General features: G+C 67.1%; 44 protein-coding genes and 1 tRNA gene (1 of these 45 running past the window's edge). 20 read left to right on the forward strand and 25 right to left on the reverse strand.

Translation table 11 applies throughout. The features are described 5' to 3' along the window. Window positions 1-3,630 (reverse strand): hypothetical protein (locus tag IHV25_RS08765; protein WP_192534753.1); only part of this gene is annotated, 3,630 nt, incomplete at its 3' end. Between the two features lie 445 nt (window positions 3,631-4,075). Then, window positions 4,076-4,160: transfer RNA gene (locus IHV25_RS08770), tRNA-Leu, on the reverse strand. Between the two features lie 628 nt (window positions 4,161-4,788). On the opposite strand from IHV25_RS08770, the gene IHV25_RS08775 reads away from it, so the two are divergent. Continuing rightward, entirely contained in the window at window positions 4,789-9,063 is a 4,275-nt protein-coding gene (locus IHV25_RS08775) for an autotransporter outer membrane beta-barrel domain-containing protein (RefSeq protein ID WP_192534754.1), read from the forward strand. A 478-nt stretch (window positions 9,064-9,541) separates the two neighbouring features. Here the strand turns inward: IHV25_RS08775 and IHV25_RS08780 are convergent, their stop codons facing one another. From IHV25_RS08780 to IHV25_RS08790, 3 genes are read right to left on the reverse strand one after another with little or no spacing between them, the layout of a single operon-like run. Further along, complete coding sequence (locus IHV25_RS08780; protein ID WP_192534755.1) at window positions 9,542-11,695, reverse strand: MacB family efflux pump subunit; 2,154 nt, start codon at window positions 11,693-11,695, stop codon at window positions 9,542-9,544. 9 nt (window positions 11,696-11,704) lie between these two features. Then, the gene (locus IHV25_RS08785; protein ID WP_192534756.1) at window positions 11,705-12,919 is read right to left on the reverse strand and encodes an efflux RND transporter periplasmic adaptor subunit; all 1,215 of its coding nucleotides are present in this window, start codon (window positions 12,917-12,919) and stop codon (window positions 11,705-11,707) included. Continuing rightward, entirely contained in the window at window positions 12,916-14,715 is a 1,800-nt protein-coding gene (locus tag IHV25_RS08790) for an efflux transporter outer membrane subunit (protein WP_192534757.1), read from the reverse strand. Before IHV25_RS08790 ends, IHV25_RS08785 begins: the two co-directional genes overlap by 4 nt. 718 nt (window positions 14,716-15,433) lie before the next feature. On the opposite strand from IHV25_RS08790, the gene IHV25_RS08795 reads away from it, so the two are divergent. The 7 genes from IHV25_RS08795 to IHV25_RS10670 all read left to right on the forward strand — a co-directional run bounded on the left by IHV25_RS08795 (window position 15,434) and on the right by IHV25_RS10670 (window position 21,398). After that, window positions 15,434-15,655 carry a hypothetical protein gene (locus IHV25_RS08795; protein WP_192534758.1) on the forward strand — a complete coding sequence of 74 codons (222 nt, stop codon included), beginning with the start codon at window positions 15,434-15,436 and terminating at the stop codon, window positions 15,653-15,655. 128 nt (window positions 15,656-15,783) lie between these two features. After that, the gene (locus IHV25_RS08800; protein ID WP_192534759.1) at window positions 15,784-17,157 is read left to right on the forward strand and encodes a ribulose-bisphosphate carboxylase; all 1,374 of its coding nucleotides are present in this window, start codon (window positions 15,784-15,786) and stop codon (window positions 17,155-17,157) included. 618 nt (window positions 17,158-17,775) lie between these two features. Then, window positions 17,776-18,009, forward strand: coding sequence for a hypothetical protein (locus IHV25_RS08805; RefSeq protein WP_192534760.1), 234 nt, complete (start codon window positions 17,776-17,778; stop codon window positions 18,007-18,009). 86 nt (window positions 18,010-18,095) lie between these two features. Then, window positions 18,096-18,593, forward strand: coding sequence for a hypothetical protein (locus IHV25_RS08810; RefSeq protein WP_192534761.1), 498 nt, complete (start codon window positions 18,096-18,098; stop codon window positions 18,591-18,593). 165 nt (window positions 18,594-18,758) lie between these two features. Next, window positions 18,759-19,247, forward strand: coding sequence for a cytochrome C (locus IHV25_RS08815; RefSeq protein WP_192534762.1), 489 nt, complete (start codon window positions 18,759-18,761; stop codon window positions 19,245-19,247). Window positions 19,248-19,278: 31 nt separating this feature from the next. After that, window positions 19,279-19,941 (forward strand): response regulator, encoded by a 663-nt coding sequence (locus tag IHV25_RS08820; protein WP_192534763.1) that lies wholly within the window; start codon window positions 19,279-19,281, stop codon window positions 19,939-19,941. Further along, a complete protein-coding gene (locus IHV25_RS10670; protein WP_192534764.1) occupies window positions 19,938-21,398 on the forward strand; it encodes an ATP-binding protein in 1,461 nt (486 codons plus the stop codon). The genes IHV25_RS08820 and IHV25_RS10670 overlap by 4 nt, the downstream gene beginning before the upstream one ends. 265 nt (window positions 21,399-21,663) lie before the next feature. Here the strand turns inward: IHV25_RS10670 and IHV25_RS08830 are convergent, their stop codons facing one another. Both IHV25_RS08830 and IHV25_RS08835 read right to left on the reverse strand, forming a co-directional pair. Beyond that, complete coding sequence (locus IHV25_RS08830; protein WP_192534765.1) at window positions 21,664-22,185, reverse strand: NirD/YgiW/YdeI family stress tolerance protein; 522 nt, start codon at window positions 22,183-22,185, stop codon at window positions 21,664-21,666. Between the two features lie 405 nt (window positions 22,186-22,590). Next, window positions 22,591-23,910 carry a zinc ABC transporter substrate-binding protein gene (locus IHV25_RS08835; RefSeq protein WP_192534766.1) on the reverse strand — a complete coding sequence of 440 codons (1,320 nt, stop codon included), beginning with the start codon at window positions 23,908-23,910 and terminating at the stop codon, window positions 22,591-22,593. A 189-nt stretch (window positions 23,911-24,099) separates the two neighbouring features. Here IHV25_RS08835 and IHV25_RS08840 point away from each other — a divergent pair, with 189 nt between their 5' ends. The 8 genes from IHV25_RS08840 to sucD all read left to right on the forward strand — a co-directional run bounded on the left by IHV25_RS08840 (window position 24,100) and on the right by sucD (window position 34,105). Continuing rightward, window positions 24,100-24,894 carry an ATP-binding cassette domain-containing protein gene (locus IHV25_RS08840; RefSeq protein WP_192534767.1) on the forward strand — a complete coding sequence of 265 codons (795 nt, stop codon included), beginning with the start codon at window positions 24,100-24,102 and terminating at the stop codon, window positions 24,892-24,894. Further along, entirely contained in the window at window positions 24,891-25,709 is an 819-nt protein-coding gene (locus tag IHV25_RS08845) for an iron chelate uptake ABC transporter family permease subunit (protein ID WP_338048618.1), read from the forward strand. The genes IHV25_RS08840 and IHV25_RS08845 overlap by 4 nt, the downstream gene beginning before the upstream one ends. A 143-nt stretch (window positions 25,710-25,852) precedes the next feature. Beyond that, window positions 25,853-26,692 carry an enoyl-ACP reductase FabI gene (locus tag IHV25_RS08850; RefSeq protein ID WP_192534768.1) on the forward strand — a complete coding sequence of 280 codons (840 nt, stop codon included), beginning with the start codon at window positions 25,853-25,855 and terminating at the stop codon, window positions 26,690-26,692. Window positions 26,693-26,708: 16 nt separating this feature from the next. Beyond that, window positions 26,709-27,803 carry a chorismate synthase gene (gene aroC, locus IHV25_RS08855; RefSeq protein ID WP_192534769.1) on the forward strand — a complete coding sequence of 365 codons (1,095 nt, stop codon included), beginning with the start codon at window positions 26,709-26,711 and terminating at the stop codon, window positions 27,801-27,803. Between the two features lie 533 nt (window positions 27,804-28,336). Beyond that, window positions 28,337-30,124, forward strand: coding sequence for a signal peptide peptidase SppA (gene sppA / locus IHV25_RS08860; RefSeq protein WP_192534770.1), 1,788 nt, complete (start codon window positions 28,337-28,339; stop codon window positions 30,122-30,124). A gap of 910 nt (window positions 30,125-31,034) precedes the next feature. After that, window positions 31,035-31,988 carry a malate dehydrogenase gene (mdh, locus tag IHV25_RS08865; RefSeq protein ID WP_192534771.1) on the forward strand — a complete coding sequence of 318 codons (954 nt, stop codon included), beginning with the start codon at window positions 31,035-31,037 and terminating at the stop codon, window positions 31,986-31,988. Window positions 31,989-32,027: 39 nt separating this feature from the next. Further along, window positions 32,028-33,227, forward strand: coding sequence for an ADP-forming succinate--CoA ligase subunit beta (gene sucC / locus IHV25_RS08870; RefSeq protein WP_192534772.1), 1,200 nt, complete (start codon window positions 32,028-32,030; stop codon window positions 33,225-33,227). After that, complete coding sequence (gene sucD / locus IHV25_RS08875; RefSeq protein ID WP_192534773.1) at window positions 33,227-34,105, forward strand: succinate--CoA ligase subunit alpha; 879 nt, start codon at window positions 33,227-33,229, stop codon at window positions 34,103-34,105. Before sucC ends, sucD begins: the two co-directional genes overlap by 1 nt. A gap of 275 nt (window positions 34,106-34,380) precedes the next feature. Here the strand turns inward: sucD and IHV25_RS08880 are convergent, their stop codons facing one another. The 9 genes from IHV25_RS08880 to fliF form a co-directional block, all read right to left on the reverse strand. Continuing rightward, on the reverse strand, window positions 34,381-35,010 hold the full coding sequence (locus IHV25_RS08880) for an aminotransferase class IV (RefSeq protein WP_192534774.1): 630 nt from the start codon (window positions 35,008-35,010) through the stop codon (window positions 34,381-34,383). Further along, entirely contained in the window at window positions 35,007-36,014 is a 1,008-nt protein-coding gene (locus IHV25_RS08885; RefSeq protein ID WP_192534775.1) for an aminodeoxychorismate synthase component I, read from the reverse strand. Before IHV25_RS08885 ends, IHV25_RS08880 begins: the two co-directional genes overlap by 4 nt. Before the next feature lie 306 nt (window positions 36,015-36,320). Further along, window positions 36,321-38,477 carry a flagellar biosynthesis protein FlhA gene (gene flhA, locus IHV25_RS08890; protein WP_192534776.1) on the reverse strand — a complete coding sequence of 719 codons (2,157 nt, stop codon included), beginning with the start codon at window positions 38,475-38,477 and terminating at the stop codon, window positions 36,321-36,323. Between the two features lie 255 nt (window positions 38,478-38,732). Further along, entirely contained in the window at window positions 38,733-40,088 is a 1,356-nt protein-coding gene (locus IHV25_RS08895; protein WP_192534777.1) for a sigma-54-dependent transcriptional regulator, read from the reverse strand. Window positions 40,089-40,139: 51 nt separating this feature from the next. Continuing rightward, window positions 40,140-40,958 (reverse strand): motility protein A, encoded by an 819-nt coding sequence (locus IHV25_RS08900; protein WP_192534778.1) that lies wholly within the window; start codon window positions 40,956-40,958, stop codon window positions 40,140-40,142. 49 nt (window positions 40,959-41,007) lie between these two features. Next, window positions 41,008-41,355 carry a flagellar motor switch protein FliN gene (gene fliN, locus IHV25_RS08905; protein ID WP_192534779.1) on the reverse strand — a complete coding sequence of 116 codons (348 nt, stop codon included), beginning with the start codon at window positions 41,353-41,355 and terminating at the stop codon, window positions 41,008-41,010. Window positions 41,356-41,716: 361 nt separating this feature from the next. Continuing rightward, window positions 41,717-42,622 carry a FliH/SctL family protein gene (locus IHV25_RS08910; protein ID WP_192534780.1) on the reverse strand — a complete coding sequence of 302 codons (906 nt, stop codon included), beginning with the start codon at window positions 42,620-42,622 and terminating at the stop codon, window positions 41,717-41,719. 15 nt (window positions 42,623-42,637) lie between these two features. Further along, window positions 42,638-43,657, reverse strand: a complete 1,020-nt coding sequence (gene fliG, locus IHV25_RS08915) for a flagellar motor switch protein FliG (protein WP_192534781.1) — start codon at window positions 43,655-43,657, stop codon at window positions 42,638-42,640. A gap of 228 nt (window positions 43,658-43,885) precedes the next feature. After that, window positions 43,886-45,532 (reverse strand): flagellar basal-body MS-ring/collar protein FliF, encoded by a 1,647-nt coding sequence (gene fliF, locus IHV25_RS08920; RefSeq protein ID WP_192534782.1) that lies wholly within the window; start codon window positions 45,530-45,532, stop codon window positions 43,886-43,888. Window positions 45,533-46,264: 732 nt separating this feature from the next. Between fliF and ndk the strand changes: the two genes are divergently transcribed. The 3 genes from ndk (at window position 46,265) to IHV25_RS10675 (ending at window position 49,706) form a co-directional block, all read left to right on the forward strand. Continuing rightward, window positions 46,265-46,687 carry a nucleoside-diphosphate kinase gene (gene ndk / locus IHV25_RS08925; RefSeq protein ID WP_192534783.1) on the forward strand — a complete coding sequence of 141 codons (423 nt, stop codon included), beginning with the start codon at window positions 46,265-46,267 and terminating at the stop codon, window positions 46,685-46,687. 755 nt (window positions 46,688-47,442) lie between these two features. Continuing rightward, window positions 47,443-48,567 carry a YjgN family protein gene (locus tag IHV25_RS08930; RefSeq protein ID WP_338048619.1) on the forward strand — a complete coding sequence of 375 codons (1,125 nt, stop codon included), beginning with the start codon at window positions 47,443-47,445 and terminating at the stop codon, window positions 48,565-48,567. Further along, on the forward strand, window positions 48,564-49,706 hold the full coding sequence (locus tag IHV25_RS10675) for a M48 family metalloprotease (protein ID WP_192534785.1): 1,143 nt from the start codon (window positions 48,564-48,566) through the stop codon (window positions 49,704-49,706). Before IHV25_RS08930 ends, IHV25_RS10675 begins: the two co-directional genes overlap by 4 nt. A 346-nt stretch (window positions 49,707-50,052) precedes the next feature. On the opposite strand, the gene IHV25_RS08940 is transcribed toward IHV25_RS10675, so the two are convergent. The 9 genes from IHV25_RS08940 to IHV25_RS08980 all read right to left on the reverse strand — a co-directional run bounded on the left by IHV25_RS08940 (window position 50,053) and on the right by IHV25_RS08980 (window position 56,423). Continuing rightward, the gene (locus tag IHV25_RS08940; RefSeq protein ID WP_192534786.1) at window positions 50,053-50,655 is read right to left on the reverse strand and encodes an NUDIX hydrolase; all 603 of its coding nucleotides are present in this window, start codon (window positions 50,653-50,655) and stop codon (window positions 50,053-50,055) included. 143 nt (window positions 50,656-50,798) lie between these two features. Next, entirely contained in the window at window positions 50,799-51,272 is a 474-nt protein-coding gene (locus IHV25_RS10580) for a hypothetical protein (RefSeq protein WP_274605264.1), read from the reverse strand. 19 nt (window positions 51,273-51,291) lie between these two features. Further along, window positions 51,292-51,474, reverse strand: coding sequence for a hypothetical protein (locus tag IHV25_RS08950; RefSeq protein WP_192534787.1), 183 nt, complete (start codon window positions 51,472-51,474; stop codon window positions 51,292-51,294). A gap of 148 nt (window positions 51,475-51,622) precedes the next feature. Further along, window positions 51,623-52,501 (reverse strand): aldolase/citrate lyase family protein, encoded by an 879-nt coding sequence (locus IHV25_RS08955; RefSeq protein ID WP_192534788.1) that lies wholly within the window; start codon window positions 52,499-52,501, stop codon window positions 51,623-51,625. Between the two features lie 78 nt (window positions 52,502-52,579). Continuing rightward, window positions 52,580-52,969 carry a response regulator gene (locus IHV25_RS08960; protein ID WP_192534789.1) on the reverse strand — a complete coding sequence of 130 codons (390 nt, stop codon included), beginning with the start codon at window positions 52,967-52,969 and terminating at the stop codon, window positions 52,580-52,582. A 202-nt stretch (window positions 52,970-53,171) separates the two neighbouring features. Further along, a complete protein-coding gene (locus tag IHV25_RS08965; protein WP_192534790.1) occupies window positions 53,172-53,963 on the reverse strand; it encodes a MotE family protein in 792 nt (263 codons plus the stop codon). 92 nt (window positions 53,964-54,055) lie between these two features. Beyond that, a complete protein-coding gene (locus IHV25_RS10495; RefSeq protein ID WP_242018895.1) occupies window positions 54,056-54,793 on the reverse strand; it encodes a DUF6468 domain-containing protein in 738 nt (245 codons plus the stop codon). A 3-nt stretch (window positions 54,794-54,796) separates the two neighbouring features. Next, complete coding sequence (gene fliM, locus IHV25_RS08975; protein ID WP_192534791.1) at window positions 54,797-55,849, reverse strand: flagellar motor switch protein FliM; 1,053 nt, start codon at window positions 55,847-55,849, stop codon at window positions 54,797-54,799. A 40-nt stretch (window positions 55,850-55,889) separates the two neighbouring features. Then, window positions 55,890-56,423: a flagellar basal body-associated FliL family protein gene (locus tag IHV25_RS08980; RefSeq protein ID WP_192534792.1), complete on the reverse strand. Its 534-nt coding sequence runs from the start codon at window positions 56,421-56,423 to the stop codon at window positions 55,890-55,892. 765 nt (window positions 56,424-57,188) lie between these two features. Here IHV25_RS08980 and flgF point away from each other — a divergent pair. Next, window positions 57,189-57,671 carry the 5' portion of a flagellar basal-body rod protein FlgF gene (gene flgF / locus IHV25_RS08985; RefSeq protein ID WP_192534793.1) on the forward strand. The gene runs 261 nt beyond the window's last position, so the window shows 483 of its 744 coding nt (coding positions 1-483); it begins with the start codon at window positions 57,189-57,191; its stop codon lies off the right edge, out of view.

The following is a 57,671-nucleotide window of genomic DNA, read 5'->3' on the forward strand; positions in this document are numbered from 1 at the left end:
GGCCGGGGACAGGGTGACCGGGTCAGCCGCGGCCACCTGGATGCGGGCCTCGTTCAGCACGCCGTCCGAGTCCGGGGTGAGCTGGGACAGGGTGCTCAGGAGCGTGCGCGACAGGCGGGGCGCGCCCTGGCGCAGGACACCGGCCACGTTGGCGTGGGCGTCGCCCGAGAGCTCGTCCAGAAGGCCGAAGGCGCGGTCCCGCGGTGCGTTGATGAGGGCGTCCTGAACAGCGCCGGGGCCCATGCTGGCGATGGCGCGCCCGGTCGAGATCTGGTTGCGCGTGGCGCCGTCCCAGGGCGAGGGCGGGGTGGGTTTGGGATCCGGCTTGGGATCGGGTTTGGGATCCGGATCCGGATCCGGATTCGGGTCGGGGCTGGGATCCTTGAACGGGGTGTACATGCGTGCGATCAGGCCAATTCCCCTGGCGTCTTCGGTGTCCGCGATCCGTTTGTCGTTTGCGTCCAGGCGGACCTGCTCAAGCCAGAGAAAGGGGAGGTCGGCTCCGTACGACTCCCACTCGAAGGGCGTCCTCGTGTTGGTTGCGGTGATCGTGGCTCCGTCTTCCCTGACCTTCAGGACGACGTAAGTCGTTTCGCTGGACCAGCCTGTTCCTCCTCCGTTTCGGACCTGCAGGTTCGATCCATCGGGAAGCACGACGCTGCCGTGTTCCACGACAAGCGTGTCACTGCGATCGGGCATCACCCGCACTGACAGGGTGAACCCTTGTCCGGTCGCGATTTCGAGCCTGCCGACGGTCATGTCGCCCACGGCAGTGCGGTCACCGGGCTCCAGTGTGACGCTCGTGCTGTCCAGAACCAGTGTCCCGGCGTACCGAAATGCCCCCGCAAGGGTGCCATTGCTGAGATGAAATTTGCCGGTCGCTGTGTGGTCTCCGGCAAGGTAAAGCGTTCCCTGTCCGGTTTTGGTGAACGTGCCGCTTCCGGACAGGCGGTCTGTCCCGCCGCCATACGCGCTCTCGCCCGGATACGTGTGCGCTTGATAGCGCTCGATATCAAAGATGAAGGATCCCTCGTTTCTGACCTCCCCTTTAAGGAAGTCCCCGCTGAAGGTCATGGAGGCGTTCTGGGCCACGTCATAGCCGTTTCGGAATTCCAGATCGGTATTGAATACGGCGTGTGTTCCCGCGCCGGTGACAGCAATTTTTTCCGTGTAGCCCTGAGAGGCCTCAAGGGTGGTTTCCGTTGCCCGGGCCGAGAGGATCCTGGACGTCAATCCGCCACCGCTGTTGAAGACGAGCTTTCCACCGCCCTTGACCTCCATGCCCGCAACGACCACACCGCCCTGATTGACCCGGAGTGTCCCCCGGGTCTCAAACACCACAGCATCGCCCGGCAGGAATGTCTCAGGCGCGGTGCCGCCTGCTGTCCATTTCGCGCCCACTGTGCCCCATCTGTCACCATCCGCGCCGTTCCAGGTTGCGACCGTGTTGGCCTGCTCCCGGATGATCACCTTTGCGCCGTCCGTGGGATCGGCGACCACAACCTTGCCCAGACGGCTGTCCGGGTCGATTGTTTCCCCCCGGTACTGGAGACTGATCTGTGATCTCGGCACGTTAACGGTGCCGTTCCGGTCGTTCACCCTCACAAGGGTCCAGTGCGTTTCTGCGGACTGTTTGTCAAAACGCAGCAGGTTTGTTTTTGTGGTGCCGTTGAAACGGACCTCTCCCGCTGTGAGGGTCAACAGGGTGTCGGACGGGTCTGTGCCTGCAAGATCGAAGGACAGGGTTGCGTTGTTCCAAAACGAGATCTCGCCGCCCTGCGTTCCGCCTTTGTTGCCGACCGTGACCTTTTGTCCGGCAGCGCTGACCCTGAACTCGGCATTCTCCCCGACCACAAAGGCAGAGGCGTTTCCGTTCAGGACGATTGAGGCGCCCGTTCCTTTCAGGTCCAGGACACCCCGGTCAAGTTTGAAGTCAGTGCCGCTGTCGTTGTCATCGTCGGCGGTGAAAAGGCTGTCCCCGCCCAGGGTCCAGACGCCGTCGTCGGACTTGATCACGGTGACTTCTGTCCCTTTTTCCGCATGTCCGGCCAGGGGATTGGCGCTCATGTCCACGGTCCCCGTTCCGCTGACATGGAGGCTGGAATTAAGGTCGCCGGACCCGGTGTTGGTGCTGCACAGATAGATGGAATTGGACCGCCCGCCGGCCATGTTTCCGGAAAACGTGATTTGTTTTCCGCGCTCCGGTCGCAGGTTGATGGACCCCCCTTTTGAGTACAGGGCTCCGCCATTTTCGGATGCAGTGTTGTCGGTAAAGCGGGTGTTGCCGGAGAACCAGATTTGGCCGCCGTTCTCCATGGCAATGGCGCCGCCGTGACCGTTTGTCGCTGTGTTGCTGAGGAAGAGGGTGTCGAGGGCGTAGCCGAGCCGCACGCTGTCCTTGTCGGGTTCTCCGTCGATGTGGATGGCCCCGCCTGAGCCCGCTGTGTTTTCCGTGAAGAGAAGCAGCGGTTTTCCGGGGGTGTCTCTGTCCTGGTAGTCGAGGTAGCTTGAGCCTTTGATAAAGAGAGCTCCGCCGGCGTGACTTGCGGTGTTGCCCTTGAATACGGTGGTTCCATCGATTCCAAGGTTACCGCGGTCCAAGAGGGCCACCGCGCCCCCCGATCCCTCAGTACTTCCGTTGGCCCCCTCGGCGACAGCGCTGTTGCCGACAAAGGTCGCTCCTCCTGACAGGTGCACATGGGCATCTCTCGCGGTTCCAGAAGCGAAAAGGGCTCCGCCATAGGCGGTTGCTCCCCCGCCCGACGTGTTTTTCGCCTTCGCCATGTTATCGGAAAAGAGAGCGTGCCGCCTGAAGTGAACTGACCAGAAACCGGACTTCGCCTCGTTCGCATACACAGCGCCGCCACGGGCGGTTCCGGAGCCGTCCACAAGGGCTCTGTTGGTGTCAAAGGCGACAGGCCCGCCAGTGCTTATGGCGCCTCTGTCGTTGTACAGGGCACCTCCCAGGGCATCCCCGGTCCCCGAGGCCGTTGCGCTGTTGTCGCGGAAATAGGCAGCATCATTAATCTTCAGGGAGTTTTGATTTGCCAGGGCGCCACCTCGCGCGGCGCTTTCGCTCTCGGCCCGGGTGGTGTTCGCGACGAACTCAAGGCGCCCGCGATCAGAGAAGGTCATCAGGTATCCCCTTTCCTCGCCGAAAATCAGGACACCCTGATTGAGGGGTCGGTCCCTGGTTTCGTTCCCGGTGATCTTGAGGGTTTTCCCGGGGTCGATCACCAGGGTTCCCGCCTGCGGCCAGGTTAGGGCCTGGTCGGCGGTCCCCGGTGTGGCGGTCAGGACCGTGTCTTCTGTGACGTGCAGTCTGGCGTGATCCGGGTCGGCATCGCCGGTGTAGGTGAATTTTACGTCCGAGAGCTTGCCGCTGAAGTTCCTGTCGTTGGCGAGAGTTCCCCAGGTCACGGTTTTTTTCGCAGCAATTTCGCACACGCCGCTCGTGCAGCTGTAGTCCTCGGCGGCGAGGGCCGTTCCGGCGCCGCTGCCTCCCGGGGCAAGGGCAGCCCAGATGCTGCACAGGATGGCGACGCGTCGGGCGCTGCGGACACGTGAGGCTCGCGGTTCCGTCATGCCCCGGAGTGCACGGTGTTCTGTCTGCGGAAGGGGAGGGGGCATGATGCGAGTTTCCATCCTCTGGGATTTCAGGCGGCGAGCCCCGGGCTGACGGTCCGTTCGCACCTCCCGGGGGCGCTGTCGTGCCGGAATACAGGCGCCTGCCCGGGGTGTGTCGAATGACGTCCTGGCTTTGCGGGTTTTGTTCGTAATTTGTGTAAAGTAGTGACAACCTCATGTTTCATCAACAATATTAATATACCACAGACGCGCAATGTATAATAAAGGCGCGCAAAAAAGGCCGCATGCCTAATAGTCACATGGTGCGTCTGTTGCGCGTGGGGCTTTTTGCGAGTCTTTTGTGGGGCTGGGCGTGCGCTCGGGTCCGGGGTGCGCGGTTTCGTCTGTGTTCCGGACCTTTGTTCCAGCCCTGGTGCTCCGCAGGGTTTTCTGGCGGAGTGGCCGGGGCGTCAGGCGGTGGTCCGGGCCGGGGCCGGGAAGGGGGGCGTGGTGCGGGAGGGGGGACTTGAACCCCCACGGCGTGAGCCACAGGAACCTAAATCCTGCATGTCTACCAATTTCATCACTCCCGCGCCGGAGGGGGACGGCTGTCCCCGGAGGCGATGTCCCGCGCCACCCGTCTGGCGGTGAGCGTGGCGGAGCCGGGTGCCGGTGCCCGGGTCTGGTGTCCGCAGGCAAAGGGCGGTGCGCGCGCCGGGACCGGAGGGTGCCGGGCGGAGGGGCCGGCGGAAGGGCCGTGCCGGTCACCGGGGCTCGGGGGGTGGTTTCCCCCTGCCGGGCCGGAACGGGCGGACCGTATCAGCGCCGCCCGGAGCCGTCAACAACGGCCCCGAACCGGACGCGAGAAAAAAACCAAAGCGCGAGTCCCTGGTGCCGTTGCGTGCCCGCGGGCGGGATGCGCGGTGCGCGGGTGGCGGGGCGGTTTATGCAGGGCCCGGAGGTCGCCGGAGGCGCTTCGGAAAAAGGATTGTTTTTCAATCAATTCTCCTTGGTGGTGTGCCCGTCAAGACAAAATCCGGACCTCTTCTGGTCTCTCCCTTGTGGCAAAAGGGTCACGGCGGTCCGGATTCTCGAGATGCGAGAAAAACCATGCTTTACGGAACCGATTACATTTAGTAGTTCAGTAAGTCCTGCGGATTGTGTTTGGATTCTGCCCGCGCCCGGCTCCCCGGCTTTTTTTGATACAGAAAGGACGATCCCATGTCTCTTGCCGCTCCTGGAAAGACCGCTGTCCTCGCCTCGGCCCTTGCGCTGGCTCTGGCGGCCTCCCCGCTGCCCGGCTCCGGCACGGCGCATGCGGTGGACAATCTTTATATCCTGGGCGGCGGCGGTGGCGGCGGCGCTGAGGCCGGCAAGGCGAGCGGCGGCGGCGGCGGCGGAACGGTTTACCAGGGGCCTGATAAGACGAAGGGTGGCGCGGGTGCCGATGGCGACGGCGGGGGTGCCGGCGGTGTGGGTGTCGACCCCACCACCGGCGGGACGCCTAAAGGTACGGATGCCAATGGTACGACCGGGGGGCCAGGTTCAAAGGGGACAGTCACGGGCGCCGATGTGACGGCGACTGGCGGCGATGTCGGAAAAACCAACGCGAGTGCAGCAAGCCCTGGCGGCAAGGGTGGTGATGCCTCTGTCGTCTGGACCGGAAACCAGAGCATTGGCACGCTTTACCTTATGGGGGGTAACGCCGGCGGGAAGTCCACGGATGCTTCCGGGGGCAAAGGAGGTGATGCATCCCTTAAACTCTCGGGCGGAACACTGACCGTCAGCGGCGGTAGCGTCGAGAGCGGTAAAAAGGCTGATGAGGCGTCAGGCGGGGCAGTGAACCTGTCCCTGTCCGGACTGGCGTTTGACAATACTGGAGGCACGCTCACGTTTAAAAAGAACGATGCTGCTTTGAACGTCACAATCGACACTGTCTATGCGACCCAGAACAGTGCTTCCCTCGCTTTCGTAGACACCGTCGCCAGCGACGTGACGATTGGTAAGTTCGTTATTGGTGGCGAAAAAACCTTGAAGGTGACGGGCGCGCAGGGAACGAACTACACCCTGAAGGAAGACGGCGGCGTCACCGTGACCGGCAAGGGCGGCACCCACAATTTCGACGGCGGTCTCACGCTGGGGGCCAAGAACACCCTTGCCTTCGAGAAGGTGGACGTTGGGGCCGTTGATGGCACCGCAGCCAAAGCCCTGTTGAAAAAGTCTACCGATGCTGCTCCCACGAGCACTCTCAAGCTTGCTGACACCAAGCTGAGCTACGATGCGGACTCCCAGGCCGCGATCGACACAAAGCTCACGGATCTTGGGGCCGGTCTGGTTCTGGCCGACGCGCTTGACAAGGACTCGAAACTGGCAGCGGACACGGGAGCCTTCGCCCGCGACACCGACAAGCGGAAGTTCGTGACCGTTCTCAGCGGTGCCGCTGACGCTGCCAAGGATCTCGTGGTCTACAAAGCCTCGGAAACCCGGGACACGCTGCCTGTCGCTTCGGGCGTCCAGACCTACACCGCCCGGTACGGCGATATCTCGCACACCATCTCCGGCGACGTGACGCTGTCCGGCGACCTGAAATATGACGGTGCCAACAAGGCCACTGTGACGGGCAAGTCCCTGACCTTCGCGGGCGCGGACAAGACCTTCACTCTGGGCGCCAAGTCCGGCTCCTCCGCCACCTTCGGCACGGTCAACGTCAACGAGAACGGCAAAATCAGCCTGGGAGCCGGAAACACGGTCAACGCAGACGCCATCGTGTTTGCAAAAGGAAAGACGCTGACTGTGAGCGACGCCGACGCAGGCGCGATCACGGTCAAGGGGCTGACGGTCAAGGGCGAGGGCGCCACCTACTCCGGGAACGTGGCCCTTGCGCTCAAGGATGCGACCCTGACCATCGATCTGAGCGCCAAGATTGATGACGTCTCGAAGGCCCTGCTGAACGCGACCAGCGATGGTCTCTCGGGAAACATCGCGAATATCACCTTGCTGAACAGCGCCAGGACCTATCTGCTGGAGGCGGCTGACAAAGCGGCAGGCAACACCTACACCCTGGTCAGTGGTCTCGCATCAGGGACCACCGCACCCACCCAAATGTTCGCTGTCGGCCAAAAGCTCTACGATATCAAGAAGGACGCCGCCGACACGTCCCTGGTGGTCGCGAAGGATACGGCCTCGGAAGGGAAGCGGGACGTCTATGCCAGCAGGGCATCGGTCTCCAGCAGCACGGTCTGGGAAGCTGGAACGACCGGGAAAAATACCTCCTCCGGCGGTGGCGACTACACGGACCTCCAAAGGGTGGTCTTCACGGAAGGCCTGAAGACCACAGGTGACGCAACCGCGACCTTCCGGTCCACTGCCTCCAAAACCCTTCTTGTCCAGACTTCGGACACCGCGAGCGTCAGCGGCAATATTGTTCTGGATAGAGGCGAAGATAACAATGCTGTTCTCACCGTCCGGTTTGGCGTTCTGGACGCCACCAAGCAGAACACGACCCTGACCTTGAAGGGCACCAGGGCCCCAGAAACCACGATCCTGAGGCTGGCGGTTGGGGGCGGCAACACCCTGACCATCAATGGCGAGAAGGGCAAGAGCGACTTCCAGAACCCGATGCCCATCTCCATCGGAAGCGGCGGCGGAACCCTGAACATCTTCCGGGATACGGAGGCCAAGGAAGTCTCCTTCGATCTTGCGGAAACGGATGTGGCGGGCGTTACCAAATCCACCAACAAGATCAAGACCGTTGATCAGACCAAGGTCAAGTTCTCTGCGGGTGCGCCGGTCGCCATTGCCGCTGGGATCAACAAGGTCGGCAACAGCCTGACCCTGCTGGAAAACGTGAGCGGTAACGATTACACCGCGGCTCTCGGGGACAAGACGTCTGCGGTCGTGGGCGACGGAAAGGACATGGGCGTGTGGACGATTTCCCACACGCTGCAAGGGTCCGACGCGGCCGGTAAGGGGGTGCTTGCCGCTTATGCCACCTCCGTGTCCTCCGACAGCGTGACCTACGACAAATCCCGGACCTTCACGCCGACCTACGGCTCGTTCACCCAGACCGTGGGCTCCGAGAGCAAGCCCGGCAGGTTCACCATCGCCGGAGGGGCCCAGCTCGTGTACGAGGAGAACGACAAGGGCAAGGCCACCCTCGACCTGACCCGCGTCTCGGACCTGGTCGTTCGCGGCTTCGGCAACGTCCTCAAGGTGGGCGCCTCCTCGAAGGTGGACCTGAAGGGCAAGACCCTCTCGTTCATCGCCGACAGCCCGGTGGACGTGAGCAAGCCCATGCTCACCCTCTCGACCCCCACCGATGTCAGCATCGATGACACCCGTATCGAGATGAGCTCCGCAACCAAGGAGTACTACGGCGGGCGGGTCAACCTCCTGCGGGTCACCGACGGCGGCAAGCTGATTGGCAAGCCCAAGGACGGAAAAATCCGGATCGGAGAGGGCATTATCGACCGCACCGATGTGCCTGCCGAAATTCTCAACGATCACGATCTTTATGCCAACATCTCGGGTGGCAACGTGGACACCCGGGGCGGTCACGGCTATGTGCTGCAGGCCTTCGCAACCCAGACCGTCCTGAACCAGGGCGGCGACGCGGTGGCGGATATCTCCGGCTCCATCGTCCCGCTGCCGGGCACCGAGGTCTGGTGGAACGGCGAGTACGAGGCGGTCGGTTTCGCGACCGTCGGGGGCTACTGGAACGAGCAGTCGCCCGCGTCGACGGTGAAAACCCGCGGCTTCTCGTTCGCGGGCGGCCCGGGCGTGCGCATCAACCATGACGCCGGTCCCCTGAACATCGTCGCCTTCTTTGAAAGCGGCTGGGGGGACTACGATACGGAGCACTCCTTCTGGGGTGGCCGTGGAACCGGCGAGGGCAAGGCCGTCTATGCGGGCGGTGGTGTTCTTCTGCGCCAGGATTTCCTGATGGGGCTCTACCTGGAGGGCTCGCTGCGGGGAGGCTGGGCGTCGAACGACTTCCGCAACCGGAATGTCTCCGGCGGCGCCGACCTCAAGACCGATGCCGGGTACTTCGGCGGACACCTGGGCGCGGGCTACGAGTTCCCCGTGTTCGACGACCAGGGCTCCATCGACATCTACGGAAAGTTCCTCTGGACCTACGTCGGCGAGACGGACGGGCGGGTCAACGACTTCCAGAAGGTCGATATCGACTCCTCCACGTCGCTGCGCACCCGGCTGGGTGTCCGCTACGCCCACGAGCTGGACTACAACTTCCGTGGATACGTCGGGGTGGCCTGGGAACAGGAGTTCGACGGCGAGGTCGCGGGCCATGTCCGCAATGTCAACGGAACCGTTGCCGAGCGTCTGCCCTCGGCGGACGTGCGTGGCGCCACCGGTGTGCTCGAGGCCGGTCTGAACTACTACACCGACAGCGGTGTGACCCTGAACGGCAAGATTTTCGGCTCCGCTGGCGAGCGGGACTCGTTCGGAGGCAAGATTTCCGCCTCGTTCGCGTTCTAGGCGGGCAGGGTTTGCGGTCCCCGGCCGGTTTCCGGCCCGGGGGTCTGACCAGGATAAGACGGCGCAGGCGTCGGGCGGACAGTCCCGGCGGTTGCGCCGTTTTTTTGTGCGGGGGGAACAGGGAGGGACCGGCGGGCGGGGCGCGTGTGGCAGGGTCCGGGACCAGGCGGGCGGGGGCCGCGAGGCGAGGGTTTGGGACCAGCCAGGCGGTGCGCGGGTGTGGCGCTCGCGGCACAGGGACGGGGAAAGGCTGACGGGGCGGGTGCCGGCTGCGGGCCGGGTGGGCGGTGTGCCGCGAGGCCGGGTGTCGGCGCTGTTCGCTATGGGCGAACGGGGCGACAGGCCACCCGGGCGCGTCCTGGTCTCATGGCTCGGAGAACGGCCATGTTCCCCCGGGCGGTTCGTGGTGGCGTATGCCGCGCCGCACGTGGTGCCCCAGGGAACCGGCCCCCGGGGCTGCTGTAATCCCGGGACCGGTCTAGTCCCGGGACAGGGCCACCACCGGATCCAGGCGCGAGGCGCCCCGTGCGGGCAGATAGCCGAAAATGATGCCGATCAGGCTGGAGCAGGCAAACGCCACAATGATCGAGGTTCCCGAGTACACCAGGGGGAACGGGGCTCCCATCCGGTTGAAGGCCACCCCCAGGGCCAGGGCCAGGGTCGTGCCCAGAAAGCCGCCCACCACACAGACCAGCACGGCCTCGATCAGGAACTGCTGGAGGATGTCGCTGCGGCGCGCCCCCACGGCCATGCGCACACCGATTTCCGAGGTGCGCTCCGAGACGGTCACCAGCATGATGTTCATGACCCCGATGCCCCCCACCACCAGCGAGATCATGGCGATGGAGGCCACCAGAACCGTCATGGTCCGGGCCGTGGACATGATGGTCTTGCGGATGTCGTCCGTGTTGAGGATGAAGAAATCCTCGGCGCTGTGGCGGCTGATCAGCAGGGATTTGACCGTGTCCTCGGCGTATTCCATGGGGGTGGCGTCGTCCACACGCACCAGAATGGAGGTCAGGGTGGGGGAGCCGGTCAGCCGCGACTGGGCAGCCGTGTAGGGCATCCAGACCGGCAGGGACGAGCCCGCCCCGAAGCCGCCCTGGCGGGTCTCCGCCACGCCCACAATGCGCATGGGGACGGTGCCGATGATCAGCACCTTGCCCACCGGGTCTCCGTCGAAGCCGAAGGTTTTCACTCCGGTCTCGTCGATGACGATCTCGGGCGAGCGCTCCCGCACCGCGTCCGGGCCGAAGAGCGTGCCCTTGAGCAGCTTGATCCCCTTGGCATCGAAGTACCGGTGCCCCACGCCATGGATCTGGAGGATGGCCTCGGTGGAGCTGTAGCGCCCGGGCTTCGAGGTCGTCACCGTGGGGGTGACGGCGGCCACCCAGGGCTGGCGGGCCAGCTGGGTCGCGTCGTCCACCACAAGGGTCGTGATGCGCCCCGAGCGGGCGTCGCCGAAGTTGCGCCCCGGATAGATCTCCAGGGTGTTGGTGCCCAGCCGGGAGATGCTCTCCAGCACCGATTGCTGGGAGCCCTGGCCCAGGGCCACCACGCACACCACCGAGGCAATGCCGATGATGATGCCCAGCATGGTCAGCAAGGTGCGCAGCTTGTGGGCCACCATGGAGAGGGTCGCCATCCGGAAGGCCTCCCGGAAGCGGTCCACCATCGGGATCAGGCGGCGCAGAAGCCGCAGGCGCCCGGTCCCGTGGGCCCGAGGGTCGCTGTGCCCGCCGGGGTCACCGTCCCCGCCGGGCGCGCTGTTCGGTTCGCCCGGCGCAGGGGCGTCGCCCGTCCGGGTCGGGGCATAGAGCGGGTTTATCCGGTCCGAGATGATCTCGCCGTCCGAGATTTCGATCAGGCGCTCGGCCCGGTTGGCCACGCTCATGTCATGGGTCACAAGGATGACGGTCTTGCCGCTGGCGTGAAGCTCCTCGAGGATGCCCAGAACGTCCTCGCCGCTGCGGCTGTCGAGGGCGCCGGTGGGCTCGTCCGCCAGGATCACCTCGGCGCCGTTCATCAGGGCGCGGGCAATGGACACCCGCTGCTGCTGCCCGCCCGAGAGCTGGCCGGGCCTGTGGTGCAGCCGGTCCCCCATGCCCAGACGCTCCAGAAGCGCGGTGGAGCGGGCCCGGCGCCGGGCGTGCGGCTGCCCGGCATAGATCGCGGGGATCTCCACGTTGCCGCGGGCGTCCAGCTCTCCCAGAAGGTGGTAGCGCTGGAAGACAAAGCCGAAGTGCTCGCGCCGCAGGGCGGCCAGCTCGTCCGCCTCCAGCCGGGAGGTCTCGCGCCCGTCCACCCGGTAGCTGCCGCCGGTGGGCCGGTCGAGGCAGCCCAGGATGTTCATGAGGGTGGACTTGCCCGAGCCCGAGGCCCCGACAATGGCCACCATCTCGCCCTTGCGGATGGTGAGGCTCACCTCGCGCAGCACACGCACCACGGACTCACCCGAGGGGTAGTCCCGGGTGACATCGCGCAGCTCGATCAGGGGCGCTTCGGGGGCGGAGCCGTGCGGGTCGGAACCGTGCGGTGCGGGGCCCGGTGGAACGGGGGCGCGGGCGCCTTCGTATGGCGCGGGGCCGGGTGAGACGGGGCGGGACGCAACGGGGCGGGGCGGAGCGGTCATGGCCTGTCCCTACATCCGCATTCTCATGCCGCTGCCCGGAGGGCCTGCGGGCGGAGGGCCGCTCTTTCCGGGAAGCATGCCGGTGATGACCGTCTCCCCCTCGGACAGGCCATCCAGGATCTCGGCGTCGACCTTGTTGTTGAGGCCGACCCGCACGAAACGCTCCTCCACATTGCCCTTCGCGTCCAGGACCCGGACCGGGCATCGCCCCTCGGCGTTCGGGGCCCCCAGGGCCGAGGACGGGACAATCAGCACGTTGTCCTTCTGCCCCAGGACCAGGCGGACCTCGGCGGTCATGTAGGTGCGCAGGCGGCCGTCCGGGTTGGGGACCGTGAACACGCCGTTGTAGTAGACGGCCTCGGTGGTGCTGGAGGTGGACAGGGTCGAGGAACTGATGGCGCTGTCGTTCTTGATGGACTCGGGGGCGGGCTCGATGAAGTCCAGCGTGCCCTCCCAGCGCTTGCTGGTGTTGCCCAGGATGGTGAAGTAGAGCGGCTGCCCCGGGCTCAGGTGGACCACATCCACCTCGGAGATCTCGACCCGGATCAGCATGTGGTCCAACTGCCCCAGGACAATGATGGTGGGCGCGGACTGGACCGCGTTCACCGTCTGGCCCTCCTGGGTCACGATTGAGAGCACCGTGCCGTCAATGGGCGCGGTGATGCGGGTGTAGCCCAGGTTCACCCGGGCCGTCTCCACGCTGACCTCGGCCTCGGCGATCTGGGCATCCAGGGCGGCGATCTGGGCGTTGCGGGTTTTCAGGTCGGCCTCGGCGGTGTCGTAGTCCGCTTTCGAGACCGCCCGCATCTCAAGGGAGCGCTTCTGGCGCTCGAAGGTCTGGCGGGCCAGCAGAAGCTGGGCCTCGCGCTCCACCTTCTGGGCACGGATGTTGGCCAGGGTGGCCTCGGCGGTCTTGAGGGCGTTTTCCTGGGGGATGGAGTCGATCTCCGCCACCAGGTCTCCGGCCCGGACCGTGTCCCCCACCTGAACCCGGAGTTTGGTCACCCGGCCGGACACCTGGGCGCCCACGGCCACCAGGCGCGCGGGCTTGAGGGTTCCGGTCGCGAGGATCGTGTCCTCGATGGACCCCCGGTGCACGGTCTGGGTCAGATAGAGGGGGCCGTCGTCCGACAGCCACTCCCGGGCCACAAACCAGACAAGCGCAAGAAGGACGCCCCCGCCCAGAAGCAGAACCGGCAGTCGTTTTTTCAGGGCCGGGGTCATGGTGTGCTCTCCTGTACGGGCGGGACGGGTGTGCGGGTGTCCGGTTGCGCTGCGGGGGCCTCGGCTGCCCCGGGGGGGACGGGCGAGGCCGGGGCTTCGGGGAGCCGGGGGGAGACGGGCGAGGCCGGGGGCTGTGGTGTGGCGCCTGCCGGCTGTTGGGCCGCGCCTGCCGGCTGTGGGGCGGCGGTTGCCGGTCGCTCCGGTGCCGGGGAGCCGGACAGGTCCCCCGCCGGACCCGCGGACGGGGTCGGCACCCGGGACGGGGCCTCGCCGTCCCAGCCCCCGCCCAGGGCCTTGTTGAGGGCGATGTAGTCCCGGGTGATTTTCATGCGGCTCTGGAGCACCATGTCCTGCGAGGAAAAGGCCGAGCGCTCCGCATCCAGAAGGTCAAGGAAGCTCGCGTTCCCGTTCCGGAACAGGCTTTCGGACAGGATCAGGGCCTGCTCCCAGGACCGGGCCGAGCGGTCCAGCCGCTCGAAGCGCTCCCGCTCCCGGGCGAGGGAGACAATGGCGTTCTCCACCTCCTCGAGGGCCGAGAGAACGCCCGCACGCCAGGACAGGAAGGCCTGGTCGCGGCGGGCCTCCTCCATCTCGACGGCGGCGGACAGCTTGCCGGCGTTGAAGATCGGAACCGAGACCGAGGGACCGAAGGCCCAGCTGATGGTCGAGGCGCGCCCCAGGTCCCCCAGGGAGGTGGCCGTTGTGGCGATGTTTCCCACCAGGGACACGGACGGGTACAGGGCCGCCTCCGCCTGGCCCACTTTGGCGGTGGACTGGGCGTAGCGGTAGCCCAGCGCCTGAACGTCCGGGCGCTGCTCCAGGACCACGGCGGGAATGGCCGTGGGAATCGGAAACACGGGGGAGGGCACCGGCGCCGGGGTCTGGAACCGCCGGGCAAGGGTTGCGGGCTCCTTCCCGGTCAGGACGGCCAGCCGGTTCAGGGAGAGGGTCAGGGCCGCCTCCAGATCGCGCACCGCGGCCTCGGTGGTGGCCGCCTGGGCGTCGGCGCGGGCCGTGTCCAGGTCCGAGGACAGGCCGAAGACCGCGTTGGCCCGGATCAGCTCGGCCGTGCGCCGCTGGGAGTCGGCCGTGCGGCGGGCCAGGTCCAGACGGGCCTGGGTGCCCCGCACATCCACATAGACGTCGGACACATCCCCGATCAGGGTCAGCAGGGTAGAGCGAAGGTCGGCGGAGGCCGCGTCCAGACCCCGGGCTGCAGCCTCCAGAGCCCGGCGCTTGCCGCCAAACAGGTCCAGCTCCCAGCTGGCGTCGAAGCCGGCCCGGAACTGGGTGGACACAGGGCCGCTTCCGGTGCCGACGGGGTTGGTGCTCCGGGCCCGGGTGGCGGAGGCCGAGCCCGTGACGTCGGGCCACAGGGCGCCTCCGGCCTGCCGGTATCCGGCCCTGGCCTCGCGGATCCGGGCCTCGGCCGTGGCCACGTCCAGGTTCCCCGCGACGGCCTCGTCGATCAGGCTGTCAAGCTCCGGGTCGTTGAGCCGCCGCCACCAGCCCGAAAGCTGAAGCCGGTCCGCAACGGTGGTTCCGGGCTCGCTGCTCCAGGACGGGGGCAGGCCGTGGGCCGGGTTCTCCACCGGGTCGGGGCCGACCATGCACCCCGCAAGGCCAAGAGCCAGGCCCAGGGCGGCGGCCGGGGCAAAAGGGGTCCGCCGGACCCGGGGGACAGCGGATCCCCGGGGGGCGCAGGGAACCGTCCACGGGGCGCGGGGGGGATCGGCGATGGGTCCGCCCGGATGGGCTTGAGGGCAGGGCTCTGTGTTCACAAGGGTCTTCACCACGATCCGGCGTGTCCTCGTCTGGGCGGGCCCGGGCGGTCGTCTGCGCCCGGACAGGGGAGGGGCCCGTCGGGCTCCGGCCGCGTGCGGGCCGGAGCATGGGACGGAAGGAAGACTATAACTCTGCCAGACCTTTGAAACAGTAAATTTCCCGCAACCCTTGTGGGGGACACGCGCCCGTGGGACGCGTAATTTTTTCAGTCGGCCGGCCCGGGACGCGGGGCGGGGCTCCGGTGTGGCGGCGCGGCCCCCCGGTATCCCCGGGCGCTGCGGCTGCGCGGCCCCCCGGTATCCCCGCGCGCTCCGGTGCCCCGGGGTTCGGGAATGCTTTCCCCGCCGGACCCTCGGGCCCGGGGCAGGGCAGGCGGATCCCCGATCGTGCGGCGGCGCACGGTCGGCGGGAGAGCGCTCCCCCGTTTCGGCTTCTGCCCGCAGGAGACGCCTGTGGCGTGCTCACGGTGCGCCCACGGTGCGACGGGTATGCCCGGGGGCGAAAACCAAGCGAGGGCGGGGCCTTGCGGAGGCCCGGGGGGCATACCACATAGACACGGCAGGCTGTGTGCTCTTCGGATCCCCGAAAGACCGGGTGCATGGGGCTCATTCTCCCGGGAGCATACGGAAAAAGGATTGGCTTTTTTGGACCCGGACCGTATCCTGCATGAAAATCCCTTATCGTGGTGTGCCAGAGCAGGCAAGGCCACGCTTTTCATGGAGGTTCTCCATGCCCGGATCCCACTGCCCCCCCGAGACTTCCGGGGTCGCCGGCGTTCCGGCCCTGACCGGCCCGCGAGCCGACACGCTCCGGCTGGGGGCTCCCCGGTTTCCCCGCCCCATTCCCATGCCGGATTCCACGCCCTCGCGTGATCCCATTCCCATGCGTGATGTTTATGGGGTGACGACCACCATTCCCCTGCCGGATCACAGCGCGTCCCGCTTTCGCTGAGATGCCTGCCCGTCAGTTGGGTTCCCGCCGGGGGCTCCCCGGCAGCCGGAGCGTTTCCGGTCTCTCCGGGACGCAGGGATGTGCCCTGTGCTCCTTCTTGTTTTGAACACCATTTTCGGAGACAGAAGATGGATCAGACCGCCCGTTACGTTAATCTTGATTTGCGCGAGGATGACCTTATTGCGGGCGGGCAGCACGTCCTGTGCGCCTATATCCTGAAACCGAAAGCCGGGCGCGGGTTCCTCGAGACCTGCGCGCACTTCGCGGCGGAAAGCTCCACCGGAACCAACGTCGAGGTCTCGACCACCGACGATTTCACCCGCCGGGTTGACGCCCTTGTCTACCACGCGGACGAGAGCACCGGCCTCGTGAAGATCGCGTTCCCGGTCCACCTGTTCGACCGCAATATTGTGGACGGGAAGGCCATGCTGGTCTCGTTCCTGACCCTGACGGTGGGCAACAACCAGGGCATGGGCGATGTGGAGTACGCAAAGCTCCACGACTTCTACCTGCCGAAGGTCTACATGGACCTGTTTGACGGGCCGCGCTGCAACATCTCCAACCTCTGGAAGGTGCTGGGGCGCCCCGAGAAAAACGGCGGCCTGATTGTCGGCACCATCATCAAGCCCAAGCTGGGCCTGCGCCCCGAGCCCTTCGCCCAGGCGTGCGAGGACTTCTGGATGGGCGGCGACTTCATCAAGAACGACGAGCCCCAGGGCAACCAGCCCTTCGCCCCCTTCCGCGAGACCATCAAGCTGGTGGCCCAGGCCATGGACCGGGTCCAGCAGAAGACCGGTCAGGCCAAGCTGTTCAGCGCGAACATCACCGCCGACGATCCCTTCGAGATCATTGCCCGCGGCGAGTACGTGCTGAACACGTTCGGCGTGAACGGAAAGCACGTGGCTCTGCTCGTGGACGGTTTTGTGGGCGGGCCCACAGCCGTGTCCACTGTCCGCCGGCGCTTCCCCTACACGTTCCTGCACTACCACCGGGCCGGACACGGCATGGTGACCTCGGGGCAGTCGAAGCGGGGCTACACGTCCTTCTGCCTGTCGAAAATGGCCCGCCTCCAGGGCGCCTCGGGCATCCATACCGGCACCATGGGCTACGGCAAGATGGAGGGCGAGGCCGCAGACCGGATCATCGCCGACATGCTGGAGCACGATCACTCCCAGGGCCCCTACTTCTACCAGAGCTGGGGCGGAATGCGCTCGTGCACGCCCATCGTCAGCGGCGGAATGAACGCGCTTCGGATGCCCGGCTTCTTCGACAACCTGGGCCACGCGAACGTGATCCAGACCGCCGGTGGCGGAGCCTTCGGACACGTGGACGGCGCCGCGGCCGGAGCCCTGTCGCTCCGCCAGGCCTGGGAGGCCTGGGAGGCCAAGGTGCCTCTGGTGGAATACGCCCAGTCCCACAAGGAGCTGGCGCGGGCGTTTGTGTCCTTCCAGGAGGACGCGGACCGGCTCTTCCCGGGCTGGCGCGACACCCTCAAGGTCTGAGGTGAGGCGGGAGCGCCCCCGCACAGGGGCGCTCCACCCGCACACGGCCCGAGGCCGGGCTGGCCCAAAAATCCGGGGCCGGACCGGGCCCAAAAAAAGGGCAGAGGTCCGGCCGCCGGTCGCGTGGTGACTGGGCGGTGGCTTGGCGTGCTGGCTCCGGGGTGTTTGTCCCGGGCGCCATTCATTGCCCTCTGAAAGAAAACGCAGGACAGCGGGGGCTGCCCTGCGTTTTTTTGTGCCTGCGTTTTCGTGGCGGCCTTCCGCTGTGCCCTTGTCGTGGCTGCGCCTCTGTTGCGGCCCGGTCCTGGCGGCCCTTCCGCTTTACCCTGGTCGTGGCTACGCGTCTGTTGGGCCCCCGGTTGGGGTGCCTGTGCTCGCGGGCTCGTGCCGGAAGCCCCTCTGGTGCGGCCCGTTTCGGCTGGGGCTTTGTTGCCGCCTTGTGTTTGGCTCCGGCCGTGTTGGACCACCGCCCCAACACCCCCCGGGACTTTTTTTCAAAAAAACATTCGGCCGGGCTGTTCCTAAGGATGGGCTAATCCAGGAATGGTTATCTGTGTCCACATCCGGACGGCGGGGGCTCCTGCCTTTCCCGGCCTCACTGATAACAACGGACACATCATGATTTTCAAACTGATCCAGCACGGCGTCATCGCCATCGTTCTTGTCGGGGTGTGCGCCTTCGCCTGGGCCTCGGTGGCCCCGACCCCGGTCTTCGGAGGCGGCACGTCCGCCCGGTACGAGGTCTCCCGGCATGACCGGGGCGACCGGCACGACACCAGGCACGATTACAAGCACGACACCAGGTATGGCCGCGATCAGGGCGGGTGGGTTCCGGCGCACGCCCAGCGCTAGGCCCGACGGGTTCCGGTCTTTCCAGACCGGGACCGGGCACCTCTCCCTCCCCCTGATATTGAGTTGACTGAAAGGATACCCTGACCATGACGGAAAAAGTAACGGCCTCCCGGCCCTCCCCGGTTATGCTGTGGCGCGCCTGGCACGCGGCCATCATCGGCAGCGGTGTTGTTGCCTACCTGACGGCGGACAGCGACACCTACGCGATGCACCAGTTTTCCGGCTACCTCTTCGCCGTTCTCGTGCTTCTGCGGGTGTTTGCGGGCTTCACCACCTTCGGCCAGTCGGGCCCGTTTGCCTTCCGCATTCCCGGGGCCCCCGGCTCGAGCCGCCCGCAGGCGTCCGGTCAGCCCATGACCCGGGCCAGCCTGTTCCGGATGATCCGGCCCTGGATGTTCCTTGCCCTGGTGGTGTTCGGCGTGGCGGTCGGGCTGACGGGTGTTGGCGCGGACTGGGCGGGCAAGCCGATGAAGCACCTGCACGAGGCCATTGCCGAGGCGTCCCCGGCGGTTGTCGCGGCCCATGTTGTGGTGGTCCTTGCCCTGCTGGGTACGTTCTCCGGCTTTGCCAAACGCCAGGACTGATGTGTGCCGCTTGACCGGGTGCCGACCGTCCTGCCGGTCGGTCTCCGGCCCGGTCTCCCGGCCTGCCGCCATCCCGACATCCCGGCCCCCCACATCCCGGCCCCCCACATCCCGGCCATTGTCCCCCTGGCCGCTGGTCCCCACCTCACGTTCCGGTGCATGGTTATGAGCTACGTACGGGTTCTCCGCCTTCTTCTCCCCGCAGCCCTGCTGCTCCTGCTTTTGCCGGTGGCTTCGGCCCATGCGGATGACGACCGGGTTCCTCCGGTCCGGGACCGGGCAACCCGGGCCGCGTGTGGCAGCTGCCACATGGCGTTTCAGCCGGGTTTCCTTCCGGCCCGGTCGTGGGAGGCCATCATGGCCTCGCTGGACAACCACTTCGGTGCCCGGGTTGCCCTGCCCGAGGGCGAGCGCGAGGCCGTCACCCGCTACCTTGTGCAAAATGCCGGAGACCGGATCTCCGGTGAGCTGGCCTCGGCGTTCATGGCCCGGGTTCACCCCAGGGGCACTCCCCGGCGCCTGACGGAAAACCCCGAGTTCATCCACGAGCACCGAAAGACAAGCTGGTACGAAGTCGGCAATTCGGCTATCGGAAGCATAGTCAACTGCCGGGCCTGCCATCGGAAAGCCGAAAAGGGGCGTTACGATGACTGAGCCAGGAGCCTTGCCGGCAAAGGGGAATCGTATGCGTCTGCTTCTTGTGGAGGACGACCGTCTGATCGGTCACGGAATTGAGAAGACTCTCGCCCGCTACGGGTTTTCCGTGGACTGGTTCGACACGGGCACCGAGGGCGAGGAGGCCGCCCTCGCAACCGACTATGATGTGGTGATCCTGGACCTGGGCCTGCCGGGGGTGGACGGCCTGTCCATCCTGAAAACCTGGCGCAGCCGGGGCATCCAGGTGCCCGTTCTGGTTCTGACCGCCCGCAGCGAGCTTCACCAGAAGGTCGAGGGCCTCGATCACGGGGCCGACGACTATCTGGCCAAGCCCTTTGCGCTGGAGGAACTGCTGGCCCGGCTGAGGGCCCTCGTGCGCCGCTCCCACGGTGTGGCCGCGCCCACGCTGGTCCATGGCCGCCTGTCGTTTGACCCGGCCGCGCGGCAGGTCCGGCTGGGGGACGAGCCCCTCATCCTCAGCCCCCGGGAGATGGCCCTGGTGGAGCACTTCCTTCTCAACCCGAAGGTGGTCATTTCCCGGGCCTCCATCGAGGAGAAACTCTATCCCTGGGGCGAGGAGGTCAGCTCCAACGCGGTCGAGTTTCACATCCACAACATTCGCAAGAAACTGGGGGCCGGGTTCATCCGCACCGTCCGGGGCCTGGGGTACTCCCTGGGAGACCCGCCGTGAGCGCGTGGCGCCGGCTGCTGCCCGCCAGCCTGAAGGTCCGCCTTGTGGTGGCCTTCGTGCTGTGTCTTGTGGTGGCCTGGAGCGGTGCGGCCGGCCTGGTGTGGCGGGCCTCCAGCGCCTACATCGACGAGTTTTTTGATGTCCAGCAGCTTCACATGGCGGAGCGGCTGGCCCTGATCGATTTCGGATCCCTGCCCGAGCACGTCCCCGACACCCGCTCCCTGTTTGACACCCTGAACGAGGGCTCCGGGGTGAGCGCCGGGGGGGCGGGCAGCGATACGCTCCACTTCGCCCTGTTCGACACCCGGGGGCATATCCTCCTGACCGATGCCCTGGGGGAGGAGTCCTTTCACTACCGGCCCGGCGTGCGCGGCTTCGAGAACACCCGTATCCGCGGGGCCGGGGGCATCTGGCGGATCGTGTGGCTGTCGTCCGCCGACGGCCATTTCGTGGTGGCCGTGGGCCAGGACCTGGCCTACCGGCAGAGCATCGCGCTTCGTCTTCTCACCATCCAGCTGGGGCCGTGGCTTGCGGTCCTGCCCGTTTTGCTGATCACGCTGCTGTGGGTTCTGGCCCGCGGGTTCCGCCCGTTCGGCCGGCTCCAGCGGGAGCTGGACGCGCGCCGTCCCCAGGACACGGCCCCGCTTCGGACCGCCGCCGGACTTCCCTCCGAGATCGCGCCCCTGGCCCACGCCCTGAACGGCCTGTTTCGCCGCATGGCCGCCATGATCGCCCGGGAGCGCGCCTTTATCGACGGGGCGGCCCATGAGCTGCGCACGCCTCTGGCCGGGCTGCGGATCCAGACCGAGCTGGCCGCCCTGTCCGAGGGCGACCCGGACACCCAGCGCGAGGCCCTGGGCAACGTGCTTTCGGGGATCGATCACGTGACGGATCTTGCCGAACAGCTGATCGAGTTTTCCCGCCTGGATGCGCTTCGGGACACGGGGGCGAGCCTGCCCCTGAGCCCGGTTCCCTGGGCGGACGAGGTGGCGCGCGCGCTGGAGGCCCAGGAGGCCCGCATTCGGGGACGACACCTCGAGGTGCAGGTCAGCACCGATCCCCACAGCCGGCTTCCCGAGGGGCACCCCCTTCTGGTTGCCCTTCTGGTGCGCAATCTGGTGACCAACGCGGCGCTCTACACCCCCGAGGGGGGCACGATCCGCATCCGGCTGGACAGCGGGGGCCTGGAGGTGGCCAACACGGCCCGCCCGCTGCCCCGCGAGGACGCGGCCCGTCTGGGCGAGAGCTTTTTCCGGCCGCCCGGGCAGGCCCAGCAGGGAAGCGGGCTCGGGCTCTCCATTGTCCGGCGTGTCGCCGAGCTTCACGGCATGGAGTGCCGGATCATTGCGCCGGACGGAGCGTCCGCGCCGGCGGAGTTCCGGGTGTGTCTGGTGTTTCCGGCCGGTGCGGCCGGGAGCGCCCCAAACGCCGGTGCGGCAGACCGGGCCGGGCCTTAGGGGCCAGGGCCCACGTCGCGCCTCCGGCTGATCGGGCCGGGACGTAGGGGCCAGGGCCCAGGCCGCGCCGCCGCCGGTGTGGCCAGTCAGGCCGGGTTCCAGGGGGAATAACAAAAGCCGGCTTCTGTCACTCGCCCGGTGGGGCAGGGCAGAAGACCGGCTTTTTTCGGGGCCCGTTCAGGGGCCATCCCGGTGCTCCGGCATCGGGCGGGCTCCGGGGCGGGGACAGCCCCCGCTCCCGGGTCACCCGTTCCAGCCGTCAGACCTAGTTCTGGGGCTGGGCCGTGGGCTGGGCTGCAGGCTGGGCCGCCGTGGGCTGGGCCGTGGGAGCGCCCTGCGGGGCCGACAGCAGGATGATGCGCTTCACCTCGATTTCCTTGAAGCGGGAGTGCTTGCGCTCCACCTTGCCCTGGATTTCCACCATGTCCGTCGGCGCAACCTGCAGGCCGTTCCAGGCGTGGCGGTCGACCTCGATGTTGGTGGTCCCGCTGTCGTCCTGGAAGAGGTAGTCCTTGCCACCCAGGGGCTTCACAATGCGGCCCTGAAGGGACACCCAGGTGTCATCGGCCATGGTCTTGGCCTGCTCCACGGTCACGACGGCGGGAGCCGGTGCGGTGTAGCCATTTCCGTAGCCGTTGCCATAGCCCTGCTGGGCGTGGGCCTGGCTGGCACCGGCAAGGGTGCAGGCGGCCAGGAAAGCGGCGGCCAGCGTCTTGACGCCGGTGCGGCTGCGCGACGTGGTCTGGCGGGTCGTGGCGGAAACGACGGAGGGAACGAGTGTGGTCATGGAAAAGCTCCTTGGTGACTGGGTTGTCCCGACGGGTCAGCCCGTCGGCGTGAGAACAATAAAGCCATGTGAACCTTAGGGCTTCCTTATCGAAGCACTTCATGTCGATTTTTTGGAAAAATGTGTTGGGTGCCCGAGAGATACCCCGACGTACCGTGGGGGCGGGTTCCGGGGGCGCAAGCGCCAGGGGGCAGCACGGGGCCGCAGGGGGCGCGCGGTTCACCGCCGGGGTGCGACAGTTCCTGTCGGATGTGGGAGGGGCGCCGGGCCCGCCCCGGGGTCCGCCACGGATCCATCACGTGGCCAGCACGGGGCCGCAGCGGGGGCGCCGCTTATCGTCGGAGCGGGAGCCCGGGCGGGACGGGAGGGCCCCGCCCGGACTGTCAGTCGGTGTGTTGTGGTCCCTCAGCGGGCCGGGGCTGCTGCGCCGTCTTCCGCGTCCGGTGTTCCCGTTGCTCCGGGCTGGGCAGGGGCCTCGGCAGGCCGGGAGGCGTCAGAAGGCTCCGTCGTGTGCTGCGGGTCCGTCGCGTGGGCCGGTTCCGTCCCGTGGGCCGGTTCCATCATGTGCTGCGGCGCGGTCATGTGATGGGACGGCTCGGCGCTGTCCGCTGCGCCCGAGGCCGACGCAGGCAGATGGCAGGCCGAATACGTGTGGGCGATTCGCTCCAGGGTCTCGAAGTAGAGGTCCGGTCCCGGCGTGATCCCGTAGCCCAGCGGATCCACGGTCAGGGCTTTTGCGGGGGTGCCGGCAATCAGCCTGTCCACCACATCGCGGGAGAACTGGGGCTCGGCAAACAGGCACGGGATATGGTGGCGGGTCAGAAGATCCCGCACGGCAACGGTCCGCGCCGCGCTCAGCGGCGTTTCCGGGTGGAAGGTCAGGAAGCCGGCCGGCTGGGCGCCGTAGCGCTTGTCGAAGTACTGGAAGCCGTCATGAAACGAGACGTAGCTGATGGCTCCGGGGCCGCCCATCTCCTCGCGGATCTTTGCGTCCAGGACGTCCAGGCGCATCAGCGTGGTGCGGGCGTTTTCCGCGTAGAGATCCGCGTTGCCCGGATCGATGTCCGCAAGGTGCCGGGCGACGGCCTGAACGACAACCGCGGCGTTTTTCGGGTCGAGCCAGAGGTGGGCGTCAAGCTCGCCCTCGTGGTGGTGGTGCCCGTGGTCATCGTCCCCGTCGTGGGCTGCGGCGGGCTCGGCGTGGGGGCCCTCCGCCTCGTGACCGTCATGGTCGTCGTGGTCCGCGTGGTCGTCATCGTGGGCCCCGCTGTCCTCCAGCGCCGCGTCGCTGCGCACGGGATACAGGGTCATCCCCTCCAGGTCCTTGATTTCCATGACCCGTTCCGGATGTTTCTCCTGGATACCGGACAGGGAGCGGGCAAAGGCGGTCTCCAGCTCCGGACCGACCCAGACCACCAGGTCCGCGCGGTCGATGGTCAGGGCGTCCGAGGGCTTCAGCGCGTATCCGTGGGGCGAGCGCCCCGCGTCCATGATCAGGTCCGGCGTTCCGGCACCGCTCATCACCGCGCTGACCAGGGAGTGCAGCGGCGCGATGGAGACGGCGACTCGCGGGGCCTCTCTCTCCAGGATGGGGAGCTCGGCCACCGGCGAGGGGCGGGAGATCCGATAGAGAAGACTGGTGGCCCCGGCTCCGGTCATGGCCAGAAGCACTCCGGCAATGACAAGCTTGCGCAGGACAGGTTTTTCAGGGGATTGTTTCGACATGAGGCGTCCGTTCAGTCCGAAGATGTGGGAGGGGCGGGGCCGGGAGCGGTTCCGCGGGGCCGGGATTTCAGGACGCTCCGGCAGGACGTCCGGGGCCCGGTGCGGAACCGGAATGGTAATCGCAGTCGCAGACGTGTGGCACGGGTCGGGCAGGGTCCGGTGACCGGGACAGGCAGGAGAACGCAAAGCATGACCACAGCCGGAACCGGGGAGGACAGGGCCCCCCTGGCCGCTTTTGAGAGTGTCGGTGTCCGGGCGGGGCGGCGGTGGCTTCTGCACGACATCACCTTTGGCCTGTACCCGGGGGAAATCGTCACCCTCGTTGGTCCCAATGGTGCTGGAAAAACAACCCTTGTCAAGGCATTGCTTGGAATAATTCCCATTACCACTGGCCGGATCCTGCGCCCGGACCCGTCTCGGGTCGGCTACGTTCCCCAGAGGCTTTTTCTCGATCCGGTGATGCCCCTGAGTGTGCGGCGCCTGGTCAGCCCGGCGTGTCGCACTCCGGCCCCGGTGATCGAGGCGGCCCTCCGGGAAACCGGGGTCGAGATGCGAATCGATGACCCGGTCAGCAATCTCTCCGGCGGCGAGTTCCAGAGGGTTCTTCTGGCCCGGGCCCTGTTGCGCAATCCCTCCCTTCTGGTTCTGGACGAGCCGGCCCAGGGGGTGGACTACCGCGGCGAGATGGCCCTTTACCAGCTTTTGTCCCGCCTGCGCACCGAGAGGGGACTGTCCATCCTGATGGTGTCCCATGACCTTCACGTGGTGATGGCCTCGACGGACCGGGTCATCTGCCTGAACGGCCATATCTGCTGTTCGGGGGAGCCCAGGGTGGTGTCCGTCTCGCCCGAGTTCCGCGACCTGTTTGGCAGCCGCGCCGACCAGCTGGCCTTGTACGCCCACCATCACGACCACTGCCACCGCTCGGATTCCGCCACAGAGCCCCTGTGCCCCACCTGCACCCCGGAGGACAAAACACCATGATGCCGGATGATCTTGTCCTGCGCGCCCTGATTGCCGGGGCCGGCGTCGCGCTGGTCAGTGGGCCCCTGGGGTGTTTCGTGGTCTGGCGGCGCATGGCCTATTTCGGGGACGCCATGGCCCACGGAGCCCTGCTGGGAGTGGCGCTGGGGGTGGCCTCGGGGGCCGGTCCGTTTGTCGGGGCCGTGGTCTTCGCGCTGTGTGCCAGTGCTCTGCTGGCCCGCCTGGCGGCCCGTCGCTCCCTGGGGATTGACGCCTGGCTCGGGGTGCTGGCCCACGGATCCCTGGCCCTGGGCCTGGTGGCCGTGTCCCTGATGGCCACCCGGGTGGATCTCATGTCCCTGCTTCTGGGGGATGTGCTGGCGGTCTCGTGGACCGATGTGCTGGTCATCCTCGGCTTTTCCCTGTGCACTCTGGGGCTTCTGGCCCTCTTCTGGCGGCCCTTGCTGAACGCCACCATCGAGCCCGACCTGGCGAGGGCCGAGGGAACCAATGTGGCCGCGGTGGACCTGTTCCTGATGATGGCGATTGCCCTGACCATTGCCATTGCCATGAAGATCGTGGGTGTTCTTCTGGTCACAGCGCTTCTTGTCGTGCCGGCGGCCGCCGCCCGCTTCTGGAGCCGCTCCCCCGAGACCATGGCCCTGTTCTCCGCACTTGTGGGAATCGCCAGTGTTTTCGGGGGCCTGGAGGCCTCCCTTTTCCTTGACAGCCCGGCGGGCCCGTCCATTGTGGCGGTTGCGGTCCTGGTGTTTTTTGTGGGGCTGGCCCTGCGCCCGGTTTTCCGGGACCAACCCCGGGAGGAGACACGATCCTGAGGTTTGCTCTGGTGCGGTGCACAAAAAGCGGTGGCACCCGGCCGGAGGGTCAAGTACGATGCGCGCCAATGGGGGCGCACGAGCGGTCTGCGCCCGGTTTTGCACCGGCAAAACGAAGCCACTTTAAAAATTGAGGAGTGAAAATGCCCATGTCCGGAGGGTTGCTGCAAGGCAAGAAAGGCCTCGTTCTCGGGGTCGCGAACGACAAGTCCATCGCCTGGGGCATTGCCCGGGCCGCCCACGAGCACGGGGCACAGATTGCATTCACCTACCAGTCCGACGCGCTTTTGAAGCGGGTCCAGCCCCTGATCGACACCCTGGGGGGCGACAATCCCGTGTTCCCCTGCGACGTGTCGGATGATGCGAGCCTGGACGCCCTGTTCGCGTCGCTGAAGGACAGCTTCGGCACGCTGGACTTTGTGGTCCACGGCATTGCGTTCTCGGACAAGGATGAGCTGAAGGGCAAGTACCTCCAGACCACCCGGGAGAACTTCCGCACGACCATGGACATTTCCGTGTACTCGTTCGTGGACATCGCCCGGCGCAGCGCGGAAATCATGAACGACGGCGGCTCCATGCTCACCCTGTCCTACCTCGGGGCCGAGCGGGTTGTCCCCCACTACAACGTGATGGGCGTGGCGAAGGCGGCTCTGGAGGCCAGCACCCGCTATCTGGCGGCGGACCTGGGCGAGCGGGGCATCCGCGTCAACGCCATTTCCGCCGGACCGATCCGCACCCTTGCGGCCATGGGCATCGGTGACTTCCGCAACATCCTGAAGTGGAACGAGGCCAACGCGCCGCTGCGCCGCAACGTCACCACCGAGGAGGTGGGCGGTTCGGGCCTGTACCTTCTGTCCGACCTGGCGCGGGGCGTCACCGGCGAGGTCCACTACGTGGACAGCGGCTACCACCTGGTCGGCATGCTGGAGCCCGCCTCCCTGGACGAGAATATCGCCATCCTCACGGCGATGAAGAAAGACTGAGGCAAGGGGCGGGGACATGGCCGGGGACACCTTCGGGACACTCTTTCGCTTTTCCACCTTTGGCGAAAGCCACGGGCCCGCGATCGGCTGCGTGGTGGAGGGAACGCCCCCGGGCGTCCCCCTCACGGTCGAGCAGATCCAGCACGATCTGGACCGCAGGAAGCCCGGCCAGTCCCGCTACACGACCCAGCGGCGGGAGGCCGACGAGGTGGAGATCCTCTCGGGTGTGTTCGAGGGGCGCACCACCGGCACCCCCATCGGGCTGCTGATCCGCAACACGGACCAGCGCTCCCAGGACTACGGCTCCATCGCCGACCGGTTCCGGCCCGGCCACGCGGACTATACCTACCACGTGAAATACGGCCTGCGGGATCCGCGGGGCGGCGGGCGCTCCAGTGCCCGGGAAACCGCCATGCGTGTGGCCGCCGGGGCCGTGGCGCGGGCGGCGCTCCGCCACCTTGTGGGCGAGGCGCTGACCGTGCGGGCCGCTCTGGTCGAGATGGGCGGCATCGCCATCAACCCCGGGAACTGGTCCTGGGACGAGACCGGGCGCAATCCGTTCTTTGCGCCGGATCCGGAGGTGGTTCCCCTGTGGGAGGCCTGCCTTGACCAGACCCGCAAGGCGGGCTCCAGCGTGGGGGCCGTCGTGGCGGTCGAGGCCACCGGGGTTCCGGCGGGTCTCGGGGAACCGGTGTATGACCGGCTGGATGCGGACCTTGCCAAGGCGCTGATGAGCATCAATGCCGTCAAGGGCGTGGAGATCGGGGACGGTTTTGCCGCCGCCCGGCTCAGGGGCGAGGACAACGCGGACGAGATGCTCCCCGGCGGGGACGGCGCGCCCGTCTTCCTGTCCAATCACGCGGGCGGCATTCTGGGGGGCATTTCCACGGGGCAGGCCATCACGGCCCGTTTTGCGGTGAAGCCCACCAGCTCTATCCTGATTGCCCGGCGCAGCATCGACCGGGACGGCCAGCCGGTGGAGGTCCAGACCCGGGGACGTCACGACCCGTGCGTGGGCATTCGGGCGATTCCGGTGGCCGAGGCCATGGTGGCCGTCACGCTGCTTGACCACCTGCTGCGGTTCCGGGGGCAGTGCGGCGCCTCGTTCTGAGGCTCCGTGCGGCCAGCCGGCGCGTGGGCGCACCGTGCGCGAGGATCCGTGGCGGGCCCGCCCTGCGGTGTTCTACAGGGCCGACCCGGATTGCAGTGATTGCCCTTGGGTGCCGTTTTCCCTAAACTTTCGCTTGTGTCGGTCGACAGCCTCCCCGGCCCGGCGGGTCCGGCCCGCTGCGGGCGGCTCCCGCTTCGCGTGGTGGGCTCCGGCTTCGCGCGGGCGGGTTCCGGTCCGGCACAGGGGGGCCCGGCTGTTGGGGCCACAGTGAGTGTCTGTGACGCCTGCGGCTGCGGGCGTGTCGTTTTCCGGTATTTTATTGGGCCCCCTGGTTCCGGGGCCGGCACGCCCGGCTCCCTGAGCCGACTGCCTCCGCCCCGTGCCGGGTGAGCGTCTGTGTGTTTGCGCCCTGTGTGGGGCGGCTGTGTGTGTGCGCCCCGCGCGGGGCGACGTTGTGTGTGTCCTTACCCCCGTTTTTCCCCACCGGGTGGCGTCGTGCCCCGGCAGACCGAGACCGTGAAAGGCCTTGTTTCATGCGGATCCTTGGATATTTCCTTCTTTCCGTTTTCGCCCTCATGGGCTTTCTGTTTTGCCTGCTTCTGGGCCTGGGAGGGTACGCCCTGTCCCAGTTCCAGGAGGATCCGCTTCCCGAAACCATGGTCCTGAGCCTGGAGATCGGGGACAGCCTCCCGGAGGATCCGGCCTCCGGATTTCTGGACCAGATGAGCGATCTTCTCGCCGGCGAGGAGCCCCGTGCCCGTCTGGTGGACGTGGTGGCGGCCATTGACCGGGCGGCCGAGGATCCGGCGGTCCGGGGCCTGTTCCTGCACGTGCGCTCCGGCACGCTGGGGATGGCACAGGCCCAGGAGCTGCGCGCGGCGGTTCTGCGCTTCCGTCAGAAATCCGACAAGGAGACCGTGGCCTTTGCCGAGAGCTTCGGCGAGGGGGCGGACGGCACCATTCCCTATTACGTGGCCACGGCGGCGAAGGACATCTGGCTCCAGCCCTCGGGCCTTGTGGGGACCACCGGGTTTGCGGTCCGCCAGCCCTACCTGCGCGGCCTTCTGGATGAGTGGGGGGTCGAGCCCGAGTTCCAGGCCCGCAAGCAGTACAAGACGGCCATGGCGTTCCTGTCCGACTATCAGCAGTCGCCTGCGGAGCGGGAGGCTCTCCAGGGCCTGGTGGACGGCTGGCTGTCCCAGGTGGTGGCGGGGATTGTGTCCGCCCGCGGACTGCCCGAGCAGGAGGTGCGCACCCTGATCGATGCCTCGCCCCTTCTGGCGCCGGTGGCGAACGAGGGGAAGCTGATCGACTACATCGGCTACCGTGACCAGATCGTCAGCGCCATGGGCCTGTCCTTCCGCGCGGGGGACAACCTGAGCTCCCGGATGATCCCTCTGGCCCGCTATGTCCGGGCCCACGCCGCGACCCCGGCGGATGCCAGGGCCCGCAAGATCGCCTACATCTGTGCCACCGGCACCATCGTGGTCGGAGACGGCCGGGGCGTGTCCGGCTCCCGGATGGTGGACGCCCGCGCCCTTGCCTCCACCATCGAGAGGGCGGCCGCGGACTCCGAGGTGGTGGCGATCGTTCTTCGAATCGACAGCCCGGGGGGCTCGTACGTCGGCTCGGACGTGGTCTGGCGCGCCATCGAGAAGGTCCGCGAGGCGGGAATGCCCGTGATCGCGTCCCTGGGCGATGTGGCGGCGTCGGGGGGCTACTTCATGGCCATGGGCACCAGCCACATCGTGGCCCAGCCCGGCACCCTCACCGGGTCCATCGGTGTGGTCTCCGGGAAGGTCAACATCCAGGCCCTGAGCACCCGCAACCGGGTGGCCTGGGACGGGGTCCAGGCGGGCCGGAACGCGGCCATGTATGCGCTCTCCCAGCCGTTTGACGAGGCCGCCCGCGCCCACCTCTCGGCGACGCTGGATGCGATCTATGCCGACTTCACCGGCAAGGTGGCCCGGGGGCGCTCCCTCAGCCTTGAGCGGGTCGAGGAGGCGGCGCAGGGCCGGGTCTGGCTGGGCGAGCAGGCCCTGAAGCTGGGGCTGGTTGATGAGCTGGGCGGACTTCCCGAGGCCATCCGTGCCGCCCGCCGGGAGGCCGGACTGGACGAGAGCACCCCGTATACGCTGGTTCCCTTCGGCAGCAGTCCGTCGCCTTTTGGCCTGTTCGCCAAAAACCTTGACCGGGTCGAGACGATCCTGAACCTCGGGGTGACCCTGAGCCCCGGGCTGCGGGCCGCCGAGCCCTGGCTTCGCACGCTGGACGGGGAGGGTGCGGTCCTGATGCTCGAGCCCCTGTCCGTGAACCGCTAGGCGACGGCACGAACCGAAACGGTCCAGACCGGGCCGGGCCCGTCCCGAACCGGGGCGGGCAGAGCGAGCTGGATCCCGGTCCGGCGGAGCCCGTGTCATGCCCGAGCGGGCCGGCTTGTGTGGTTCAGCAGCGCGCGTGTCAGGGCCGTGCGGGGCAGGACAGAGCAGAGCCTGACAACGCGACATGTCCCCGAGGGGCCCGGCGGGCGCTCCCCGGGGATAGTCTCTCCGGCGGAGCACCCCTTCGGGATGTGTGCCCATCCGCTGGCCCGCCCATTTCCATCCTTCCGGTCCGCCCGTTTGCGCGTTTCACCCATTCCTCCGGCCTGTTGCTCCCGGCGACGTGTCATGCCTGGCGCTCCGCCGGATCTCCCTGATCGGGGGCAGGCCGTTCGTCCTCGCCGGGGCACACCCTCCGGTCCGCGCACCCCGTATCAAAGCCCCCCGGTCAAGGCCCCCGTGCCCTGGTCCCGTTCCGCGGCGGGCCTGGAAAAGCGCACGCTGACGCCCCGGAGCCACCGGGACTCCGGCGTCCGGGCGGGACGGGTGGCCCTCCTCACACGCCGGGAGTGCGCTTTTGGGCGCGCAGGTGTCGTGAGCCGAACCCCACGCGGGGTTGACCGGCGGCCTATTTATAACCGTTCTGGTGTGCGGTGCAGCGCACGGGGCCCCCGGACAGCCGGGTTTTCCCAAATGCCGATTGCCTGTCTTTTCGAATCGCGCTAGGAAGGAAGGCCTTGACCCGTACGGATGTGCGCCCGCCATCCGGACCGTCTGCGGAGCGGCCCCGAAAGGAAAAGCCCGCCTGATCCGGTCCGGTCCTGCCCGGGCAGCGTCATACAGACGAAGCCCTGACGCCGGGTTGTCACGTCCGCTTTCTTTCGATGTTCCTAGCAAAAAGAGGTTACTCATGGCTCGCAAAAAGATCGCGCTTGTGGGCGCCGGCAATATCGGCGGCACGCTTGCCCATCTCATCGGCCTGAAAGAGCTTGGTGATGTGGTGATGTTCGACATTGTCGACGGTGTGCCGCAGGGGAAGAGCCTGGATATTGCCGAGTCCACCCCGATCGAGGGCGTGGATGCCGCGTACATCGGCACCAACGACTATTCCGGCCTGAAGGGCGCGGACGTTGTGATCGTGACCGCCGGTGTGCCCCGCAAGCCCGGCATGAGCCGCGATGACCTGATCGCCATCAACGCCAAGGTGATGAAGGCGGTCGGCGAGGGCATCCGGGACAACTGCCCGGGCGCTTTTGTGATCTGCATCACGAACCCGCTGGACGCCATGGTCTGGGCGCTGCGCGAGGTTTCGGGCCTGCCGCCGCACATGGTTGTGGGCATGGCCGGTGTTCTGGACTCGGCGCGGTTCCGCTACTTCCTGGCCGAGGAGTTCAACGTCTCCACCGAGGACGTCACCGCCTTCGTTCTGGGCGGCCACGGCGACACCATGGTTCCGCTGGTGCGCTACTCGACGGTTGCGGGCATTCCCCTTCCGGACCTGGTCAAGATGGGCTGGACCACACAGGAGCGTCTGGACTCCATCGTCCAGCGGACCCGCGACGGCGGTGGCGAGATCGTTGCCCTGCTGAAGACCGGCTCGGCCTTCTACGCTCCGGCGGCGGCGGCGGTCCAGATGGCGGAGGCCTACCTGAAGGACAAGAAGCGCGTTCTGCCGTGCGCGGCCTGGGTCGACGGAGCCTACGGCGTGAACGGCCTCTACGTTGGTGTGCCGACGGTGATCGGCGCGGGTGGCGTCGAGAAAGTCATCGAGATCGAGCTGGATGCGGCCGAGAAGGCGGCGCTCGACAAGTCGATTGACGCCGTCAAAGGTCTTATTGATGCAACCAGCGCTCTTATGGGCTAGGCTGCGGATCGGACGGACCCAACCTACGAAGGAACAGAGATGAATCTTCACGAATATCAGGCCAAGCAGGTACTGGCCAACTACGGCGTGCCCATTCTGGGTGGCGGTGTTGCCTACACCGCGGACGAGGCCCGGGCGGTTGCAGAGCGTCTGGGCGGGCCGGTCTGGGTCGTCAAGGCCCAGATCCATGCCGGAGGCCGCGGGAAGGGGCACTTCCTCGAGGAGGCTGCCGGTGGCAAGGGGGGCGTGCGGGTTGTCAAGTCGCTGGACGACGTCCAGGAGGCGGCATTCCAGATGCTGGGCAACACCCTGGTGACCCATCAGTCGGGCCCCGAGGGGCGCGAGGTGAAGCGCGTCTACGTGGAGGAGGGCTGCGACATCGCGCGCGAGCTCTACCTGTCCTTGCTGGTTGACCGGGCGACGTCCGGCGTGACCATCATGGCCTCCACCGAGGGCGGCATGGACATCGAGGAGGTCGCGGAAAAGACCCCCGAAAAGATCATCTACCAGCCGATTTCCCCGGAAACCGGCATGTCGGCGTTCCACGCCCGGGCGGTAGCCTTTGCGCTCGGCCTCACGGGCAAGCAGGTCTCGGCCTTCACCCGTATGGCCCTGTCGCTGTACGAGTGCTTTGTGGCCTCGGACTGCGCCATGCTCGAGATCAACCCGCTTGTGGTCACGGGCGACGGCCAGATCCTGCCTTTGGACTGCAAGATGGGCCTTGATCCCAACGCCCTCTACCGGCACCCGCGCCTCATGGACTACCGCGACGAGTCGGAAGAGGATCCCATGGAGCTGGAGGCCTCCCGCCACGACCTGAACTACGTCAAGCTTGACGGCACCATTGGCTGCATGGTCAACGGCGCCGGACTGGCCATGGCCACCATGGACATCATCAAGCTCAAGGGCGGCTCGCCGGCGAACTTCCTGGACGTGGGCGGCGGCGCCACCCGCGAGCGGGTGACGGCGGCGTTCAAGATCATCCTCTCGGACCCGGCGGTCGAGGGCATCCTCGTCAACATCTTCGGCGGCATCATGCGTTGCGACGTCATCGCCGAGGGCGTTGTGGCGGCCGCGCGCGACGTGTCCCTGAATGTCCCGCTGGTGGTCCGTCTGGAGGGCACCAACGTGGAGCTTGGCAAGACGATCCTGGCGGAATCCGGTTTGCCCATCATTTCCGCCGACAATCTGGCGGATGCCGCCGAGAAAGTCGTCAAAGCCGTTAGGGAGGCGCAGTAATGGCCGTTCTCGTTGACAAGAACACCCGTTTGATCTGCCAGGGCTTCACCGGCTCCCAGGGCACGTTCCACTCCGAGCAGGCCATTGCCTACGGCACGAAGATGGTCGGCGGCTGCACGCCGGGCAAGGGGGGCACCACCCACCTGGACCTGCCCGTGTTCAACACGGTTCGCGAGGCCCGCGAGACGACCGGTGCGGACGCGTCGGTCATCTACGTGCCGCCCCCGATGGCGGCGGATGCGATCCTCGAGGCCATCGAGGCGGAAATGCCCCTGGTGGTCTGCATCACCGAGGGCATCCCGGTTCTGGACATGGTCAAGGTCAAGAGCGCCCTGCGCGGCTCCCGCACCCGCCTGATCGGTCCGAACTGCCCGGGCATCATCGTTCCCGACGAGTGCAAGATCGGCATCATGCCCGGTCACATTCACCGTCGCGGAAAGATCGGCATCGTGTCCCGGTCCGGAACCCTGACCTACGAGGCGGTCGCCCAGACCACCGCCGTCGGTCTTGGCCAGTCCACCTGCATCGGTATTGGCGGTGACCCGGTCAACGGCACCAACTTCATCGACTGCCTCGATCTGTTCCTGAATGATCCCGAGACCGAGGGCATCATCATGATCGGCGAGATCGGTGGCTCGGCCGAGGAAGAGGCCTGCGAGTTCCTGCAGTCCGCAAAGGTGAGAAAGCCCATGTGCGGCTTCATCGCCGGTGTGACCGCGCCTCCGGGCCGGCGCATGGGCCATGCGGGCGCCATCATCAGCGGCGGCAAGGGAACCGCGGACGACAAGATGGCGGCCATGCGCGCTGCCGGCATTCTGGTCGCGGACAGCCCCTCGGCGCTGGGCACCACCATGATGGAAGCCATGAAGAACGCGTGATCACGCCTCAGCTCCCGCTGAACGCAAAAAGCCCCCGACCCCAGTGGCCGGGGGTTTTTTTGTGCCCGGATCCTGAAGGCAGCCCGGGGCAGCGGGCAGCGGGCGTGGCACGGGATAGGGGAGAAAGGAGAAGCGGCGGGCCCGCGTGCCGGAGGTGAGGTGCGGCCCGGGTGCAGGAGGTTCGGGGCAGTCCGGGTGCCGGAGGTGCGGGGTGCGCAAGGAGCGGGGAGGGGCCGGGCGCCGCGGCCCATGGGTGTCCTGCGGCTGGCGACCGGTCAGAGGCCGGTGCGAACGAGCGCCTTGCAGGGGATCAGGGGGGCATCCCCCAGGTCCATCATGGCGTTGATCGGGTAGAAACCGACGAAGTCCCCGAGATCCTCCACCCGGACAGGGCGTTCGGCAATGACACCTGCGGACAGCAGGGCACGGCGCCGCGTCCCGGGCAGAAGGGGGCGGGAGGGCGTGACAAGCCCGCCCTGCCGGTCCCGGAACACCACATTGGCGAACGAGAGGTCTGTGATGTGCCCGTCCTGAACGATCAGGATATCGTCGCAGTCCCCCCGGAGCGCCAGAAGCCGGGCGAGCCCGCTCCGGTCCGCGTACTTGTGGCCGTAGTCCAGGCCGTTGCCGTCCACCAGGGCAATGCGGCTCAGGACGCGCGGCGTGTAGTGCTCGAAGGTGGGGGGGCAGAGGCCGTCCGGCCCGTAGACAATCCGGCATTTCACGCACCCGTGTCGGAAGGCCGGGGGAACCGGAAGGTTCTGAAGCGAGAGGTCCGGCGTGACATCCGGAGCGTTGATGCTGGCCAGCGCCCGGCGCATGCGCTCCCGGTGAAGGTCGGGGTTGTCGGCGATGCCGTCGACAAGCCGGAGGGTTTCGAGAAACAGGGAGCGGGTCGGGGTCATTGCAGGTAGATCTTGTCAAGAATTTCGGCGTATTCCCGGTCACAGACGCTGTCGGCCGTGACACCGCCCCCGCTGCGGTACCAGAGGGTCTCCCCCTCGATCTCGATGAACCGGATCAGCACGGCGGTCTCCAGGGTCTGGCCGTCAGAGTACCCGGCTATACCGCAGTAGTAGCCCCGGGGCCGGGTCTCCAGGGCCTGAATGAGGGCGTGGGCGGCGGCCCGGGGAACCCCTGTGACGGATCCTGCGGGCAGCAGCCGGAAAAGCAGGTCTCCCGGGCGGTCCAGGTCCGCCGGATCCAGGGTTCCGGACACGTCCGATACGGTCTGGAGAAGAGTTCCGCTCCGGGTTTCGATCGTCTCAACGGCGCGGAACCGGGCCACATGAACGCCCTTCGCAATGTTTGCCAGTTCCTCCTCCACAAGACGGACCGTTGCCGTGTGCTCGGCGATTTCCTTGGGACTGGTCATCAAGGTGTGTTCGGCATCCGGGCAGGCGGCGTTGATGGTCCCCTTGATCGGGCGGGTGGTGATGGTTCCGTCGGCCGTGATCCGGACAAAACACTCGGGCGAGAAACAGACAAACCGTCCCGGGACATAGATCTGGTAGGGGGCACGGCTGGCCAGAAAGAGGTCGCGGGCGTCGACCCCGGGCGCAATCCGGGTCCGCTCTGACAAGTTGACAACCTGGACCGCTTTTGAGGCGAGGGCACCGCGGGCACCGTCGAACAGTCTCCGGTAGGAGTCCGGATCCGGCTGCACAATCCCGGGAGACCGGGCCTCGCGGAAGGTTTCGCGGGCGGGCTTGTTTGTCCCGCCGGGAAAGACAAAACCGACCTCTGTTGTGGCCAGGTCCGGTTCCGGGATCAGAAAGCCCCCGGTGAGTTCATAGTCGATCGCGAACAGAAAGGGTGTCCTGGCCTGCCAGCAGCGGTTGATTGCGTCTCGCAGGGCTTCCGGGTTCAGGTCCATGGTCGGGGTGTCATTTTTAAAAACGGGGCTCATGCGGCACGGGGGTGCACGGGGGCGGGCAATGGGGCGGGCGCGGCGCAGGGCTGCACGGGTGCGGACGCGGGCGCGGTACAGGGCTCGCGGCCCCGACGGGCGACCGTCCGACATAGATCGGCAGGGCCGCGCCGTCAACGGCGGTGTCCGGTTTCTGTCCCGCTGTCCGCCCGGGACAGGGATTCGGCCTGCCGATGGCGGTGCGCTTCTTCCCCCACGGCCGGGAGGCTGCCTGCCGATTGCGGTGCGCTCCTGCCCTCCGGGGCCGCGCCCGACCTGTCGGGGGGCGTGCCCCGGCAGGCCGCGCTAGACCTGGCCGATGGTCTTGATCCGGGCCCGGGGGTAGATCTCGTTCTGGCTCATGACCACGGTCATGGGCCGGAAGCGCTCCACGATGGAGCGGACATAGGGCCGGATCATGGGGCTGGTGAGCAGCACCGGAGACTGCCCCTGGGCGGCAAAGCGCTCGAATGTCTGGCGCAGGGTGACGATGAACTCCTGGAGCTTGGAAGGCGCCATGGACAGCTGCCGCTCGTCCCCCTGGCCCGCCAGCGCCTCGATAAAGGCGTTCTCCCAGGCCGCCGAGAGGGAGACGATGGTCAGCACACCCTCGTCGTCCGTGTTCATGTCGGTGATCTGGCGTGCAAGGCGGGTGCGCACGTGCTCCGTGATCATGGTCAGGTTGCGGGTGACGGCGGCCGCCTCGGCGATGCCCTCCAGGATGGTGGGCAGGTCGCGGATGGAGACCCGCTCCGCAAGCAGCGTCTGGAGAACCCTCTGCACGCCGGACAGGGCAATCTGGGAGGGGATCAGGTCCGCAACCAGCTTCTGCTCGTCCGGGTCCAGCTTGTCGAGCAGCTTCTGGGTCTCGCCGTAGGACAGAAGCTCCGCCATGTGGTCCTTGATGGTCTCGGTCAGGTGGGTGGTGATCACCGTGGGCGGGTCCACCACCGTGTAGCCCCGGAAAAGGGCCTCCTCCCGGCGGGTCTGGTCGATCCACATGGCCTGGAGGCCAAAGGTGGGCTCGCGGGTTTTCTCGCCGGGCAGGCTGATTTCCTGCCCCCTGGGATCCATGACCAGAAGCCGGTTGGGGCGCAGCTCTCCGCCGCCGGCCTCCAGCTCCTTGATGTAGATGCGGTAGGCGTTGGCCGTCAGCTGCATGTTGTCCTGGATCCGCACGGGGGGCATGATGAAGCCCATGTCCGTGGCAAGCGCGCGGCGCAGGGCCTTGATCTGGTCCGTCAGCCTCTGGGAGTGGGCGTCGTTGATCAGGGACAGCAGGCCGTATCCCAGCTCCAGCCGCACAAGGTCGATGCGCAGGGCCTCCGAGATGGGAACTTCGGCCACGGGGGCGCCCGGTGATCCGGCGGGAACCGGCATGGACTGCCGGAGCACCTCCTCCTGCGCGGCCTTCTGGTCACGTTTCATGACCCACCAGGCCCCCAGACCCGAGGCCGCAGCAAGACCCAGAAACGGCAGGATGGGCATGCCCGGCAGAAGGCCCACGCCGGTGGCCAGTAGGGCGCTCATGCCCAGCGCCCGGGGATAGCGCGAGAACTGGGTGAACAGGGCGGCTTCCGCCGTGTCCGTCAGGCCGCCCTTGGAGACCATCAGACCCGCCGCCACCGAGACAATCAGGGCCGGGATCTGGGAGACAAGACCGTCCCCGACGGTCAGGCGGGTGTAGGTGTCGGCGGCCTCGCCGAAGGACAGCCCGCCCTGGGCCATGCCCACAATCATGCCGCCGATAATGTTGATCAGGGTGATGATAATGCCCGCGATGGCATCACCGCGCACAAACTTGGAGGCACCGTCCATGGCGCCGAAGAAGTCGGATTCCTGCTGGGTCTCCTGACGGCGCCGGCGGGCCTCGTTCTCGTCGATCAGGCCGGCGGACAGGTCGGCGTCAATGGCCATCTGCTTGCCCGGCATGGCATCCAGGGTGAAGCGGGCCGTGACCTCGGCAATGCGGGTTGCGCCCTTGGTGATCACCAGGAAGTTCACCAGCACCAGGATCGAGAACACAATGATGCCGACCACAAAGTTGCCGCCCATGATGAAGCCGCCAAAGGCCTCGATCACCCGGCCGGCGGCGGAAGGGCCCTCGTGCCCGTCCGAGAGGATCAGGCGCGTGGACGCCAGGTTCAGGGCCAGGCGCAGCAGGGTCGCGATCAGAAGAACCATGGGGAATGTGTTGAATTCCAAGGCTTTTCTGATGAAGACCACCACCATCAGGATCAGCACCGAGAAGGTGATGGACAGGGCCAGGGCAATGTCCAGCATCCAGGGCGGCATGGGCATGATCAGCACCAGCATGATCACCACCAGGCCCAGGGGCAGGGCCACCTCGCCTGTTGCCAGAATCTGGATTATCCGGCGCATGGAGGACATCCCCGGAGTGCTGCCCTCCACGGGAGTGCTCTCGGTTGCCGCTGCGGCGTTGGATCCGGACTCTTCGGCCATTGATTCTCTCCGACCCTTTCCCAGGCGTCTGCGGGGGTTCCGCCCGTGCACAGGGCGTGCGAGGGGCAGGAAGACCGTAACACAACCGTAAAAAGATCACAGGCGCCTTTCAAGGCGGGCGTGGCGGGCCCTGTGATCGACGGGGCCTGGAGACTGCGGCACCGGTGACCGGCGCCCGCGTCCGAGCCCTCCTGTTCCCTGTTCCAGCCCCTCTCCGGTCCCGGGCGCGTGCCGGACCTGCCCGGGGCTGTGCGTTCAGACCGGGCGTGCCGGGCTGTCCCCCAGGCCGGGGGGCGGCACGTCAAGGCCCTCGTCCGTGTACTGCCTCAGCTTGTTGCGCAGGGTGCGGATGGAAATGCCGAGCAAGGTGGCCGCATGGGTGCGGTTGCCCAGGGTGTGCCGGAGCGTGTCCAGGATCAGGTCGCGCTCCACGTCCGAGACCGTGCGTCCCACCAGAGACCCGGTTCCGCCCGGGCTGCCGGCGGAGGCGTCCCGCCGGGCACCGGACAGGTCGTCGTCCGCCAGGATAAGGGCGCTGTCGTCGATCTCCGGTCCCGAGGCCAGAAGCACCGCCCGGTGGACCGTGTTCTCCAGCTCCCGGACGTTTCCGGGCCAGGGGTGGGCGAGAAGCCGCGCCCGCACGCCTGCGGAAAAGGGGCGCAGGGGGGTGCAGTTCTCCTCGGAGAAGCGGCGCAGGAAATGGTCGGCGAGGTGCAGGATGTCCGCCGGCCGCTCCCGCAGGGGGGGGATGGCAAGGCGGATCACGTTCAGCCGGTAGTAAAGATCCTCACGGAAGGTTTTCTCCCGCACGGCCTGGGCCATGTCCCGGTTGGAGGTGGCGAGGATCCGGACATTGACCTTGACCGGCTGGCGCCCGCCGAGACGGTCGATCTCCCGCTCCTGGATGACCCGCAGCAGCTTGGCCTGCAGGCGCACGTCCATCTCGGAGATTTCATCCATCAGCAAGGTGCCGCCGCTGGCCTCCTCGAAGCGGCCGATCCGGCGGGCCACGGCGCCGGTGAAGGCGCCCTTCTCGTGCCCGAACAGCTCGGATTCCAGAAGGCCCTCGGGAATGGCGGCGCAGTTGACCGCGATGAACCGCCCTGCGGAGCGCTTGCTCTTGCGGTGGATGTAGCGGGCCAGGACTTCCTTTCCGGTGCCGGACTCGCCGGTGATGAGCACCGAGGCGTCGGACGCGGCGACCTGGTCGGCAAGGCGGACCACGGCCCCCATGGCCGGATCCTGAAACACCAGCCGGTGGGTTTCCACGGCGGCGGCCTCCAGGATGGCGGCGATCATGTCCGGTTCCGGGGGGAGGGGAATGTACTCCCGGGCGCCGGCCCGGATGGCCCGCACGGCGGCCTGGGTGTCGTTGCCGATCCCGTAGGCCACGACCGGCGTGGAGATCCGCTCCGCGGTCAGGGAATCAATCAGGGTTCTCACGTCCAGGCGGACGTCAATCATGACCAGGTCCGCGCCCAGCCCGTCGCGCAGGTGGACGAGGGCGCTGTCAAGGCCCTCCACCTGGTAGACCTGGGCTCCCCGCTCCATGGCCATGCGCCCGGCCTCGCCGACCTGGCCCTCCATGGACCCCACAATCAGAAGACGCATGAGAGCCTCCGGAAAGAGAGGATAAGGACAGGGGATGACACGCCGGACACCTCACTCGTAGACATGGACACGCTGGGCGGGGGGAAGCAGGGCATTCAGGAGCAGTTCCAGCCGGCGCGGGTTCTCTTTCCGGGAGATGGACAAGATCCCCGCCACGGTGATGCGGGCCGCGAGGGCCTCCTCGCCCGCACGACGCTCCAGCTTGCTGGCCAGAGGCAATAAAACCACATTCCCCAGGATAGCACCATAGAAAGTCGTGAGCAGGGCCACCGCCATACCCGGGCCGATGGAGGCGGGATCCGACAGCCGCCCCAGCATCTGGACCAGACCGATCATGGTGCCGATCAGGCCCATGGCCGGAGCCACCTCGGCGCCGCGGCGCAGCACCGCAACCGCCCGGTCATAGCGCACCGCGTTCGAGTGGATGTCCTGAAGCAAGATGGCCTCGATTTCCGTTTCCGCCATGCCGTCCACCACCAGGGACAGGCCCTTGTACAGCAGCGGCTCGGAGCGCAGCTCGGTCATGACCTTGCCCTGAAGCCGCAGGACGCCGAACTTCCGGGCGAACTCGGCCAGGGACAGGACTTTCAGGGCCTCGGTGCGCACCGGGCTGCTCCCCTGGAACAGGGACTGGCGCAAAAGCCCGAGGGACACAAACACATCCCGGAAGGTGAACGAGGCCAGCGTCACCGCCAGCGTCCCGCAGATCACAATCAGGAACGCCTCGCCGTTCAGGAAGGCGCCCGGATCGCCGCCCAGCACCAGGGCGAGGGCGATAAGAACCAGGGCGCCGCCGATGCCGACGACCGTTGCAAGGTCGGGCCGGGAGGACGCGCTGTCCGCGGAGCGCAGGGATCGGTTGTCTGCCATGATGGGGGTTCGGCTCACGAAACAGGAGAGGGGGACGGCGGCGTTCCGGCTAGCTCCGCTCGCTCTTGACGATTTCCGTCATGGTCACGCCCAGGCGGTCCTTGACCACCACGACCTCGCCGCGGGCCACCAGACGGTTGTTCACATAGATCTCGATGGCCTCGCCCACCTTGCGGTCCAGCTCGACCACAGCGCCGCGCCCCAGGCGCAGCAGTTGGTTGACCTCCATGCGCGCCTTGCCCAGCACCGCCGAGACCTGCACGGGGATGTCATAGACGGCCTCAAGGTCCGCCGCCGAGCGGGAGCGGTCCTGGCCAAAATCGTCATCGGGGCCCCCCTGGGGCGGCGTGGGCTCCCCCGAAAGCTCGTTCAGCGTAAGATCATCCTCGTCAGCCATAAAAACCTCCTGATTGTCGAAAGACAACGTCCGGCGAGTCTAGAGCATATCCCGGCAGCCGGGAAACGGAAAAAGCGGACGCCGCGGGTCGTTACGTCCCGTGTGAAGCATTCCCCCGGGCCCCGGCTCCCGAGGCGCACCCGCGCACCCGGACATACAGGTTTACCGGCCTTTGCGTCCGGTCCGTGACCGGTGGAGCGGGGGCCAGAGCCGCACGGGAACCGGCGGTGACGCCCCCCGGAGCATCCGCCTGGCGGAGCCGGGGAGCCCTGACCTGGCGGAGCCACGGAGCCCTGACCCGGGCGAGCCACAGAGCATCCGCGTGGCGGAGCCACAGAGTGTTCGCCGGGGCAGGGCGGCCCTACGGCCCGTCGTTCTCGCCGCCGGCGGGCGGGTCTGCCTGTCCCGGGCCGGGTGTCCTGACACTGTCGGGCGCCATGCCGGCACCGTCGGGCCCCAGGCCGGCCGGGGCGGACGGTTCCTGTCCCCAGGCGTCGCTCCCGCCGGGCCTGGCGGCGGCACCGTCTCCGGGCTCCATTCCGGACCCTGCCGCGGGATCCGCCGGTGGTGGCCCGTCTTTCAGGATGCTGTCCCCGGCATAGCGCGATACCACGCCCTCGATGTCCGCCCAGAGGCGCCGGGTGTCGCGCTCCACGCCGCCGTCGGTCCATTCGATCCGGCAGTCCGAGCGCTCCAGCCCGGTATCAGGCATGATCACCAGGCGCCCCTCGTACCCGAGGGAGGCGGCAAGCGGGTCCATATGGGCCCGGACCGTATCCAGGACATCCGGATGGACCCGCAGGATAAGCCGTGGCTCCTCAAGGACTTGCGGCAGGATCGTGTCCATAAGCGCGACAATTTCGGCCACCGCGTTCCTGTCGCAGGTAAAGGGGAGGATCCGCCGGCAGATCACCTCCACCAGGTGGGCCACGTCGGCGCTCACCGTGTCGATGGACGAGCGGTGGTCCCGGGCCAGTTGCTCCAGGGCCTGGGCGGCGCTGGACATGGCGAGGGCCGCCATGCGCCCGTTTGCCGCGGCCGCCTCGTCGGCTGCATCCGCGTGTCCGGCGGTGTAGCCCGCCTGGCGGGCGGCCTCGACCTCCTCCTCGGAAAAGGTCGGGGGAGGCGGTTCGGGCTCGGGCTCGGGCTCCGGTTCGGGGGCCTCGGCCTCCCTGTCCGTCAGCTCATCGGGCAGCACCTCGGGCACGGCAGGCTCCAGCGGCCTGTCGAAGCGGCGGTCGAATAGAAATTTCTGGATCTCCGCCATGACACGCAGCCCCCGCTAGTACACGAGCTCGTCGTCTTCCCGACCCTCGGAAATGACCAGCTGACCGGACCCGGCCAGATCCTTTGCGATGGTCACGATGGCGTTCTGGGCCTCCTCCACGTCCCGCAGGCGGATGGGGCCCAGGGCCTCCATATCCTCCTTGAGCATCTTTCCGGCCCGCTCGGACATGTTCGAGAAGAACAGTTCCTTGATGGCCTCGGACGCCCCCTTGAGTGCGATCCCCAGCTTGTCCTTCTCGACCGCGCGCAAGAGAAGCTGGACGCCCTGCTGGTCCAGGCGCATGAGATCCTCGAAGGTGAACATGAGTTTCTTGATCTTCTCGGCAGACTCCCGCGAGCGCTCCTCGAGGGCCGTGAGGAAGCGGGTTTCGGTGCTGCGGTCGAGGTTGTTGAAAATCTCGGCCATAAGCTCGTGGGAGTCCCGCTTGGCGGTCCGGGCAAGGTTCGACATGAACTCGGTGCGGAGTGTTTTCTCCACTCCCTCCAGAATTTCCTTCTGCACGGCTTCCATATGGAGCATCCGCATGATGACTTCCATGGCAAAGCCCTCGGGAAGCAGGGAGAGAACCCGGCTTGCGTGGTCGGGGCGGATCTTGGACAGCACCACCGCGACGGTCTGGGGGTACTCGTTTTTCAGGTAGTTGGCCAGGACCTGTTCGTTCACGTTGCCCAGCTTGTCCCACATGGTCCGCCCGGCGGGTCCGCGGATTTCCTCCATGATGATGCCCACCCGGTCCTTGGGGAGCGAGCGCAGGAGAAGGCGTTCCGTGGTGTCGAACGAGCCGACCAGCGAGCCTGTGGCGGAAATGGCATCCGCGAACTCGATGAAGAGACGCTCCACGATCGGCGCCGAAACGGTGCCGAGGGTGGCCATGACCTGGGAGATTTCCCGGATTTCCTCGTCGTCCATCATGGCGAACAGCCGCGCGGACTGCTCTTCGGCCAAAGACAGCATCAGGATGGCCGCCTTTTGGGGGCCGGTCAGGCTTCTGAAGTCTTCCTTTGCTCGCGCCACTTTCTCTGTTCCTTGCCGCTTGCCGTCCTGGCGAACTCGTTTTGGGCAGATCCGCTCCGGCCGGTCTCCCCTGAGCGGGGTGGGGCCGTCCGCCCGTTCCCGCTGTCACCGGTCCCGCCCCCTTAGGGGCCCGGGAACCGGCAGCCTTGTGTCACACGGGGCACCCGGGGTGCCCGCACCGTCCCCCGGCCGTCCGGAGGACGCCGCCCGGGGGGTGTGAAAAGAGGGTCACCCCTCCTCGTAGAGCCAGTTCCGGACAATGGACAGGGCCTCTTCCGGGTGCTTGTCCACGATCTCGCCGATTTTCCGGATACTCGAGGCCTTGACCCGTCCTTCCACCTTGTCGATGTCGATCAGCTCCTCGGCCTCGTCGATATCGTCAGGGGAGCCGAGCGCACCCATGGGGATCGGCCCTCCCGGACCCGTAAGCTGCGGCGCCTGCTGCATGTCGGGGGTCAGGATCCCGGCGCTGCTCTGGGGCAGGCTCTCGAAGGCGCGCTGGATCAGGGGGCGGACCACAAGCAAGATCACCAGGATGGCGACCAGGGCCACGCCAAAGCCCTCGGCCAGCTTCATCACCTCGGGTTTCGAGAAGCCGAGGAAGCTCCACTCGGCGGCGCTGTCGAACTCGCTCTCGAGATCGACGAAGCGCATGTTCACGACCTCCACCGTATCCCGGCGGGACGCGTCATACCCCATGGCCGAGCGCACCAGGGCCCGGATCTTCTCCATCTCCTCGGGGGAGCGTTCGGTCCAGACCGGCTCGCCGCCGCCTTCGGGGACCGTCGTGATCCCGTCCACCATCACCGCGACCGAGAGCCGGCGGATCACCCCGGCCTCCTTCAGCTCGTTGATGGCGGTTTCGGTGATGTCGTAGTTTTCCGTGGTCTCGTTGTGGTTTTCCTGCGAGCGCGCGGACGGTCCCGAGGCCTGGTCCATCTGCCCCTCGGGGAGGTTCTGCTGGACCGTCACGTTCTGCTGGGTCTCATTCGTCTGGCTCTGGGTGACGATGGACGTGGAGGACCGCAGGACGGCCCCGTCCGGATCGAACACGCGCCGGGAGGTCTGGACCCGGTTGAAGTCCATCTCCACCGACACCTCGGCCCGCACCTTGCCCGGTCCCACCGTGTTGGCCAGAAGGCGCTCGATGGAGTCCGCAAGGCGGGCCTCCTCGGCCTTCCTCAGGTCATTCTGGGTTTCGGCGATGGCAAGCCCGGTGTCATCCATGCTGCGGGTGAGAAGGGTGCCCCGGTCGTCCACCACCGTCACCGAGGACGGTTTGAGCCCCAGAACCGACGAGGCCACCAGGTTCTGGATGGCCACCACCTGTCCGGGCTGAAGGCGGGCGCCGCGCATGCGCACCACCACCGAGGCCGAGGGCTCGGCCGTGCGTCGCATGAACGGGGCCCGGTCCTGCTGGACCAGGTGGACGCGGGCGTCCTCCACCCCCTTGATGGTCTTGATGGAGCGCACAAGCTCGCCCTCAAGAACCCGCACCACGTTGAGGCGCTGCACAAGGTCGGTGGTCCCGAGGGGGCTCTGGTTGTCCAGGATGCTGTAGCCGCCCGCCGAGCCCGACACGAGGCCGCCGCCCGCAATCATCAGCCGGAGATCGGCGGTCCGGTCCGAGGGCGTGTAGATGGAGACAAAGCCGTTCTTGTCCTCCACCCGGTAGAGGACGTTCTCTTCCTTCAGCTGCTGGACAATGGAGGCCGCGTCCGTCTGGGACAGGTCGCCGTACAGGAGATCCATGGAGCCGGATGACATGCGGGTCGCGAAATAAATGATGAACACGAGCACCCCGAGGCCCACGCCGGCGACGATCGCCAGGCGTGCCATTCCGAGATTGCGTAACATCTGAAGAAAGTTGTTCACGCGCTGCCCCTCAATTCTTCCGACCCGCTGTCGTGCGTCAGGCCAATCCGATTTTACCCCTGCCGTTCACCGCCGAAGTCTATGCCCCTGCGGCACCATGCATTTTCTTGCCTCCGTGTCCCGGGTTCACCGGTCCTGCACACAGGTTCTGCGGAACGCGGGGTAGCATCAGTATAATCTGTATCTTGTATACTCGTTTCGTTTCGGACGCAACCAGCAGGGCGTCGGACAAGTGTAAAAAGATAACTCCCCGACCGTTCAACCTTGTGGTGATTTTTGCGGTGTTTCGTGTGGTGCCCGCCGGAGCATGGGGAAAACCGGCGCCGGTCTGATTCCGGGTTGCGGATTCGGGATCCGGACATCTCCGGGCTGCGAGCGGGTATCACGGATGGACTTTAATACAAGTTTCCTGTGGTGCAACACCCCCTAATTTGATGGTCCGGACCCGCGGGGCGGTGTTTTTCGTTTGGCGCCGTGCAGTGCCCCGTGTCCCGGGGGGTATCCGGGGGGGTGAAAGGAAAGTGTATGATCTTTAACGTATTTTTCATGCGGTCCGCCGGACGGCGTGTCCGGGTGGGCGGTCTCGCGTCAGGGTGGGGTGATGAATGGGCTCTTGCCCCGTGGGGTGCTTCGCGCTAGATAAGCCGTCTGATCATTCCGGGGGCTCCCCGGGATTTCTCCGTGACTGGAGTGTCCCGGCCCCTCCCCACATCTGCATCCCAAGGAAACACCATGACGATCCAGCGCACTCTTTCCATCATCAAACCCGATGCGACCCGTCGCAACCTCACGGGCGCCATCAACGAGCGCTTCGAGAAGGCCGGCCTGCGCATCGTGGCCCAGAAGCGTCTCCAGCTGACCCGCGCCCAGGTCGAGGGCTTCTACGCGGTTCACCGCGAGCGCAGCTTCTTTGACAGCCTGTGCGATTTCATGATTTCCGGCCCGGTTGTTGCCCAGGTCCTGGAGGGTGAGAACGCCGTTCTGCGCAACCGCGAGATCATGGGCGCCACCAACCCCGCCAACGCCGACGAGGGAACGATTCGCAAGGATTTCGCCGAATCCATCGAGGCCAACTCGGTTCACGGTTCGGACTCCCCGGAGAACGCGGCGATCGAGATCGCCTACTTCTTCTCGGAGCTCGAGATCGTCGGCTGAGGACGTCCGTCCCCGTTCCGGGATGCAGACAGGGCGCCGCGGTTTTCCGGCTCTCCCTCGGGAGAGCCGGTGTCCCGGCAGCCCGCGTCCCGGGTTTGCGGGCCGGCGGATCCGGTTTTCTCGCATGACGTCGTTGGCGGCCCTTCCACAGGCCGCCTTTTTTGTGCCCGCGGCCCGGGACGGGGGCGGGGCGCACGGGTGTGGGCGGACCCGGGGTCAGGGGCGGGCATTGTGGGGCGCATGGGGGCGGTGCGCCGCGGGCGTTCCCGTCGTCTTGACCGTGCAGGGCGCCTGTGACAACCATGGCTTCCGGGCTTCCGGGCTTCCGGGCTTCCGGGCTTCCGGGCTTCCGGGCTTCCGGGCTTCCGGTCCCCCCGTGTTCCGAGCCTCGCTGGTCCCGAAGTCCGGGACAGCGCACGTGTCGTTTCCCTTTCCTTTCCTTTCCTTCCCTTTCCGCCGTCGGACGCCCGGACCAGCCCCCGGGTCCGGCCGCATCACACAAGGAGTCCAGCGTGATGTCCACGCGCCTCTCGCCCCCGTCGGAGACGGGCTCTCCCGGGCCCCGCGCCTCCGGTCGTCCTGAGCATCCTGCAGGGACCGGGGTTTCGGACCCCCCGGGCCAGACGGGCGGGGCACACCATGCAGCATCTTCGGGCGACGGGGTTGCGCCGGTTGACGGGGGGACTTCCGGCAGCGAGGGAGCCCCGGGCGGCGGGGGGACGTCCGGGCCGGTCTCCTGCGGGCCGGCCTGTCCGGTGGAGTTCAGCGGCACGGCCCGCGAGTACATGGGCATCTGGATCGTCAACCTGATCTTGTCCGTCATCACCATCGGGATCTGGACCCCCTGGGCCAAGGTCCGGCGCCTGCGCTACTTCTATGGCAACACCCGTCTTGCCGACGGCCACTTTGACTACCTTGCCCGCCCGGTGCGAATACTGGCGGGTCGGGCGTTTGTGGTCGCTGTTCTTTGCCTTTACTCCCTTGCAGCCGGGGTGGCGCCGGTTCTGGCGGGGCTTCTGTTCTACGCCATGGCGGCCGGGCTGCCCTGGATCATAAACCGGTCCCTGGTGTTCAACGCCCGGGTGACCGTCTGGCGCAATGTGCGGTTCAATTTTCGCCCGTCCTTCTGGCCGGCGGCCCTGGCCTATGGGGTGTTTCCCGTTCTGGCCGCCCTCAGCCTGGGGCTTCTGATCCCCGTTGGCTCCCGTATTGCGGCCCGGTTCTACGTGAACCGCCACAGCCTGGGCCGGGCGGCCTTCGTGTCCGACCCGCCCCTGAGATCCTTTTACGCGGCTTTGGGTGGGGCGGTCCTGCTGGGCGCGGCTGTGATGTTCGCGTTTGCCTTTGTGCAGGCCCTGGGGCTTTTTCTGGACGGTCTCCTGTCCTCGCCCAACGGTTCGCAGGGCCCGGCGCCCGGCGTTGTCGAGACCGGTTTGGAGGACTTCGCGGATCCGCCAGCAGAGGACGGGGCACCCGGCCCCTGGAGCGTGGAGACCCTCGCCGAGTTTCTGGATCCGGTGCTGCTTGTGCTCCTTGTTTTCCAGATCGTGCCCGCCGTGCTCCTGGGGAGCCTGTTCTACCGGGCGGCGGTCCGGCGCCTGGTCCTCAACAGCCTGGTTCTGGAAGGCGGGCACCGCTTTCGCAGCACCCTGAGCCCGCTGCGCGTCTGTTGGATTGCCGCCACGAACACGCTGGCGGTTGGGGCCACCCTGGGGCTGGCGGCGCCCTGGGCGGCCGTGCGCATGTGGCGTTACCAGTGCGCCTGCCTGTCTGTCATTCCCGGCGGCCCGGCCGACACCTTCGTCAGCGAGAATGCGGACGCCGGCTCCGCGTTCGGTTCCGAGTTCGCGGATATCGAGGGCCTGGAGATCGGCTTGTGAGCCCGCGCGAGCAGCCGGTTCATGATTCGGACCGGGTGCCAGACCGGGTGCCAGTCGGGGTGCCGGACCGGGTTGAGGGCACACTTTTTGCGCCCGGTTCGTCGGCGGGGTGTCCTGCCTCTGTGGTCCTGAGGCGCGGCCAGCTCGTTCTGGAAGCCGGGCCCGAGGCCGGTCCCCTGCCGCTGGCCGGGCAGGTTCTGGACATCAGCCCCGCGGTGTGCGGTGTCCCCCGCCGGATAGAACTGGCGGATGGCCGGGTGTTCGTCGCACCCCAGAGCCCGGCCCTGTCCGGGATGCTCCGGCGCGCCCGGGGGCTCCGGGATCGGGGGCGGCTGATCGCCGGGCTGGAGAAACCCGGGGTCCGGCGCTTTTCGGTGCTGGTTCTTCTTTTTCTGGCCCTGCTTGTGTCCCTGCGCTGGGCCCTGCCGCTGGTCGCGGACGCTGCCGGCACCCTGGTGCCCCGGTCTGTGGAGCGTCACCTGGGCCAGATGGCGTTCCGCCAGATCGACGGGGCCGGCCCCGCGGGCCTTCTTCTCGGGCCCACCTCCGTGCCGCCGGAGACCCGTGCTGCGCTTCAGGAGCGTTTCGTGGTCCTTCTCAAGGGGGCAGGGCTCTCCCAGGATACGGTTCTGGAATTCAGGTCTATACCCTCCGCCGGGGCGAACGCGTTCGCCTTTCCGGGCGGGCCGGTGCTGCTGACGGACCAACTGGTGCAGTTCGCTCAGGACACCGATCCCCACCACGCCTTGGACGCCCTGACCGGCGTCCTCGCTCATGAGGTCACCCACGTGTCGGAGCGCCATGGCCTCCGGCGCCTGTTTCGTATCAGCGGAGCGTCCGTCACCTTTGCGGTCCTCATGGGCGATATGGGGTCTCTTCTCGATCAGGTGTCGGTGCTGGCGTCCCTGGTTCTTGACCGGGGCTACTCCCGTGACTTCGAGCGGGAGGCCGACCGGGGCGCGGTACTTCTGCTGGGGGCGGCGGGGTATGACACGGAGCCCCTGCGGCGGCTGACGGCGGCCCTGGGCGAGGCTCGGGGGGGCGCGGGCCGCTGGATTTCCACGCACCCGGGGTTTGAGGAGCGCGGGGACATCCTGTCCGGGCAGCCCATGCCCGGGGCCCGCCTGTCGTTCGAGTAGCGCCCGGGCCAGACGACGACACGCCGGGTCCGTCGGCGGTATGACAGGGGGGCGAGGGCCGGGCACCGGCCGGAGAGCCAGGCCGTATATCACCCGGGCCCCTGCGGGCCCTGATCACCGGGGGCGCTCAGGCCGGTTTGTATCGCGCACGGAGGGGTGTTGATATCGCGCACGGAGGCGTGTTGCTATCGCGCACGGAGGCGCGTTGCTATCGCGCACGGAGGCTGGCGTGGTCGGGCGTACCGGCACCCCTTCCGTTTCAGGGGTGCCCCGTGGACTGCCGTGGCGGGGACGGCAAGCGGCGCCCGCGTGGGAGCGCAGGGGGAGGGAAGCGCGGGCCCGAGCCTCAGCCCGGTTCGGGCCGGTCGAAGGGGGCGAAGTCGGTGCGTCCGTCCGCCCGCGCGTAGTCTCTCAGGGTCCAGTGGGTGGTGGGAAAGGCGAGGTCGTCCCACGGGATGTCGGACCACTCGAACAGGCGGGATTCCAGGCTTTCCTCTCCCGGGGCATGGTCCGGTGTCAGCATCCGGGCCCGATACATCATGTGGACCTGCGAGATGTGGGGCAGGCTGTAGACCGCCAGCAAGTCCTCGACCTCCACGTGGGCGCCCGCCTCCTCCCGGACCTCCCGGGCCGCTCCCTCCCGGGTGGTCTCGTTCATTTCCATGTAGCCGCAGGGGAAGGTCCAGGCGCCGATCCGGGGCTCGATCGCCCGGCGCACCAGAAGAAAGCGGCGGTTCATCACGCAGACCGCGCCCACAACGATGCGCGGGTTCTGGTAAAGGATCTGCCCGCAGCTCCGGCAGACGCTGCGCTTGCGGGTGTCGCCCTCGGGTATGAAGTTCTCGAAGGGAGGCGGGGTCAGGGGCAGGGGGAGCCGGCTGGGCTCGACCTTTCGGACGGTCTCATCGGAACCACCGTCTTCGGACAGGGAACCATCGTCTTCGGACATGAAAGAGTGCCTCCGTCCCGTTTTCCAGCGCTCTGCCTCCGGGCCTGTTCCCGGGTTTTGTCCGGGCCGGGTTCCGGTGCGGCCGCGACCAAACCCGTGCCGTGAGCGTGACACGGCGCCCGCGCCCGCAACCGATGCGGTGATCAGACCAGAAAATCGTAGTATGTCCCGCGGGGCGCGTCCAGATCATATCGCGCGCCGTCGACGAGCACGTAATGGTCCCCCTCCGGGGTGTGCTCCTCGCGGATTGTGTGGGCGGGGATCACCTCAAGGCGGGACGTCAGTGCCGGGGATGGGGCGGGGGAGCGGACCGGAGCGCTGGCGGGAGAAGGGGCCGGTGCGCCGGTGGCCGGGGAAATGGAGGCTGGGGAAACGGCGGCCGGGCTTGCGGCGGCCGGCGTGCCTGCCAGGCGGGCAGAGGGCCCGGAGGGAGCGGGCAGGGACGGGGACGACCGGGAGGGAGTGGTCCGCTCGGGGGCGGACTGGGCCTGAGCCCCCTGGGTCGCTCCCGAAGACGGAGCCGGCAATGCGGGCGCAGCCGAGGGCGACCGGAAGCGTGGCAGAACCACCGGCCCCTGATACCCTCCCTGAATGCGTCCGCCGATGTTGCTGGCCATGGGTCTCCTGGGCCCGGGGTCAGACGGTCACGTCGAGCATTTTCCCCAGATCGGGGCTTCCCGGAACAAGAACACTGTCCAGGAGCGCGACAACCTGCTTGTCCGCGTCCATTGCGGTTTTGATCGCTGCGACACCGAGGTTCGTCTGGGTCATCGCGCTTTGTGTGGTAACGGCCATCTGTGCGATGGTCACGGGGTCCATGGCATCGTCCTCCTGACTTGTCCGCGTGGTGAGAACCCGTGGGCGTTGAGGCCTTCAGTAGGCGGTCGGGGCGGCAGGGATTGCACACACACTGACCGTGAAGATCCGGTCTATCATATCAGGGCGGACCCGCGGGCCGTCAAGTCCCTCAGGCCGGTTTCCTGGCGGCGATCGCGTCGTTCAGGGCCAGCAGGCGAACGGCCTCCTCCACGTGGAGGGCCTCCACCAGGCGGCCATCAACGACGACCACGCCCTTGCCCTCTTTTCTTGCGTTCTCAAAGGCATCCACGATTATCCTCGCACGATCCACATCCTCCGCCGAGGGGGAGAAGCACGCGTTCGCGGTGGCGATTGTCCTGGGGTGGATCAGGGTTTTGCCATCAAAGCCCAGCCGGGCGCCCTGCAGGCAGGACTGGTGAAATCCATCATCGTCCTGCAGGTCCAGGTGGACTCCGTCCAGGATTGCAAGGCCGGTGGCCCGGGCTGCAAGGAGGCACAGGCCAAGCGCCGTGAGAAAGGGCTCCCGGTCCGGGGTGTGGGCCGCGCGCAGATCCTTGGCCAGGTCGCTGGTGCCCATGATCAGCCCGCACAGCCGGGCGGAGGACCGGGCAATGGAAAGGGCCTGGAGCACCCCCAGGGGCGTTTCCATCATGCACCACAGGGCGGGAGCGGCGGCCGGAAGGGCGGCCTCGACCCGGTGGACGTCGCTCTCGGAGTTGACTTTCGGCAGGACGATTCCGTCCGCCGGCAGGGCGGCGACGGCCTTCAGGTCGTCCTCGCCCCAGGGCGTGTCGAGCCCGTTGATCCGCACCAGCACCTCGCGCCCGCCGTAGGGCCGGGCCGAGACAACCTCGACAACGGTGCGCCGCGCGTCCTCCTTGGCCTCGGGGGCGACGGCGTCCTCAAGGTCCAGGATGAGCACATCCGCATCAAGGGTGCGGGCTTTCTCAAGCGCTCTCGGATTCGAGCCGGGGATGTACAGGGCACTGCGCCGGGGCCGGACCCGGGCGGAAGGGCTGCTCGACACAGAAGAAGGCTCCGTTCACAGCGGCGGAAGGTCGCGGGATCCGGCCCGGGAGGCCGGATCCTGTGTCGCGGGCGAGGCTCAGAACTCGCCCAGAACGGTCTGGATCTTGTTCTTGAGGGTCTCGGCGTTGAAGGGCTTGACGATGTAGTTTGACACGCCCGCCTCCTTGGCCGCAATCACGTTCTCGGTCTTCGATTCGGCGGTGACCATGATAAAGGGCAGACACTTCAGCTTGGGGTCGGCCCGGACTTCCTTCAGGAGCTGGAGGCCGGTCATGGGCTCCATGTTCCAGTCGGAGATGATCATTCCGAACTTCTCACCGCCACGCAGGATCTGGAGCGCCATGCTGCCGTCGGTCGCCTCGGCGATGTTGGTGAAGCCGAGCTGACGCAAAAGGTTTCCGATAATCCGCAACATCGTCTTGTAGTCATCGACGATGAGGATTTTCATGTTCATATCGACAGCCATTGGGTACCCCTAGCATTTTCTGTATTTTTCCCCGCCGGGAGCGGCGTTTTCCGGGACCGGTGAACCGGATAGGCCGCGTTTGCTGTACCGCCTCTGCGGCGGACAGGCACGGGCATGGCCGGACCACTCTGGAGTAGATGCCCGCATTCCCGGTCCAATTCAAGGGAAAATATCTGGCCGCCCGAAATGGACTGGCCTGGCCTCAGCCGCCCCGGGGCGCCGGGGCCGCGACCGGGTCAATGCGCCGGTGAGCCACGGACTGGCTGACCTCCCGCGCTTTCACGGGCTCCATGTTGGCAAGAATCAGGGCCGCGCTCTGGCGTTTCATGGCCAGGATCAGGTCCACCACCAGGGCCGTGTCCATGCCGTTCAGGATGTTGGCGGCGTCCGCGGGCTTCATGCTCTGGTAGTAGCCGACAAGGGCCTCGAGGCGGGCCTTCTCCTGCTCGCTCTGTTTGGCAAGAAGATCCTGGATCGAGGTCTCCAGACGGCGCAGCTCGCCGATCTTGCTCTCGATCTGGCGCTCGGCGGCCACCAGCATGGCCTCGCGGCGCTCCTGCTCGTGGGCCTGGCGGTCCAGGGCCTCCCGGCGCTCGTTCAGGCGCTGGAGGAGGGCGATCTCCGAGGGCGTGAAGGTGGTCGGATCCCGGGAGAACAGGGCCTTCAGGCTGTCGTCCTGGGAGGCCGCTGCCGATCCGGCGTTGCCGCCGTCGGCCGTCGTGGCCCCGGGGGCGTCGGGGAGGGCCGGGGTGCCGGTTCCCGCACCGGCGGCGGATGCACTGGCGGCCGGAGCCCCGGAGGCTCCCGGAGGCTGTGCCGCGGCGTCCGGTGCGTTCGGAGCGCTCTGGGCATGGGCGGCCCTCGTGCCGACGATGTCGCCCATGGCCGCGCGCTGCCCGACGTCGTCCCACAGTGCGCCGATCCGGACGCTCAGGGTCAGCATCGCGACAAAGATCAGGACTGGCAGAAGGCGAATTCTGGACAGTCGGGACATGGGGAACACTCCTTGAGGGGCGCGTTGACGGGCGCGACCGGGGTCGGGTCTCTGGGGGCGGCGCGGAGGTCAGGCCTCCATGCCGCGTGGGTCTAGTCCTGGCGCTGCGGGGTCCGGATGGCGCGCAGGAGCTCGAGTTCGGACAGCGAGCGGTCCCGCTCCGGCAGGGAGGGGGCCGGCGTGCGGATCGGAGCGCGGGCCGGGGCGTCCGGCCATGAGGCGGCTCCCGGAGCGGCACTCCGCGAGTCGGGGGTACGCCCGGCGAGGTCGGTCCTGCGGGGGGGGACAATGGGGCTGCGGGGGGCACCCGGTGCTCCCGGGCGAACCGAGAACGTGGGGGCAGCCATGCCCTCGGCCGGGCCACCCGCACCGGCGCTCTGCGCCGCGGCGGGGCCAGGGGCGACCGGGTCGCGCAGGGGCACCAGGTCGTCGTCATCCAGCCAGTGGGACCGGGCAGGGGGGGCGTTTTCGGTCCCCGCGGGCGAGGCGGTCCGGTCGGCAAAGCGGGGCCGTGCCTCCGAGACCATGCCCTCCATGCGCGGCACCAGGCCCTCGGCGCGCTCGACCATAAAGGCCAGATCGTCGCGCAGGGCGCGGGCGCGGGTCACCGCGTCGCCCAGCGTGCGTCCGGCATCCTCGGCGGTCTTGCGAAGGCGGGGAATGCCGGCCTCGGCCCGTGCGGTCGCCTCGTTGAACGAGGCAATGGTGCGGGCCATCTCGTCGCGGTTGTTGCGCAGCTCGCGCAGCTGGCGGGAAAGCGCAAACGCGTAGCCGATGAACACCAGCAGAAGAAGGGCGATTGTAATGTCGAGGGCTACCTGGAAGGTCATCTCTCAGGACTTCTTTCGGTATCGGCTGTCAACCTGGATGGCGATGGACTGGGCCTTGCGTCCCATTTTTCCGTTGAACATCGGGATGTCTCCGCAGCGGAGCTGCACGATCGAGTCCGGTGTTGCGTTAAACATGATCCTGGAACCGACTTCCAGATTCAAGATGTCTTTGAGCGGCATCTCGACCTCGTCCAGAAGGGCCTCCAGTTCCACCTCGGTGGACCACATTTCCTCGGCCAGGTGGGTTTCCCAGATGCTGTCGCGGCCGAACTTCTCGCCCATGAACATCTGGAGCAGAAGCTCCCGGACCGGCTCCAGGGTGGCGTAGGGGATCATCATGTCGATGCGTCCCCCGCGGTCCTCCATGTCGATGCGGAGCTTGGCCACGATGACCGCGTTCGAGGGCCGCGAGATGGCGGCGAACCGGGGGTTGGTCTCCAGCCGGTCGAACCGGAAGGTCACCGGGGACAGGGGGTCGAAGGCGGAGGAGAGGTCCGCGAGCATCACGTGGACCAGGCGCTCCACCAGGTTGCGCTCGATGGTGGTGTAGGGGCGCCCCTCGATGCGCATGGCGGCGGTGCCGCGGCGTCCTCCGAGCAGCACGTCCACGATGGAGTAGATCATCGAGGAATCAATGGTCAGCAGGCCGTAGTTCGCCCATTCCTCCGCCTTGAAAACGGACAGCATGGCGGGCAGGGGGATGGAGTTCAGGTAGTCCCCGAACCGGTAGGACTGGATGCTGTCGAGGGAGACCTCGCAGTTGTCCGACGTGAAGTTTCTCAGGGAGGTGGACATCATGCGGACGAAACGGTCGAAGACCACGTCCAGCATGGGCAGGCGCTCATAGGAGACCAGGGCCGTGGAGATCAGGGTCTGGATCCCGGTTTTCTCGGTCCCCATGTCGTCTCCCGCCACGCCGAGCAGGGAGTCAATCTCGTCCTGATTGAGGACACGGGCCTCCTTGCCCGGGTCGCTGCCGCCCGCAGCGGCCTCGTCCCCGTCGACCATGGCCGCCCATTCGGCCATCATCGCCTCCTCGTCTTCTTCTCCAACCATTGTCCCTTGCCCCAACGTACGGTGTCTAGAGGTGGAAAGCCTACTGGATCAGAATATCCTTGAACAGAACGTTCTGGGCCTTCGCCGGAGCCGCCTGCCGGTTCACCCGGTACAGAAGTTCCTCCCGAAGCCGGTGGACGCCCGCGGAGCCCTGAAGATCCTCAAGCCGCAGCTCGCGCAGGTAGGTGCGGAAGCTGTCCATGATCTCGGGCACGGCCTTGCGGATGGGTTCGATGTCCGCGTAATTGTCCACCACCAGGGTCAGGCGCACCTGAAGGTACGGACGCCGGCGGGGCGTCCCGCTGTTCAGGTCCACGGTAATCTGTTCAAGGTCAACATAGAAGGGGGGTGTTTCCCCCGGAGGCGCCGTTGCCGGTGCCGCGCCGGCCCCGTCCCCTGACGCGGCGGTTTCAGCGGACGTGGAGCCCAGAAGACCGGAAAAATAGGCCCCGGCTCCGATCCCCGCCAGCAGCAGGACCGCAAGAAGGATGATGATCAGAAGTTTCTTTTTCTTGCCCGACGGTGCGGAGGGGGGCGCGCCTGCGCCTGCATCGTCCAGTTCTTCGTCAGCCATCGTCGTGTGTGTCCCACTCAAGCGTTCTGTTCATCCCGGGCGGAGCGCTGTGCGGTCCTCCGGGGGGGTGTCCTGTCCGGCGGGGTCGGCGTCCGAGCGGCCCGGGGCGCGGTCCGGGCGTGGTGCGCGCCGGTGTCCGGCGTTGCCCGTCCCGGCGGGGCGGTCCCACCCAGTGTGTCCGGACGGATCTGTCCCCGGGTGTTTCCCGTGTTCCGGTTCCTGTCGTCACCGTGTTCCGGTTCCTGCGGCTTCGGGCGCGGGTGCCGGCGAGGGCAGCCCGGTCGCGGCTCCGTCCCATCCCCATTCTGGGCCGGGAAGGGTTAAGCTCCGGTTTCCGGAACCGGTGTCCCGGGGCCGGTCCGCCGCGAGAAAAACCACACGTTTTCAGGCGCCAGTCCGATGTTTGCGAACGATACACGCTTTTATCCGAAGAATCGACGTGTTTTCTCCCTTCCGGTGGAAGGTTGAGGCCCGTTCAACGCAAGGGATCCGTAGGGCGCGGGCAGGCCCTCGGGGAGAGTTCTGCCCGGAGGGACTCTTTTGCCGGGCCCGGGGGGCGGAATTTTAATGGAGGTGGGGCCGGATTTCCTGCTATCCTCCTGACCTGACAGGGTTTCCGGTGCTTTGGACGCTTTGGCATTCTTTTTGCATAACTACCGGCACCTGATGCGTGCGCGGGCGGATGCCCCGGACAGCACGGGTACGGAAACACAGGCGCTGACCGTCGGGTCCGATTGGTGCGGACCCAGCCTCGGAGTGGAGTGGATGGAAAATACCTCATACATCGCCCTGACCGGCCAGATGGCTCTGTGGCGGAAGATGGACAGCGTGTCCAACAACCTCGCCAACATGGATACGGAAGGGTACCAGTCGGAGAGCCTGGTGTTTTCCGACTACCTGGTGGGCACGCGCAGCACCGGCCGGCGGCTGAAGGAAAACCTTGCCTACACCCAGACCCTGGGTGCCTACCGCGATTTGTCCGTGGGCCCCATCAAGGAAACCGGCAATGCCCTTGACCTGGCCATTGAGGGCGAGGGCTACTTTGAGCTCGATACGGATGCGGGGCCGGTCTACACCCGCGCCGGACGTTTCACCCTGAACCCGGACGGCATGATCATTGCCCTGTCCGGCCATCCCCTGATGAGCGAGACCGGACAGCCGATCGTTCTGGCCCCCAACGAGGGCCGGGTGACCATTTCGGGTGACGGTTCGGTGTCCACCGAGAACGGGGTGATCGGCCGGATCCGT

Origin of the sequence: Phaeovibrio sulfidiphilus (genome assembly GCF_014861485.1) — a bacterium.
Taxonomy (GTDB): Bacteria; Pseudomonadota; Alphaproteobacteria; order Rhodospirillales; family Rhodospirillaceae; genus Phaeovibrio; species Phaeovibrio sulfidiphilus.

What these genes read in the sequence shown, in the direction of transcription:
- IHV25_RS08775 (WP_192534754.1), top strand. Translation starts at nt 4,789, where the DNA reads ATGTCTCTTGCCGCTCCTGGAAAGACCGCTGTCCTCGCCTCGGCCCTT.
- IHV25_RS08780 (WP_192534755.1), bottom strand. Translation starts at nt 11,695, where the DNA reads ATGACCGCTCCGCCCCGCCCCGTTGCGTCCCGCCCCGTCTCACCCGGC.
- IHV25_RS08785 (WP_192534756.1), bottom strand. Translation starts at nt 12,919, where the DNA reads ATGACCCCGGCCCTGAAAAAACGACTGCCGGTTCTGCTTCTGGGCGGG.
- IHV25_RS08795 (WP_192534758.1), top strand. Translation starts at nt 15,434, where the DNA reads ATGCCCGGATCCCACTGCCCCCCCGAGACTTCCGGGGTCGCCGGCGTT.
- IHV25_RS08800 (WP_192534759.1), top strand. Translation starts at nt 15,784, where the DNA reads ATGGATCAGACCGCCCGTTACGTTAATCTTGATTTGCGCGAGGATGAC.
- IHV25_RS08805 (WP_192534760.1), top strand. Translation starts at nt 17,776, where the DNA reads ATGATTTTCAAACTGATCCAGCACGGCGTCATCGCCATCGTTCTTGTC.
- IHV25_RS08810 (WP_192534761.1), top strand. Translation starts at nt 18,096, where the DNA reads ATGACGGAAAAAGTAACGGCCTCCCGGCCCTCCCCGGTTATGCTGTGG.
- IHV25_RS08815 (WP_192534762.1), top strand. Translation starts at nt 18,759, where the DNA reads ATGAGCTACGTACGGGTTCTCCGCCTTCTTCTCCCCGCAGCCCTGCTG.
- IHV25_RS08820 (WP_192534763.1), top strand. Translation starts at nt 19,279, where the DNA reads ATGCGTCTGCTTCTTGTGGAGGACGACCGTCTGATCGGTCACGGAATT.
- IHV25_RS08830 (WP_192534765.1), bottom strand. Translation starts at nt 22,185, where the DNA reads ATGACCACACTCGTTCCCTCCGTCGTTTCCGCCACGACCCGCCAGACC.
- IHV25_RS08835 (WP_192534766.1), bottom strand. Translation starts at nt 23,910, where the DNA reads ATGTCGAAACAATCCCCTGAAAAACCTGTCCTGCGCAAGCTTGTCATT.
- IHV25_RS08840 (WP_192534767.1), top strand. Translation starts at nt 24,100, where the DNA reads ATGACCACAGCCGGAACCGGGGAGGACAGGGCCCCCCTGGCCGCTTTT.
- IHV25_RS08845 (WP_338048618.1), top strand. Translation starts at nt 24,891, where the DNA reads ATGATGCCGGATGATCTTGTCCTGCGCGCCCTGATTGCCGGGGCCGGC.
- IHV25_RS08850 (WP_192534768.1), top strand. Translation starts at nt 25,853, where the DNA reads ATGCCCATGTCCGGAGGGTTGCTGCAAGGCAAGAAAGGCCTCGTTCTC.
- aroC (WP_192534769.1), top strand. Translation starts at nt 26,709, where the DNA reads ATGGCCGGGGACACCTTCGGGACACTCTTTCGCTTTTCCACCTTTGGC.
- sppA (WP_192534770.1), top strand. Translation starts at nt 28,337, where the DNA reads ATGCGGATCCTTGGATATTTCCTTCTTTCCGTTTTCGCCCTCATGGGC.
- mdh (WP_192534771.1), top strand. Translation starts at nt 31,035, where the DNA reads ATGGCTCGCAAAAAGATCGCGCTTGTGGGCGCCGGCAATATCGGCGGC.
- sucC (WP_192534772.1), top strand. Translation starts at nt 32,028, where the DNA reads ATGAATCTTCACGAATATCAGGCCAAGCAGGTACTGGCCAACTACGGC.
- sucD (WP_192534773.1), top strand. Translation starts at nt 33,227, where the DNA reads ATGGCCGTTCTCGTTGACAAGAACACCCGTTTGATCTGCCAGGGCTTC.
- IHV25_RS08880 (WP_192534774.1), bottom strand. Translation starts at nt 35,010, where the DNA reads ATGACCCCGACCCGCTCCCTGTTTCTCGAAACCCTCCGGCTTGTCGAC.
- IHV25_RS08885 (WP_192534775.1), bottom strand. Translation starts at nt 36,014, where the DNA reads ATGAGCCCCGTTTTTAAAAATGACACCCCGACCATGGACCTGAACCCG.
- flhA (WP_192534776.1), bottom strand. Translation starts at nt 38,477, where the DNA reads ATGGCCGAAGAGTCCGGATCCAACGCCGCAGCGGCAACCGAGAGCACT.
- IHV25_RS08895 (WP_192534777.1), bottom strand. Translation starts at nt 40,088, where the DNA reads ATGCGTCTTCTGATTGTGGGGTCCATGGAGGGCCAGGTCGGCGAGGCC.
- IHV25_RS08900 (WP_192534778.1), bottom strand. Translation starts at nt 40,958, where the DNA reads ATGGCAGACAACCGATCCCTGCGCTCCGCGGACAGCGCGTCCTCCCGG.
- fliN (WP_192534779.1), bottom strand. Translation starts at nt 41,355, where the DNA reads ATGGCTGACGAGGATGATCTTACGCTGAACGAGCTTTCGGGGGAGCCC.
- IHV25_RS08910 (WP_192534780.1), bottom strand. Translation starts at nt 42,622, where the DNA reads ATGGCGGAGATCCAGAAATTTCTATTCGACCGCCGCTTCGACAGGCCG.
- ndk (WP_192534783.1), top strand. Translation starts at nt 46,265, where the DNA reads ATGACGATCCAGCGCACTCTTTCCATCATCAAACCCGATGCGACCCGT.
- IHV25_RS08940 (WP_192534786.1), bottom strand. Translation starts at nt 50,655, where the DNA reads ATGTCCGAAGACGATGGTTCCCTGTCCGAAGACGGTGGTTCCGATGAG.
- IHV25_RS10580 (WP_274605264.1), bottom strand. Translation starts at nt 51,272, where the DNA reads ATGGCCAGCAACATCGGCGGACGCATTCAGGGAGGGTATCAGGGGCCG.
- IHV25_RS08950 (WP_192534787.1), bottom strand. Translation starts at nt 51,474, where the DNA reads ATGGACCCCGTGACCATCGCACAGATGGCCGTTACCACACAAAGCGCG.
- IHV25_RS08960 (WP_192534789.1), bottom strand. Translation starts at nt 52,969, where the DNA reads ATGGCTGTCGATATGAACATGAAAATCCTCATCGTCGATGACTACAAG.
- IHV25_RS08965 (WP_192534790.1), bottom strand. Translation starts at nt 53,963, where the DNA reads ATGTCCCGACTGTCCAGAATTCGCCTTCTGCCAGTCCTGATCTTTGTC.
- IHV25_RS10495 (WP_242018895.1), bottom strand. Translation starts at nt 54,793, where the DNA reads ATGACCTTCCAGGTAGCCCTCGACATTACAATCGCCCTTCTTCTGCTG.
- fliM (WP_192534791.1), bottom strand. Translation starts at nt 55,849, where the DNA reads ATGGTTGGAGAAGAAGACGAGGAGGCGATGATGGCCGAATGGGCGGCC.
- IHV25_RS08980 (WP_192534792.1), bottom strand. Translation starts at nt 56,423, where the DNA reads ATGGCTGACGAAGAACTGGACGATGCAGGCGCAGGCGCGCCCCCCTCC.